The organism is Kocuria coralli (assembly GCF_008831305.1).
Classification (GTDB): domain Bacteria; phylum Actinomycetota; class Actinomycetes; order Actinomycetales; family Micrococcaceae; genus Kocuria; species Kocuria coralli.
Map to the genome: position 1 here is coordinate 55,970 of NZ_ML708619.1, position 56,568 is coordinate 112,537.

Annotated in this window: 52 protein-coding genes, 2 pseudogenes and 2 riboswitches (2 of these 56 only partly in view); of the genes and pseudogenes, 31 read left to right on the top strand and 23 right to left on the bottom strand. The window is 69.6% G+C overall.

All coding sequences use genetic code 11. The features are described 5' to 3' along the window. On the top strand, positions 1-602 hold the 3' portion of the coding sequence (locus FCK90_RS09600) for an SDR family NAD(P)-dependent oxidoreductase (protein WP_158034087.1). The gene continues 166 nt to the left of window position 1, outside the view; the window shows 602 of its 768 coding nt (coding positions 167-768); the start codon falls outside the window, past its left edge; its stop codon occupies positions 600-602. Positions 603-659: 57 nt separating this feature from the next. On the opposite strand, the gene FCK90_RS09605 is transcribed toward FCK90_RS09600, so the two are convergent. Both FCK90_RS09605 and FCK90_RS09610 read right to left on the bottom strand, forming a co-directional pair. Then, on the bottom strand, positions 660-1,322 hold the full coding sequence (locus FCK90_RS09605) for a hypothetical protein (RefSeq protein WP_158034088.1): 663 nt from the start codon (positions 1,320-1,322) through the stop codon (positions 660-662). Positions 1,323-1,364: 42 nt separating this feature from the next. Further along, positions 1,365-2,528 carry a polysaccharide deacetylase family protein gene (locus tag FCK90_RS09610; protein WP_158034089.1) on the bottom strand — a complete coding sequence of 388 codons (1,164 nt, stop codon included), beginning with the start codon at positions 2,526-2,528 and terminating at the stop codon, positions 1,365-1,367. A 233-nt stretch (positions 2,529-2,761) separates the two neighbouring features. Between FCK90_RS09610 and pyrE the strand changes: the two genes are divergently transcribed. From pyrE to fbaA, 3 genes are all read left to right on the top strand, one after another. Further along, positions 2,762-3,343 (top strand): orotate phosphoribosyltransferase, encoded by a 582-nt coding sequence (gene pyrE, locus FCK90_RS09615; protein WP_158034090.1) that lies wholly within the window; start codon positions 2,762-2,764, stop codon positions 3,341-3,343. Beyond that, positions 3,336-4,010, top strand: coding sequence for a TrmH family RNA methyltransferase (locus FCK90_RS09620; RefSeq protein ID WP_158034091.1), 675 nt, complete (start codon positions 3,336-3,338; stop codon positions 4,008-4,010). The genes pyrE and FCK90_RS09620 overlap by 8 nt, the downstream gene beginning before the upstream one ends. 130 nt (positions 4,011-4,140) lie before the next feature. Next, positions 4,141-5,166, top strand: coding sequence for a class II fructose-bisphosphate aldolase (gene fbaA, locus FCK90_RS09625; RefSeq protein ID WP_158034092.1), 1,026 nt, complete (start codon positions 4,141-4,143; stop codon positions 5,164-5,166). Positions 5,167-5,333: 167 nt separating this feature from the next. Here fbaA and FCK90_RS09630 read toward each other — a convergent pair whose 3' ends face one another. The 3 genes from FCK90_RS09630 to FCK90_RS09640 form a co-directional block, all read right to left on the bottom strand. After that, entirely contained in the window at positions 5,334-6,389 is a 1,056-nt protein-coding gene (locus tag FCK90_RS09630) for an NAD(P)H-dependent flavin oxidoreductase (RefSeq protein WP_158034093.1), read from the bottom strand. A gap of 122 nt (positions 6,390-6,511) precedes the next feature. Further along, positions 6,512-7,084 carry a mycothiol transferase gene (locus FCK90_RS09635; protein ID WP_158034094.1) on the bottom strand — a complete coding sequence of 191 codons (573 nt, stop codon included), beginning with the start codon at positions 7,082-7,084 and terminating at the stop codon, positions 6,512-6,514. Between the two features lie 9 nt (positions 7,085-7,093). After that, a complete protein-coding gene (locus tag FCK90_RS09640; RefSeq protein WP_158034095.1) occupies positions 7,094-7,669 on the bottom strand; it encodes a DinB family protein in 576 nt (191 codons plus the stop codon). Between the two features lie 141 nt (positions 7,670-7,810). Here FCK90_RS09640 and FCK90_RS09645 point away from each other — a divergent pair, with 141 nt between their 5' ends. Further along, entirely contained in the window at positions 7,811-8,851 is a 1,041-nt protein-coding gene (locus FCK90_RS09645; RefSeq protein ID WP_158034096.1) for a helix-turn-helix transcriptional regulator, read from the top strand. Here the strand turns inward: FCK90_RS09645 and FCK90_RS09650 are convergent. Then, the gene (locus FCK90_RS09650; protein ID WP_158034097.1) at positions 8,838-9,536 is read right to left on the bottom strand and encodes a PepSY domain-containing protein; all 699 of its coding nucleotides are present in this window, start codon (positions 9,534-9,536) and stop codon (positions 8,838-8,840) included. The genes FCK90_RS09645 and FCK90_RS09650 overlap by 14 nt on opposite strands. Before the next feature lie 178 nt (positions 9,537-9,714). Then, a riboswitch (glycine riboswitch) is annotated at positions 9,715-9,812 on the top strand. After that, positions 9,813-9,927, top strand: a riboswitch (glycine riboswitch). A gap of 44 nt (positions 9,928-9,971) precedes the next feature. Between FCK90_RS09650 and gcvP the strand changes: the two genes are divergently transcribed. The 3 genes from gcvP to gcvH all read left to right on the top strand — a co-directional run bounded on the left by gcvP (position 9,972) and on the right by gcvH (position 14,591). Further along, positions 9,972-12,980 carry an aminomethyl-transferring glycine dehydrogenase gene (gcvP, locus tag FCK90_RS09655; RefSeq protein ID WP_158034098.1) on the top strand — a complete coding sequence of 1,003 codons (3,009 nt, stop codon included), beginning with the start codon at positions 9,972-9,974 and terminating at the stop codon, positions 12,978-12,980. After that, positions 12,977-14,134: a glycine cleavage system aminomethyltransferase GcvT gene (gcvT, locus tag FCK90_RS09660; protein ID WP_158034099.1), complete on the top strand. Its 1,158-nt coding sequence runs from the start codon at positions 12,977-12,979 to the stop codon at positions 14,132-14,134. The genes gcvP and gcvT overlap by 4 nt, the downstream gene beginning before the upstream one ends. A gap of 70 nt (positions 14,135-14,204) precedes the next feature. Next, on the top strand, positions 14,205-14,591 hold the full coding sequence (gcvH, locus tag FCK90_RS09665) for a glycine cleavage system protein GcvH (RefSeq protein WP_425481697.1): 387 nt from the start codon (positions 14,205-14,207) through the stop codon (positions 14,589-14,591). A gap of 4 nt (positions 14,592-14,595) precedes the next feature. On the opposite strand, the gene FCK90_RS09670 is transcribed toward gcvH, so the two are convergent. Continuing rightward, entirely contained in the window at positions 14,596-15,069 is a 474-nt protein-coding gene (locus tag FCK90_RS09670; protein ID WP_158034100.1) for a GNAT family N-acetyltransferase, read from the bottom strand. A gap of 36 nt (positions 15,070-15,105) precedes the next feature. Next, entirely contained in the window at positions 15,106-16,635 is a 1,530-nt protein-coding gene (pdxR, locus tag FCK90_RS09675; RefSeq protein WP_158034101.1) for a MocR-like pyridoxine biosynthesis transcription factor PdxR, read from the bottom strand. A 94-nt stretch (positions 16,636-16,729) separates the two neighbouring features. Here pdxR and pdxS point away from each other — a divergent pair, with 94 nt between their 5' ends. The 4 genes from pdxS (at position 16,730) to pdxT (ending at position 20,342) form a co-directional block, all read left to right on the top strand. Continuing rightward, complete coding sequence (pdxS, locus tag FCK90_RS09680; RefSeq protein WP_158034102.1) at positions 16,730-17,647, top strand: pyridoxal 5'-phosphate synthase lyase subunit PdxS; 918 nt, start codon at positions 16,730-16,732, stop codon at positions 17,645-17,647. 91 nt (positions 17,648-17,738) lie between these two features. Continuing rightward, a complete protein-coding gene (locus tag FCK90_RS09685; protein WP_158034103.1) occupies positions 17,739-18,671 on the top strand; it encodes a helix-turn-helix domain-containing protein in 933 nt (310 codons plus the stop codon). Then, entirely contained in the window at positions 18,668-19,645 is a 978-nt protein-coding gene (locus FCK90_RS09690) for an NAD-dependent epimerase/dehydratase family protein (protein ID WP_158034104.1), read from the top strand. Before FCK90_RS09685 ends, FCK90_RS09690 begins: the two co-directional genes overlap by 4 nt. Before the next feature lie 52 nt (positions 19,646-19,697). Next, positions 19,698-20,342 carry a pyridoxal 5'-phosphate synthase glutaminase subunit PdxT gene (gene pdxT, locus FCK90_RS09695; protein WP_158034105.1) on the top strand — a complete coding sequence of 215 codons (645 nt, stop codon included), beginning with the start codon at positions 19,698-19,700 and terminating at the stop codon, positions 20,340-20,342. A gap of 15 nt (positions 20,343-20,357) precedes the next feature. Here pdxT and FCK90_RS09700 read toward each other — a convergent pair whose 3' ends face one another. From FCK90_RS09700 to FCK90_RS09710, 3 genes are all read right to left on the bottom strand, one after another. Beyond that, positions 20,358-21,539 (bottom strand): aminotransferase-like domain-containing protein, encoded by a 1,182-nt coding sequence (locus tag FCK90_RS09700; RefSeq protein WP_158034106.1) that lies wholly within the window; start codon positions 21,537-21,539, stop codon positions 20,358-20,360. After that, positions 21,536-22,573 carry an agmatinase gene (speB, locus tag FCK90_RS09705; RefSeq protein WP_158034107.1) on the bottom strand — a complete coding sequence of 346 codons (1,038 nt, stop codon included), beginning with the start codon at positions 22,571-22,573 and terminating at the stop codon, positions 21,536-21,538. Before speB ends, FCK90_RS09700 begins: the two co-directional genes overlap by 4 nt. 95 nt (positions 22,574-22,668) lie before the next feature. Further along, positions 22,669-23,235: a helix-turn-helix domain-containing protein gene (locus FCK90_RS09710; protein WP_158034108.1), complete on the bottom strand. Its 567-nt coding sequence runs from the start codon at positions 23,233-23,235 to the stop codon at positions 22,669-22,671. Positions 23,236-23,478: 243 nt separating this feature from the next. Here FCK90_RS09710 and FCK90_RS09715 point away from each other — a divergent pair, with 243 nt between their 5' ends. From FCK90_RS09715 to FCK90_RS09785, 15 genes are all read left to right on the top strand, one after another. Then, on the top strand, positions 23,479-24,978 hold the full coding sequence (locus FCK90_RS09715; protein ID WP_158034109.1) for a sodium:solute symporter family protein: 1,500 nt from the start codon (positions 23,479-23,481) through the stop codon (positions 24,976-24,978). A 193-nt stretch (positions 24,979-25,171) separates the two neighbouring features. Next, complete coding sequence (locus FCK90_RS09720; RefSeq protein WP_158034110.1) at positions 25,172-26,608, top strand: NAD-dependent succinate-semialdehyde dehydrogenase; 1,437 nt, start codon at positions 25,172-25,174, stop codon at positions 26,606-26,608. Between the two features lie 84 nt (positions 26,609-26,692). Continuing rightward, positions 26,693-28,303 (top strand): thiamine pyrophosphate-binding protein, encoded by a 1,611-nt coding sequence (locus FCK90_RS09725; RefSeq protein WP_158034111.1) that lies wholly within the window; start codon positions 26,693-26,695, stop codon positions 28,301-28,303. 147 nt (positions 28,304-28,450) lie between these two features. Further along, positions 28,451-29,716, top strand: a complete 1,266-nt coding sequence (gene urtA, locus FCK90_RS09730) for an urea ABC transporter substrate-binding protein (protein WP_158034112.1) — start codon at positions 28,451-28,453, stop codon at positions 29,714-29,716. Between the two features lie 98 nt (positions 29,717-29,814). Beyond that, the gene (gene urtB, locus FCK90_RS09735; protein WP_158034113.1) at positions 29,815-30,699 is read left to right on the top strand and encodes an urea ABC transporter permease subunit UrtB; all 885 of its coding nucleotides are present in this window, start codon (positions 29,815-29,817) and stop codon (positions 30,697-30,699) included. Continuing rightward, positions 30,696-31,931 (top strand): urea ABC transporter permease subunit UrtC, encoded by a 1,236-nt coding sequence (gene urtC / locus FCK90_RS09740; RefSeq protein WP_158034114.1) that lies wholly within the window; start codon positions 30,696-30,698, stop codon positions 31,929-31,931. The genes urtB and urtC overlap by 4 nt, the downstream gene beginning before the upstream one ends. Beyond that, positions 31,928-32,776: an urea ABC transporter ATP-binding protein UrtD gene (gene urtD, locus FCK90_RS09745; RefSeq protein ID WP_158034115.1), complete on the top strand. Its 849-nt coding sequence runs from the start codon at positions 31,928-31,930 to the stop codon at positions 32,774-32,776. The genes urtC and urtD overlap by 4 nt, the downstream gene beginning before the upstream one ends. Continuing rightward, positions 32,776-33,468 (top strand): urea ABC transporter ATP-binding subunit UrtE, encoded by a 693-nt coding sequence (gene urtE / locus FCK90_RS09750; RefSeq protein WP_158034116.1) that lies wholly within the window; start codon positions 32,776-32,778, stop codon positions 33,466-33,468. Before urtD ends, urtE begins: the two co-directional genes overlap by 1 nt. Before the next feature lie 8 nt (positions 33,469-33,476). Beyond that, entirely contained in the window at positions 33,477-33,779 is a 303-nt protein-coding gene (locus FCK90_RS09755; RefSeq protein ID WP_158034117.1) for an urease subunit gamma, read from the top strand. 70 nt (positions 33,780-33,849) lie between these two features. After that, on the top strand, positions 33,850-34,149 hold the full coding sequence (locus FCK90_RS09760; protein ID WP_158034118.1) for an urease subunit beta: 300 nt from the start codon (positions 33,850-33,852) through the stop codon (positions 34,147-34,149). Then, positions 34,139-35,863, top strand: a complete 1,725-nt coding sequence (locus FCK90_RS09765; RefSeq protein ID WP_158034119.1) for an urease subunit alpha — start codon at positions 34,139-34,141, stop codon at positions 35,861-35,863. Before FCK90_RS09760 ends, FCK90_RS09765 begins: the two co-directional genes overlap by 11 nt. Before the next feature lie 48 nt (positions 35,864-35,911). Next, positions 35,912-36,400 (top strand): urease accessory protein UreE, encoded by a 489-nt coding sequence (locus tag FCK90_RS09770; RefSeq protein WP_158034120.1) that lies wholly within the window; start codon positions 35,912-35,914, stop codon positions 36,398-36,400. A gap of 2 nt (positions 36,401-36,402) precedes the next feature. Beyond that, positions 36,403-37,083 carry an urease accessory protein UreF gene (locus FCK90_RS09775; protein ID WP_246180123.1) on the top strand — a complete coding sequence of 227 codons (681 nt, stop codon included), beginning with the start codon at positions 36,403-36,405 and terminating at the stop codon, positions 37,081-37,083. Between the two features lie 51 nt (positions 37,084-37,134). After that, positions 37,135-37,755, top strand: a complete 621-nt coding sequence (ureG, locus tag FCK90_RS09780; protein WP_158034121.1) for an urease accessory protein UreG — start codon at positions 37,135-37,137, stop codon at positions 37,753-37,755. A gap of 4 nt (positions 37,756-37,759) precedes the next feature. Further along, the gene (locus tag FCK90_RS09785; RefSeq protein WP_158034122.1) at positions 37,760-38,611 is read left to right on the top strand and encodes an urease accessory protein UreD; all 852 of its coding nucleotides are present in this window, start codon (positions 37,760-37,762) and stop codon (positions 38,609-38,611) included. Positions 38,612-38,693: 82 nt separating this feature from the next. Here FCK90_RS09785 and ald read toward each other — a convergent pair whose 3' ends face one another. Beyond that, positions 38,694-39,809 carry an alanine dehydrogenase gene (gene ald / locus FCK90_RS09790; RefSeq protein ID WP_158034123.1) on the bottom strand — a complete coding sequence of 372 codons (1,116 nt, stop codon included), beginning with the start codon at positions 39,807-39,809 and terminating at the stop codon, positions 38,694-38,696. Positions 39,810-39,891: 82 nt separating this feature from the next. After that, on the bottom strand, positions 39,892-40,377 hold the full coding sequence (locus FCK90_RS09795) for an SRPBCC family protein (protein ID WP_158034124.1): 486 nt from the start codon (positions 40,375-40,377) through the stop codon (positions 39,892-39,894). Positions 40,378-40,571: 194 nt separating this feature from the next. On the opposite strand from FCK90_RS09795, the gene FCK90_RS15400 reads away from it, so the two are divergent. Beyond that, a complete protein-coding gene (locus FCK90_RS15400) occupies positions 40,572-41,036 on the top strand; it encodes a GNAT family N-acetyltransferase (protein ID WP_246180125.1) in 465 nt (154 codons plus the stop codon). Beyond that, the gene (locus FCK90_RS09800; protein ID WP_181954274.1) at positions 41,033-41,740 is read left to right on the top strand and encodes a M50 family metallopeptidase; all 708 of its coding nucleotides are present in this window, start codon (positions 41,033-41,035) and stop codon (positions 41,738-41,740) included. Before FCK90_RS15400 ends, FCK90_RS09800 begins: the two co-directional genes overlap by 4 nt. A gap of 131 nt (positions 41,741-41,871) precedes the next feature. On the opposite strand, the gene FCK90_RS09805 is transcribed toward FCK90_RS09800, so the two are convergent. The 4 genes and pseudogenes from FCK90_RS09805 to FCK90_RS09820 all read right to left on the bottom strand — a co-directional run bounded on the left by FCK90_RS09805 (position 41,872) and on the right by FCK90_RS09820 (position 46,442). Beyond that, complete coding sequence (locus FCK90_RS09805; RefSeq protein ID WP_158034126.1) at positions 41,872-43,029, bottom strand: ABC transporter ATP-binding protein; 1,158 nt, start codon at positions 43,027-43,029, stop codon at positions 41,872-41,874. 191 nt (positions 43,030-43,220) lie between these two features. Continuing rightward, a complete protein-coding gene (locus FCK90_RS09810) occupies positions 43,221-44,495 on the bottom strand; it encodes a glycoside hydrolase family 32 protein (protein ID WP_181954275.1) in 1,275 nt (424 codons plus the stop codon). A gap of 42 nt (positions 44,496-44,537) precedes the next feature. After that, positions 44,538-44,689: pseudogene (locus FCK90_RS15735) on the bottom strand (carbohydrate ABC transporter permease); the annotation flags it as partial. Between the two features lie 31 nt (positions 44,690-44,720). Beyond that, the gene (locus FCK90_RS09820) at positions 44,721-46,442 is read right to left on the bottom strand and encodes a glycoside hydrolase family 13 protein (protein ID WP_158034128.1); all 1,722 of its coding nucleotides are present in this window, start codon (positions 46,440-46,442) and stop codon (positions 44,721-44,723) included. A gap of 163 nt (positions 46,443-46,605) precedes the next feature. On the opposite strand from FCK90_RS09820, the gene FCK90_RS09825 reads away from it, so the two are divergent. After that, positions 46,606-47,811: an ROK family transcriptional regulator gene (locus tag FCK90_RS09825; protein ID WP_158034129.1), complete on the top strand. Its 1,206-nt coding sequence runs from the start codon at positions 46,606-46,608 to the stop codon at positions 47,809-47,811. Positions 47,812-47,908: 97 nt separating this feature from the next. Further along, positions 47,909-49,621, top strand: a complete 1,713-nt coding sequence (locus tag FCK90_RS09830) for a glycoside hydrolase family 13 protein (RefSeq protein ID WP_158034130.1) — start codon at positions 47,909-47,911, stop codon at positions 49,619-49,621. Positions 49,622-49,771: 150 nt separating this feature from the next. On the opposite strand, the gene FCK90_RS09835 is transcribed toward FCK90_RS09830, so the two are convergent. From FCK90_RS09835 to FCK90_RS09855, 6 genes and pseudogenes are all read right to left on the bottom strand, one after another. Continuing rightward, a complete protein-coding gene (locus tag FCK90_RS09835) occupies positions 49,772-51,073 on the bottom strand; it encodes a Gfo/Idh/MocA family protein (protein WP_158034131.1) in 1,302 nt (433 codons plus the stop codon). 104 nt (positions 51,074-51,177) lie between these two features. Further along, positions 51,178-52,590: an ABC transporter substrate-binding protein gene (locus FCK90_RS09840; protein WP_158034132.1), complete on the bottom strand. Its 1,413-nt coding sequence runs from the start codon at positions 52,588-52,590 to the stop codon at positions 51,178-51,180. 11 nt (positions 52,591-52,601) lie between these two features. After that, a complete protein-coding gene (locus FCK90_RS09845; protein WP_158034133.1) occupies positions 52,602-53,573 on the bottom strand; it encodes a carbohydrate ABC transporter permease in 972 nt (323 codons plus the stop codon). 10 nt (positions 53,574-53,583) lie between these two features. Beyond that, the gene (locus tag FCK90_RS09850) at positions 53,584-54,525 is read right to left on the bottom strand and encodes a carbohydrate ABC transporter permease (protein WP_158034134.1); all 942 of its coding nucleotides are present in this window, start codon (positions 54,523-54,525) and stop codon (positions 53,584-53,586) included. 54 nt (positions 54,526-54,579) lie between these two features. Continuing rightward, complete coding sequence (locus FCK90_RS15740) at positions 54,580-54,906, bottom strand: GH36 C-terminal domain-containing protein (RefSeq protein ID WP_246180139.1); 327 nt, start codon at positions 54,904-54,906, stop codon at positions 54,580-54,582. 15 nt (positions 54,907-54,921) lie between these two features. Next, a pseudogene (locus tag FCK90_RS09855) lies at positions 54,922-56,568 on the bottom strand (alpha-galactosidase); its annotated part runs 228 nt beyond the window's last position; the annotation flags it as partial.

Below are 56,568 nucleotides of genomic sequence, written 5' to 3' on the forward strand. Positions count from 1 at the left end.
TGCTCGCCGCCAACGTCACCGACGCCGAAGCGGTCGACGCCGCCCTCCAGGCGGCTCGCGACCTGGCTCCGCTGCGCACCGTGGTCAACTGCGCCGGCATCGGCCCGTCAGCCCGGATCCTGGGCAAGACGGGCCCCCACGACCTGGGGCTCTTCCGCAAGGTCATCGAGATCAACCTGATCGGCACCTTCACCGTCATGACCCGAGCGGCAGCGGTCATGGCCGGCAACGACCCGCTCGACGACGGGGTGCGCGGCGTCGTCGTCAACACGGCCTCCGTGGCCGCTTTCGAGGGTCAGGTGGGCCAGGCGGCGTACGCGGCGTCCAAGGGCGGGGTGCACTCGATGACCATCGCCGCGGCACGAGATCTGGCCCGGGCGGGGATCCGGGTCTGCACGATCGCGCCGGGGATCGTGCAGACCCCCATGATGGACGGCATCACCCAGGAGTTCCGCGAGGCGCTCGAGGCCAACGTGCCGTTCCCCAGGCGCCTGGGCCTGCCCGGTGAGTACGCCGGACTGGTGCAGGCGATCCTGGCCAACGACTACCTCAACGGGGAGACCATCCGCCTGGACGGCGCTCTTCGTATGCCCCCTCGCTGACCTCCGCGGCGAGGTGCGGCCGTGCCGTCGGCCAGGCTGGGAACGCCGTGTCCGCGGTCAGTCCGACCCGTCGAACAGTCCGCCGTCGAGCAGCCAGTGATAGCGCAGGCGCAGGGCGCGCTCCGTGCTCGCGACGAGGGTGGCCACCAGCAGCGCGATGTTGAACCAGGCGGGGAGCCGGATCGGGGACGTGAAGGTGCCGACGTGCTCGGCGACGGGCGGGATGCGGGTGACCTGCTCCGCGATCTGCGGCACGCCGAGGACCAGGGCCACGAGGAGCACGATGATGGAGACGGCCCCCATCCCGCGGCTCAGGGCCGGGTGGCGGCGTTCCAGGCGGGCGCGCCGGCCTTCGGCGGAGGCGGGGTCGGGAACGAGCTGCCGTTCGGTGCCGTCGTCCGCCACGTAGTGGCAGCGCTTGAGCCCGTAGCCGCTGGCGACCACCTCGATGGTCCCGCCGGGGATCCGGAATCCGGCGGGGAGCTTGGACTCGGCGTGATGCCTGCCGTCGCGGTAGAGCTGCGCCTTGACCTCCCCGTTCGAATCCCCCCAGAGCTGGACGTCCACCGACCAGACCTGCCGGTGCCCGGCGTCGTCGTCGAGGCGGAGATGGAACAGGGCGCGCGAGAAGGGCTGCCACCAGCGGAACCGCTTGAGCGAATGGCCGTCCCCGGGCTTGACCCTCCGTGCGGCGCGTCGCCGTTTCCAGTCCGAGAACATCTCAGCCACTGTACCGACGCCCGGGGCAGAATATGAGGCCCGTCAGGATCCGGCGATCGTGGCCGGGCGGGCGGGATCCACGACCGAATGCGGGTCGAAGAACTCGAAGAGGGTCTGGTTCTGTCCCTGGACGGCGGCCTTGAGGCTGATCCCGTCCACGTTGATCCGGGCCTGCCGGAGGTAGGCGGGACCGTACTGGTTCCATGCCGTGGTGCTGGCATCCACGTTGTAGTACGAGTGGAATCCCTGAGCCTTCAGGAAGTCGAACTTGGCATTGCCGTAGGGCTCCAGGCCGGCGATGTCCGCCCCGAAGGGATAGATCAGCAGATCGGTGGGGCCGACGATCGGCTCGACCTCCGCCTTCCACTTGCGCATGTCCTCCTGGATCACCTCGAGGGGCATCTGGGTGCAGTTGATGTGACCCCAGGTGTGGCAGGCGAACTCCCAGCCCTTGTCCTTCATCGCGCTGGCGACGTCGGTCGCGGTCTTCTGGTCCTGCTCCAGGTCCTCGTTGTCGTCCTTGTAGCCCAGCTCCGACGTCCGGTAGCCCAGCACGCCGTTGTACCCGGTCATCGCGATCAGGCCCTTGGCCCCGGTGGGGGAGAACTCCGGATGCTCCGACACGAACTCCTCCAGGATCGGGACGTAGTCGTAGTTGCCCTGTTTGGTCTTGCCGGAGGCGTCCTCGTAGTTGGTGGTCAGGGCGCCGTCGTCGGTGACGGCGACGTCCGTGGCGAAGCCGTCGCCCTCCATGTACTCGTAGTAGGACAGATCGTCGAAGGAGAGCACCACAGGCCTCTTGCCCACGGGGACCTCCAGGGGTTTGGAGGAGACCGCGCCGTCGGGGGCGACGTCGTACATCTCGTGCGGGCTCACGAGCACGAAATCGCGGTCGAAGAGCTGCTGAATGATCTTCTCGAATTCACTGACGGTCGCCATGTAATCGAGATAGCCGGCGGATTCCGGGTCCCCGTCGAAAGCGCGCGCGGTATCGACGACGAGTGAATGGAAGAACAGATGGGGGACCGTGGTGTTGTCCGGCCAGACTTCCATTTCGGGAGGCTGGACGGGGGTGGGAGTCGGAGAGGGGCTGGCGGAGGTTTCCGACGGCTGTCCGGCGTCGTCCGGGTTCCGGCATGCGCTCAAGAGCACGGTGCCCAGCGATGCGGTGGTGACGGCCAGAGCGGTGCGGCGAGAGATGCGCATAGGTGGGGGAGTCCTCTGTGTTCTCGGTTCGCCCCGGGATTCTCGGTGGGGCGGCAATTCCTGCTCGTGTGCGAAAGGCCTCGTTGCCCGGCGCAGCCGGAATTGCATGCGCTATTTTGACAAATCCCCGGATATGAAGCCATCAAATGACGTGCTCCGAGAGAACCGTTGAGGGGGCTGTCCCGTCGTCCCGGGGGCCTCGCCCGCCCCGTGGCCGACTTAGGATGGTGACCATGAGCATCGAGCTGAACACCCCGGACCTGTCCGCCGCCCGCGAGCGACTGCGCGAGCTGATCGTGGACCTGGCCGTCGTGCGGGGCAAGGTGACGCTGGCCTCCGGGATCGAAGCCGATTATTACGTCGATCTGCGGCGGGTGAGCCTTCATCATGAGGCATCGCGGCTGATCGGCCAGGTGATGCTCGGGATGCTCGACGACGCCGGCATCGAGTTCGAGGCAGCCGGCGGGCTGACCATGGGCGCCGATCCCGTCGGGCACGCGATCATGCGCACAGCCGGGGACCAGGGCCGGGCCATCGACACCTTCGTGGTGCGCAAGGCGCAGAAGTCCTACGGGATGGGCCGCCAGGTGGAGGGGCCGAGCGTCGAGGGGCGCAACGTCGTGGTGGTCGAGGACACCTCCACGACGGGCGGCTCCGCCCTGACCGCCGTGGAGGCGCTCCAGAGGGCGGGGGCCAACGTGGTGGCCGTGGCGATCATCGTGGACCGGGCCACCGGGGCCAAGGAGCGCATCGAGGAGAACGCGGGCGTGCCTTGCCTCTACGCCTACGGCAAGGGCGAACTCGGCCTTGACTGACCCCGTGGGGGAGGACCTCCCGCGCCCGGTCGTCGGAAAAGGGCCCTGGGAAGGCCCCTGGCCCGACGGCGACCACTGGGACCCCGAGCTGCTGCGCGACGGCGACCGGCGCAATGTCGAGGACGAGTTCCGATACTGGCGCCTGGAGGCGATCGTGGCGGAGCTCGCCACGCGCCGCCATGGGTTCCACGTGGCCATCGAGAACTGGGAGCACGACTTCAACATCGGCTCGGTAGTCCGCACGGCCAACGCGTTCAACGCGGGTGGCGTGCACGTGATCGGCCGTCGTCGCTGGAACAGGCGCGGCGCCATGGTGACCGACCGTTATCTCGAGGTCCATCACCATCCTTCCGTGGCCGAGTTCGTCGCCTGGGCGCGCGGGGAGGGGCTGACCGTGCTGGCCGTCGACAACGTCGACGGCTCCGTGCCCATCGAGACCTTCGACCTGCCCGAACGCTGCGCCCTCGTGTTCGGGCAGGAGGGCCCGGGGCTCTCCTCCGAGGTCATCGAGAGGGCGGACTCCGTGCTGGAGATCAGCCAGTTCGGCTCCACTCGCTCCATCAACGCCGGTGCTGCTGCGGCGATCACCATGCACGCGTGGGTGCGCCGCCATGTGTTCGGCCAGATCGCGCGGAGCGCGGCCCCGGGGGCCGAGACCAGGGCTTGAGAAGAGGAGCGTGGCACCTCTTGGCATCTTCTCTGCCTTTGACTGTGCCTCCCGACTAGACTGGCCGAAGTGCTGCGCCGCACATGGGGCGGGCAGCAGCCCTGAGGCACTCGACGAAGAAGGAGCCAGCATGCCCATCGCAACCCCTGAGGTCTACAACGAGATGCTCGACCGGGCCAAGGAGAAGGGCTTCGCCTACCCGGCGATCAACGTCACTTCCTCCCAGACCCTCAACGCCGCCATCCGTGGTTTCGCAGAGGCCGGCTCTGACGGCATCATCCAGGCCTCGACCGGTGGCGCCGCCTACTGGTCCGGCTCCTCCGTGAAGGACATGGTCCGCGGCTCGCTGGCCATGGCCGCCTTCGCTCGCGAGGTCGCCAAGAACTACGACGTCAACATCGCCCTGCACACCGACCACTGCCCCCAGGACAAGCTCGAGGGCTTCGTGCTGCCCCTGCTGGCCGAGTCGGAGGCCGCCGTGGCCCGTGGCGAGGATCCCATCTTCCAGTCCCACATGTGGGACGGCTCCGCCATCGATCTGGACGAGAACCTCAAGATCGGCGCCGAGCTGATCGAGCGGACCGGCAAGGCGCACATCGTCCTCGAGGTCGAGATCGGCGCCGTGGGCGGCGAGGAGGACGGTGTGGTCGGCGAGATCAACGACACCCTCTACACCACCACCGATGACGCCATCAAGACCGTCGAGGCGCTCGGCCTGGGCGAGAAGGGCCGCTACATCACGGCTCTGACCTTCGGCAACGTCCACGGCGTCTACAAGCCGGGCAACGTCCGCCTGCGCCCTGAGCTGCTCAAGCAGATCCAGGACGAGGTCGGCGCCAAGTACGGCAAGGACCGCCCCTTCGACCTGGTCTTCCACGGCGGCTCCGGCTCGACCGAGCAGGAGATCGCCGACGCCGTCTCCTTCGGCGTGATCAAGATGAACGTGGACACCGACACCCAGTACGCCTTCACCCGCCCGGTGGTCGACCACATGTTCACCAACTACGACGGTGTGCTCAAGGTCGACGGCGACGTCGGCAACAAGAAGACCTACGATCCCCGCGTCTGGGGCGCCGCCGCGGAGGCGGGCATGTCCGCTCGCGTGGTCGAGGCATGCCGCAATCTCGGCTCCGCGGGCACCTCGGTGTCCGCCTGATCCGATCTCCGCTTCGTTCCGCGACGACGGCGGGCCGTCTCCTCCGGGAGGCGGCCCGCCGTCGTCGTACTGTCGCCTCTTCTGGCCGAGTAGTGAGTTGAGCCGCCCATCAGCGCTGATGGGCGGCTCAACTCACCACTGACGGCCGGTTGCAGGTGGAACCGTCATTACAGATCCTCTGTGAGGCGGCGCAGGACGACGGCGGCCGGTTCGTCGGTGGCATCGCGGAAGCCCTCACCGGCCCAGAGATTGACGGCCTCCGGGTCGCCGGCAGCCGTGGCCGCTTTCCGGATCGGGCCGGTCAGGTGATGCAGGGCGGGGAAGCCCAGCGGGGCGAGGTCCGTGAAGCGGTCGGTGAAGGCGTTCCGGAGGGCGCGCGCGGGGCGACCGGAGAAGGCGCGGGTCACGGTGGTTCCCGTACGCCCCGGATCGGCCAGGGCGTCCTTGTGCACTGGTGAGGCACCGCTCTCGGGGCAGCGCAGCAGCACGGTCCCGACGACGACGGCCGCGGCGCCGGCGTCGAGCACCTCGCGGACCTGGTCGGGCCGGCTGATGCCCCCGGCCGCCAGGATCGGCAGATCCACCGCCTCCGCGACCTGGCGTACCAGCTCCGGCAGGGAGAGGTCCGGGGCGGGCCGCTCGGGGGTGAGGGTGGCGTAATGCCCGCCGGCACAGCCCGCCTGAACCGCCAGCGCGTCGATGCCGAGCGTCCGGGCCTCGTGGGCCTCGTTCGTGTTCGTGACCGTCTGCACCGTGACCGTGCCGGCCGCCTGAAGGCGGGCGATATCCTCCGCGGAGGGAAGCCCGAAGGTGAAGCTCACGACCGGGACGGGGTCCTGGACCAGCAGATCGACCTTCTCCGCCCAGGCGTCGTCATCCTCCTGCGGCTCCGCGGCCAGCTCGACGTCGAACCGGCGGGCCAGGTCCTCCAGCGACCGGGCGTAGGCGCGGAAGTCCCCGGTCTGGATCGGTACGGGATGGGGGACGAACAGGTTCACCCCGAATCGCTCCGTTTCCGCCCTCACCTCGGCGATCTGGCCGGCCAGCTGCTGCGGCGTCTTGTACCCGGCGGCCAGGAAGCCCAGTCCTCCGGCGCGGGCCGCGGCGATCACCAGCTCGGGCGTGCTGGGGCCGCCGGCCATAGGGGCCGCCATCACCGGGGCCCTGATACCCAGGGCCTCCAGGAGATCCGGCTGATGCGTTGCTGAGGGGTACTGGGTCATGGGTGCTCCTCGGGACGAAGGGTCACCCACAAAAATACGGGAGCTGGGGGCGAAGACGGTCCTCACGGGGCCTGCATGACGACGGGGCCGGTCCGTTCCGACGGACCGGCCCCGCCGTGTGCTCAGTCCCAGCCCTCGGGCGGCCAGGGCTCGCCGTCGGCCAGGGCGTTGAGCTCGTAGGCGCCCTTGCCGTCGATGGCCTCCCGCAGGATGTCCGCGTGGCCGGCGTGCCGGGCGTATTCCTCCACGGCGTGGATCGCGACCCAGCGGCCGGGCCAGGTCCCCAGATCCTGGGGGAACCACGGGGCATCCGGTATGGGCACGCGCTGATCCATATCGGCCTGGGCCAGCGTGGTCTCCACCCAGGCGGCCATGTCCTCGAGCTCGGCGATCAGCGAGTCCGCGGTGTCCCCGTCCAGGACCGCCTCGTCGGACGGCTGGCCGGCCGCATGGTTCCCGGAGTCCCTGGTGGCCGTGGCCCGGGAGGCGTCGAACGCCGTGAAGATCCCTTCGTTGCCCACGTAGAGGCAGTGCCGGGCCAGGCCGGCGAGGCTCATGACGCTGGCCGTGGGTTTCATGCGGATCTGCTCGTCGCTGAGGCCCTGGAGGGCGCAGGCGATCTGCCGGATCTGGTTCGCGGCGAACCCGGCGAGCGCATCGTTCTCGGTGGTGACCTGACGGGTGAGGAACGACATGACGACTCCTTAGCGGGTGTGGGCGTAGAGGTCGCGCAGCAGGGCGATCTCGGCGAGATGGTGGATCAGCTCGCGGTTGATGTGCAGGAGGAGGTCGAGCATCGGAAGCTCTCCCCAAGGGCCCTCGTCGGGTCCGCAGGGCTGGGCGAGGCGGGCATCGTCGAACTTCCGGATGCCGTCGAACCAGCGGGCGACCTCGGCGTCCAGCTGCTCCAGGGCGCCCTCGGCCGTGGGGGAGTAGTCCCAGCTCTGGTAGGAGGCCTCGGGGCCGCCCAGGTGCGCGTGGCTGCGGACGGCCAGCACCCCGACGATCACGTGGGCGAGGCGCCAGCCGATGGTGGTGAACGGTGCCGGGTCGGGTTCGGGGAACGCGAAGTCGACCACGGTGTCCCTCGCGCCCGCCTGCATCTCCGTGCGGCGTTCATCCGCGGGGTGGACGGTCCAGGCCGACCGGTCCGCGGAGGGGTCGTAGAGATACTCGGCGTCGGTCAGGCCCTCCAGACGGGGCCTGATCTGCTCTTTCCAGTGGTACTCGAACTGATAGATCACCGAGGTGAGGACGTCGAGCTGGGATGCCTGTGTCATGATCTGCCGCTTTCGTCGTGGATCGCCATGGACCGCCATACCGCCATGGACCGTCGTGAATCCGGATCCGGATGGCTCTTGAGAGCAGGTTCCTCCCCTGAGCGGTCACTTTCTGTCCTGAAAAAACTCCATGATGGACACATGAGCGATACCACCCGCCGCGCCCTCCGGCTGCTGGCCCTCCTGCAGGCCCGGACGGTCTGGACCGGCCCCGAGCTCGCCGAGCAGCTGGGCGTCACGGTCAGGTCCGTGCGCCGCGACATCGACCGCCTGCGCGAACTCGGCTATCCGGTCATGTCCGGTCGCGGGCACGGCGGCGGCTACCGGCTGGGAGCGGGCAGGAAACTGCCGCCGCTGCTGCTGGAGCCCGACGAGGCGGTGGCGGTCGGCGTGGGGCTGCGGCTGGCGTCGTCCTCGGGGATCACCGGGCTGGACGAGGTGGCCGCCCGCTCTCTCGAGCGGCTCGAGCATCTGGCGCACGAAACCCTGCGGCGGCGCATCGGTACCATCGCCAAGGCCATCGAGGTGGTCGGAGGTGGCGGCCCGGGCGTCGACGCGGACGTCCTGGTGACCCTGTCCCACGGCGTCCACGAGGGGGTGCAGGTGCGCATGGACTACGTGGCCCGCGATGGACGGGCCACCCAGCGCCGCATCGAGCCGTACAGGGTGCTCGCCCTGGGCAAAAGGTGGTACCTCTTCGCCTGGGACCTCGACCGCGAGGACTGGCGCACGTTCCGGCTGGACCGGATCCACGCCGCGAGGACCTCCACCTTCGGCTTCACGCCCCGGCCCACCCCGGACATCCAGGAGCATCTGCGCCGGTCGGTGACCACGGACCCCTATCAGCACGCGATCAGGGTGCGGTTCGAGGCGCCCCGGGCCGAGGTCGAGCGGCTCTTCCCGCCGACCGTCGGCGTGCTGGCGGAGGACGGCCCGGGGGCGTGCGTGCTGACCACCGGCGCGGACGACATCCAGTGGATGGCCGCGCACCTCGCGGTGATCCCGATCGGGACGGAGGTCCTGGAGCCGCCCGAACTTGTGGCCGCCATGCGTGACATGAGCGAACGCCTGGCGGCCACGGTGCGCAGGAGCGGGGGTGCCGGGGACGACGGCGACCCGGTCGCGACCCCGGCCCCGGAAGGTCCTCCGGACTCCCCGAAGGACGAGGTCAGGAGGTCCTGACGATCTCCCCGTTCGCGGCGTCGACGTAGACGGTGAACCCGGAGTTGTCGGTGCCCACGTAGAGCTCTACGTCGTAGACCACCGTGCCCCGGTCGGTGTTCAGCTCGGCGTCGTCGATGTTGCCGGGATGGGCGTCCGTGGCCCTGGTGAGAGCGTCGCCCAAGGTGATCTCGGCGGCATCGAGCTCCTGCTGGTCGTCGGAGTCTACGGACTCGGAATTGTCCTGCTCCCGGACGGTGCCGCCATCGGCGCCCAGCTTGACCTCGGTCTCCTGCCCGTCCTGGACCACGGTGACGTCCCATCCGCCGTCGTCGAAGTCGATGCTCACGGCCTGGCCGCCGACTTCGCCCTCAGCGGTGTCGATGGCGTTCAGGGCGGCGTCCAAGGCGCCGCCCTGGGTGGCCTCACCGGCGGGCGAGGTCGCCGACCCCGAGGTGCTCGAATCGGTCGGGGAGGCGCTGGTCGTGCTCGTCGGTGATTCGGATGCGGTGCTGGTCGCCGAGCCCGTGGCCCCCGTGGCGGTCGGCGAGGCCTCCTCCGTGACGGTGACCGTCGGGGCCGGCGTGGCGGTGTCGGCACCTTCGGCGTCGTCGTCGGCCCCGGGTTGGGAGCCGCAACCCGTCAGAGCCAGGGCAAGGGCGGCGGATGCCAGGGCTGATGAGAAAGCAGCACGCTTGAGTCGCACGGTAGACCTCCAGTCAGTGGATAGGTCCTCATAAGGGTACTTCACTCCGGTGTGATCCAGGTCTCTCCACCTGGGCGTTTACCCGATGTCTCTCATGCTCATCTCATCCGGCACCGGCCCTTCCTTGGTCCGGTCAGACGGGTCACGGTAGGCTCTGGGGGCATACACGAACATGCCGACGAGCGCCCCGGGAGAGACCCCCGGATGCTGCGTGGGGCGCCGTAGGAGCAAACCCCTCCCCGGGAAACTCTCAGGCACCTGCACCGGGACGCTCGGCACCTCTGGAAAGAACGGACCGCCCGGCCGGCGCGGCAGCCGTCACCGACGGGGCAAACGAGCCGCTGATCAGCGGCTCGTGGAATCTCTCAGGTCCCATGACAGAGCGGGGAGGGACCGGTAGGGCGCCACCGCGCCCCAGGAACTGAGGAGTCCCGCATGAGTTCGTCCGCACCCCAGGCGACCCCGTCATCCCAGGCACCCCGCGTCTCCGGCGCCGGGCCCCAGGCCTTCGCGGACCGGCACATCGGTCCCCGCGGCGCCGAGTTCGACCGCCTTCTGAACGAGGTGGGCGTCGCCTCCCTCGAAGAGCTCGCGGACCGCGCGATCCCTGCCGCCATCCGCCAGGAGGGAGAGCTGGACCTGCCTCCGGCGCTCGACGAGGCCGAGGTCCTGGCCGAGCTGCGCAGGATCGCCGGCCGGAACGATCCCGGCACGCCGATGATCGGCCAGGGCTTCTACGGCACCGTCACGCCCGCTGCCATCTCGCGCAACCTGCTGGAGAGCCCGGCCTGGTACACGGCCTACACGCCCTATCAGCCGGAGATCTCGCAGGGCCGCTTGGAGCTGCTGCTGACCTTCCAGACCATGGTCCAGGACCTCACGGGCCTGCCGATCGCCAACGCGTCCCTGCTGGACGAGGCCTCCGCCGTCGCCGAGGCCGCCCTGCTCATGTCCCGGGCGAACCGCAAGGCCAAGAACGGCGTGATCCTGGTGGACCAGGACCTCTTCCCGCAATCGCTCGCGGTGCTGCCCGGGCGCGCCCGGGCGGTCGGCATGGACCTGCGCATCCTGGACCTGACCGGCGGCCTGCCGGAGATCCAGGAGCCCATCGCCGGCGTGATCGTGCAGCAGTCCGGCTCCTCGGGGCGCCTCCACGACTGGGCGCCGCTCGTCTCCGAAGCCCACGAGCGCAACGCCATGGTCACCGTGGTGGCAGACCTCCTGGCGCTCACGCTGGTGGCCGCCCCGGGGGACCTGGGTGCGGACATCGCCGTGGGCACCTCCCAGCGATTCGGCGTGCCCCTCTTCGCGGGGGGCCCGCACGCTGCTTTCATCGCGGTGTCGGAGGGGTTGCAGCGCTCCATGCCCGGTCGTCTGGTGGGCGTCAGCCACGACGACGCCGGCCGGCCCGCCTACCGCCTCGCCCTTCAGACCCGTGAGCAGCACATCCGCCGCGAGAAGGCCACCTCCAATATCTGCACCGCCCAGGCGCTCCTGGCGGAGGCCGCTGCATGTTATGCCGCGTACCACGGCCCGGAGGGCCTGACGGCGATCGCCGAGCGCGTCCACGGTTACGCCCGCGCTCTCGCGGAGGCGCTGAGCGCGGGGAACGTCGAGCTGGTCTCCGAGCAGATCTTCGACACCGTCGTGGCCAGGGTCCCGGGACGTGCCGACGAGATCCTCGCGGCGGCGGCGGAGAGGGGCATCGACCTGCGGCGGGTGGACGACGACCACGTGGGGATCTCCACCGACGAGCGCACGACGGCGGCGGAGGTGGCCGCCGTCGTCGAATCCTTCGGGCTGGAGGCCCACGACATCGTGCCGGTCGCCGTCCGGTTGCCGGAGCCCCTCCGGCGGGCCTCCGGATTCCTGACGCACGAGAACTTCCACGCCTACCGGTCCGAGACCCGGATGATGCGGTGGCTGCGCAGGCTGGCGGACCGGGACCTGGCGCTGGACCGCACCATGATCCCGTTGGGCTCGTGCACCATGAAGCTCAACTCCGCCGTCGAGATGGCCGCGATCACCTGGCCCGAGTTCGCCGACGTGCACCCGTACTCTCCGCTCGAGCGCATGCGGGGCTGGCAGCACCTTGTGACCGACTTGGAGGACAGGCTCGCCGAGATCACCGGCTACGCCAAGGTCTCCGTGCAGCCCAACGCGGGCTCCCAGGGGGAGCTGGCCGGGCTGCTGGCCATCCGCCGCTGGCACATATCCCGCGGGGACGACCAGCGGGACATGTGCCTGATCCCGGCCTCCGCGCACGGCACCAACGCGGCGTCGGCGGTCCTGGCCGGCCTCCGGGTGCGGGTGGTCAAGACGGCCGAGGACGGCACCATCGACAGCGAGGACCTCGATCGGGCGATCGCCGAGAACGAGGGCCGGGTCGCGGCGATCATGATCACCTACCCCTCGACCCACGGCGTGTTCGAGGCCGAGGTCCGGGACGTGTGCGAGACCGTGCATGCCGCCGGCGGCCAGGTGTACGTCGACGGCGCGAACCTCAACGCGATGGTCGGGCTGGCCCGGCCGGGCCGATTCGGCGGCGACGTCTCCCACCTGAACCTGCACAAGACCTTCTGCATCCCCCACGGTGGCGGCGGCCCGGGTGTGGGGCCGGTGGCCGTGGCCGAGCACCTGGTCCCCTTCCTGCCCGGCGACCCCCTGGAGGGGGACCCGGGACGTCCCTCGGCGAGCACGGGGGACGGCGGCGGCGCCGTCCTGTCCGACGCCGCCGCGGCGGGACAGGGCCTGCCCGTCTCCAGCACCCGCTGGGGCTCCGCCGGCGTGCTGCCGATCTCCTGGGCCTACCTGGCCCTCATGGGCGGAGAGGGGCTCACCGCGGCCTCCTCCGTCGCCCTGCTCAACGCCAACTACCTGGCCAAGCGCCTCGGGGAGCACTTCCCGGTGCTCTACAGCGGGGAGAACGGCCTGGTGGCCCACGAGTGCATCCTGGATCTGCGCAAGCTGACGGCGCGCTCCGGGATCACGGTGACCGACGTCTCCAAGCGCCTGATCGATTACGGCTTCCACGCCCCCACGGAGTCTTTCCCAGTCAGCGGCACGCTCATGGTCGAGCCCACCGAGTCCGAGGACCTGGACGAGCTGGACCGTTTCGTCCATGCCATGATCTCGATCCGCGCCGAGATCGAGGACGTCGCGGCCGGGCGGGTCGAGGCCGAGCGCTCGGTGCTCCGGCGCGCTCCGCACACGGCGGCCGTGCTGGCCGCGGACACGTGGGACCGCCCCTACACGCGCGAACTGGCGGCCTTCCCGCTGCCGAGCCTGCGCGTCGACAAGTACTTCCCGCCGGTCGGGCGCATCGACGGCGCCCACGGCGACCGCAACTTCGTGTGCTCCTGCCCGCCGCCCGAGGCTTTCGCCGAAGCGGGCGGCGACGCGGAGGCCACCACCGCCACCACCGAGGAGGACCCCACGCGATGAGCCCGCAGAACTCCAGACCCACCCCCCTGACGGACGTGCACGAACGCCTGGGAGCCTCCTTCACGGATTTCGGAGGATGGTGGATGCCGCTGAGATACGGGTCCGACGTCGCCGAGCACCGGGCCGTCCGCGAGGCCGCCGGGATCTTCGACCTCTCCCACATGGGCGAGGTCTCCGTGACCGGCCCCGAGGCCGGCGCCTTCCTGGACTACGCCCTGGTCGGCCGGCTCTCGGCCATCGAGGTCGGCAAGGCCAAGTACTCCCTGCTGTGCAATGAGTCCGGCGGGGTGATCGACGACCTCATCACCTACCGGCGTGCCGAGGACGACTTCCTGGTGGTGCCCAACGCCGCCAACACCCCGGCCGCACTCGCCGCGCTCAGGGAGCGCACGACGACGGCCACGGGCCGGGTCTTCGATGTCACCATCGCCGACCGTACGGCGGCTACCGCGCTGATCGCGGTTCAGGGCCCCGGAGCGGAGGCGATCCTGCTCGACGTCGTGGACCCGGAGAGCGCCGAGGCGGTGAGCCGGCTGCGGTACTACGCGATCACCGACGTCGTCGTCCGGGCCGGCGGCGGGGAGCTCCCGGTCCAGCTGGCCCGGACCGGCTACACCGGGGAGGACGGCTTCGAGCTCTTCGTGGACGTGGACTCCGATCCGCATGCCGCCGAACGGCTCTGGGAGGTCCTCGAGGAGGCCGGGAGCGCCCACGGCCTGGTGCCGTGCGGACTGGCCGCGCGCGATTCCCTGCGGCTGGAGGCCGGCATGCCCCTGCACGGCCACGAGCTGTCCGAGCAGATCGACCCCTTCAGCGCCGGTCTGGGCGGCGTGGTCGCCCTGAAGACCAAGGAGTCCTTCGTCGGGCGCGAGGCGCTCGCGGCCATCAAGGAGAACGGACCTGCGCGCCGTCTGGTCGGCCTGGCCAGTGACACCAAACGGGCCGCCCGCCCCGGCTACACGGTGCTGCACGATGGCACGCCCGTCGGAGAGGTGACCTCCGGCGCCCCCAGCCCCACGCTGGGCCATGCCGTCGCCCTGGCCTTCGTGGCCCCGGAGCACGCGGAGGCCGGAACGGAGCTCGACGTCGACCTCCGCGGCAGGCCCAGCCCGTTCCGCGTGGTGCAGCTGCCCTTCTACCAGCGGGAACGCTGACCGTCGGCCCTTCCCGGCATCCGTCCGTGAGCCCGTCCCCCGTATGTCAGGAATCGAGAGGAACCCCGCCATGAGCGCCATCGACAAGGTCAACCAGGACTACCGCTACTCCGCCGAGCACGAATGGGTGGACTCGGCCTCCCCGGCCCGCATCGGGCTGTCGCAGATCGCCGTGGACGCCCTGGGCGACGTCGTGTACGTGGACCTGCCGGAGGCCGGCACCACCGTCACCGCGGGGGAGGTCTGCGGCGAGGTCGAGTCCACCAAGTCCGTCTCCGAGATCTACTCGCCCGTGACCGGCACCGTCGTCGAGGTCAACGACGCGGTGGCCGACGACCCCGCCCTGCTCAACTCCGACCCGTACGGCCAGGCCTGGCTGCTGGCCGTGGACGTGGAGTCCGAAGGCGACCTGCTCTCGCCCGAGGAGTACGCCGCGGCGCAGGAGGAGGCCGAGTAGCGGCTCACCAGGTCATGGCGTAGAAGCGCTCGTGGTCGTCGGAGTCCAGGAACCCCATGCCCGCGGCCAGCATGACCTTCTGGGAGGCCACGTTGTCCACGTGCGCGCTGCCCCGGATCTGCGAGGCGCCCCGGGACCTCGCCATGGCCAGCAGGGCCTTCACCGCTTCCGTCGCATACCCGTGGCCCCGCGCCGTCTCGACGAGCCCGTAGCCGACGGTGCTCACGCCGTCGGCGTCCAGGGGCCGGTTGAAACCGGCGTATCCGATCGGTTCACCGGTACTGCGCAGCCTGACCTCGTAGGAGCCGAAAGGGTACGGATTGCCGGTTCGCGCGCAGAGGGCCAGGAAATCCCCGGCGGCCTCGATGTCGGCGGCGGAGGGGTATCGCGGGCTGCGGTTGCCCACCCTCATGATGGCTCGTGCATGCACCTCGGTGAGAGGACGCAGGATGAGCCGTTCGGTCACCAGGTCTTTCACGTTCTGGGTTCTCTCCTGATCTCGGACTTCTCCCGTCTATTCCGCAGAATATGCGGGAGAACTGTCAAATAGCGGTTCATCGGTGCATGCCCCGACCAATCGAGGCAGGAGGTCGACCAGGTCGTCGTCTCCGGCTTGCGCGAACCCCACCACGATGCCCTGGCCGCGCGGGGCGGGGCCTTGATCCGCGCCCCACGACCAGTACTTGGACTGCCGGCCCACGAGCAGCCCGGCTGCAGCGCAGCGCTCGATGACGGTCTCCTCCGGCAGCTCGGTGAGGATCACGGCGTCGACCCCTCCGTGCATGGGCGCGAGCCGGGCCAGCCGCACGCCGTCGAAGGCATCCTGCACGGCCTCCCGGCGCCGTCGGTAGGCCGTGCGCATCCGCTGCGTGTGCCGCCTGAGGTACCCGGAGGAGAGCAGGTGCGCGAGCGCGTACTGGGTGACGGCTGCCACCGGGACCCCCAGGGTGTCGCGCAACCCGGTCACGGGGGTGCGCAGGTGCCCGGGCAGCACCACGTAGCCCGTGGCCAGCGACGGCGTGAGCACGGTGGAGAACGTGCCCAGGAGCGCGACCTGCTCACCGGTGGCGTCCAGGGCGGAGAGCGTGGGCAGGGGCGCCCCGACGTAGCGCAGCTCGGAGTCGAAATCGTCCTCGACGAGCAGCACGTCCCAGCGCTGGGCCCATTCGAGGAGCTCCAGCCGGCGCTGCAGGGTCAGCGAGCCGCCCAGGGGGTATTGATGGCTGGGGGACACGATCAGCACGTCCGGGGCGTCCCGGCCCTCCGGCAACAGGTCCACTCGGAGGCCGTCCTGGTCCACCGTGCAGGGGACCACTGCATGTCCATGGGCGGGGGGCACGTCCCGGAGGCCGGGATGCCCGGGTGCCTCCAGCCCCACCCGCAGCTGCGTGCGCCCGTTGCGCCTGGCCGTGGCGGCCAGCAGGAGGGTGAGACCCTCCCGCGCCCCCGCGGTGACGAGCAGGGACGACGGCGCCACCGGCAGCGCTCGCATCAGCCGGAGATGCTCGCCGATCGCCTCCCTGAGGGGTGGAAGACCCAGTGGATCGGGAGGGGGCGACGGCGGCTGGGAGGCGGCGTGACGCCACGCGGAACGCCACGCAGCCCCGGCCAGCCTGCTCGAGTCCGGCTGGCCGGGACGCAGGTCGACGAGCTGTCCGTGCGCGCTCGGGGGGGCCGCTTGCGATCGCTGGTCCGGTGGGAGTCCGCCCAATTGGTCTCCCGGCGGGCCGGTATCCGGCCGCTCCCGCTCGGTCCGGGCGGGATCCGGGTGGATCCGTTCCAGCCCGGGATGGACTGTGGTGGGCCGTCCCTGCGCGGCGTGCAGGTAGCCCTCGCCCAGGAGCTGGTCGTAGGCGGAGACGACCGTCCCCCGGGACACCCCCAGGCGCGTGGCCAGGAACCGGGTGGACGGCACGGTGTCGCCCGGCGCGAGCGTTCCGCCCGCTATCTGCTCGCGGATACCCGCCGCCACCTGGACCGGAAGGGGCCTGGGGTCCTCCCGGTCCAGGACCACGGTGAGGTCGGTGGCTGCTCGCTGGGTCATGGGGCCATTGTGCTCCGTCGTCGTCAACTGGTCTACTCGATGAGCAGTGGAATGGATCTAGGAATGGACCAGTATTTCTCAGAACATGGCACTCATGACTCAAACTGCACTGGATTCCACCCCTGCCACCGGCTCACCGCTGCTCAAGCGCGGTCTGGCTGAAATGCTCAAGGGCGGGGTGATCATGGACGTCGTCACCGCGGAGCAGGCGCGCATCGCAGAGGACGCCGGGGCCGTGGCCGTGATGGCGCTCGAGCGGGTGCCCGCCGATATCCGCGCCCAGGGCGGGGTGGCCCGCATGTCCGACCCGGACCTCATCGACCAGATCGTCGAGTCGGTCTCCATCCCGGTCATGGCCAAGGCCCGTATCGGGCACTTCGTGGAGGCCCAGGTCCTGCAGGAGCTCGGCGTGGACTACATCGACGAGTCCGAGGTGCTCAGCCCCGCGGACTACGTCAACCACATCGACAAGCACTCCTTCACCGTCCCGTTCGTGTGCGGGGCCACCAACCTGGGGGAGGCCCTGCGCAGGCTGGCCGAGGGCGCGGCGATGATCCGGTCCAAGGGCGAGGCCGGCACCGGGGACGTCTCCGAGGCCACCAAGCACATCCGCACGATCCGCAAGCAGATCGCCGACCTGCAGGCCACCTTCCGGGCGAACCCCGACGAGCTGTTCGTGGCGGCCAAGGAGCTGCAGGCCCCGTACGACATCGTGCGAGAGGTGGCGGAGACCGGGAAACTGCCCGTCGTGCTCTTCACCGCCGGCGGGGTGGCCACTCCGGCCGATGCCGCGATGATGATGCAGCTGGGCGCCGACGGCGTGTTCGTGGGTTCCGGGATCTTCAAGTCCGGTGACCCGGCACGGCGTGCCGAGGCCATCGTGGCGGCTACCGCCCAGTACGACGACCCCGCCGCGATCGCCCAGGCCTCCCGCGGGCTCGGCGAGGCCATGGTGGGCATCAACGTGGGCGATCTGCCCGCCCCGCACCGCCTGGCGGAACGCGGCTGGTAAGCCCCCGGCCCGGTACCCCCGGCAGTGACCGCGCCGGGGGTACCGGACAGGGACTCCCAGGGGCGGAGCCTTCGCCTCTACGGTGGAGGGCATGAGCGAGAAGGACGAGGTGCGGGAGTTCCTGATCTCCCGCCGGGCGCAGGTGACGCCCGCCCAGGCGGGCCTTCCCGACCTGGGCGAGCAGAGACGCGTACCCGGCCTGCGCCGTGAGGAGGTCGCCGCTCTGGCCGGTGTGAGCACCGGTTACTACACGCGGCTGGAACGCGGCGGTATCCGGGGCGCGTCGGAGAGCGTGCTGAGCGCAGTCGCCAGGGCCCTCCAGCTGACGGACGTCGAGCGCGAGTACCTGCTCCGTCTCGCGCGGGCCGGCTCCCCGGGCCCCGATACCGCGGCGCAAGCGAGCCCTGCGGTGCGCCCTTCGCTGCGCCGCCTGGTGGACAGCATCGGCGTGCCCGCCATCGTGCAGACACCGCGGCTGGACCTCGTGGCGGGCAACGCCCTGGCCCGAGCGCTGTTCGCCCCGGTCTTCGAGGACCCGCGCGGAGCGAACTTCGCCCGTTTCAACTACCTCGATCCGCGGGCCAGGGACTTCTACGCCGACTGGCCCCTCGCGCGCCGCACCGGTGCGGCCATCCTGCGACTGGAGGCGGGGCGCAACCCCCTCGACGACGAGCTGACGGCGCTGATCGGCGAGCTGTCGACCCTGAGCCCGTACTTCCGCGAGGACTGGGCCCGCCGGGACGTCCACGAGCACCGCACCGGCGTCAAGCACTTCGTCCACCCGCAGGTCGGCCGCCTCGAGATGATCTTCGAGGTCATGGAGACCCCGGGCGAGCCCGGCCACCGGCTCGTCACCTACGGCGCCGAACCCGGCTCGGAGACAGCCGAGAAGCTCGCGATCCTCGGAAGCCTCTCGGCGGCACCGCGCCCGGACACAGGCCCGCACCCCGAGACCGACGCAGACGACGTCGGACCCGCGGCCCAGGCGCACCCCCGTGAGCAGCAACGCAAGGAGAACCCATGAAGATCGTCGTCATCGGCGGAAGCGGCCACATCGGCTCCTTCCTCGTCCCGCGTCTCGTGCGCGCAGGCCATCGGGTGGTCAGCATGACCCGCTCCGGCGGCACCGGCTACAGCGATGCTCCCGAGTGGGAGAGGGTGCAGCACGTCGCCGTCGACCGGCAGCGCCAGGATGCCGACGGCGCCTTCGGGCGGTCCGTCGCAGAGCTCGAGCCCGACGTCGTCGTCGACCTCGTCTGCTTCACCCTGGACTCCGCGACCGCGCTCGTCGAGTCGCTGCGGGACAAGACCGCGCACCTGCTGCACTGCGGGTCGATCTGGCGCTACGGACCCAGCCGCAAGCTCCCGATCGTGGAAGGATCCGACTCGGCCGGCGCGCCGTTCGACGAGTACGGGATCCAGAAGGCCGCGATCGCGCGGATGCTCCAGGAGGAGACGGCGTCGGGCGGGCTGGTGACGACGTCGGTTCATCCCGGCCACATCGTCGGACCCGGGTGGCAGCCGATCGGCCCCCTCGGCAACTTCGACCCCGGCGTGTGGGCCGTCCTGTCCGCGGGTGGCTCGGTCCCCGTCCCCGGTAGCGGCGCCGAGATGATGCACCACGTCCACGCCGACGACGTGGCCCAGATGTTCGAGCTGGCGATCCGCCACCGAGAGGCCGCCGCGGGAGAGGACTTCAACGCCGTCGCGCCGACCGCGCTGAGCGTGCGCGGCTATATCGAGATCGCCTCGGGCTGGTTCGGGCAGTCCGCGACGCTGGAGAGCATCACCTGGGACGAATACCGGCAGCTCACCACCCCGGAGTACGCCGACGCGAGCTGGGGCCATCTGCATCGCAGCCAGGTCTTCTCGATCGAGAAGGCCAAGGGACTGCTCGGTTACGCGCCGGCATACGAGCCCGAGCAGGCCGTCCTCGAATCCATCCGCTGGCTGATCGACCACGACCGCCTCGAGGTCGCTCAGCCCCTCCGCGCCTGAGGGCGCGGTTGCTGCGCGTCCGGCGGCTGGATACGGCTATATCCTGAACGGCATGTCCATCCTCACGACGGCACCCGCCCCTCGGATCGCCGTCCTGGCGCTGCAGGGCGGGGTGGCCGAGCACGTCGCCATGCTCGAGTCCCTGGGCGCGGAAGCCCTGGTGGTCCGCTCGCCGCGATCCCTGGCCGCAGCGGCGGCCGACGGGCTGGTCCTGCCCGGAGGGGAGTCCTCGACCGTGGACCGGCTGCTGCGCCGCTTCGGCATGCGCGAGCCCCTCATCGAACTGCTGGACGGCGGATTACCGGTGCTCGGGACCTGCGCTGGGCTGATCACGCTGGCCGAGGTGATCCGCGACCCCGCCCCCGGGCAGCAATCACTGGGCCTCATCCCCATGACCGTGCGGCGCAATGCGTTCGGCCGGCAGGTCGACTCCGCCACGGAGACGCTGGACTCGGCACTCGGCCCCGTGAAGGCGGCGTTCATCCGCGCCCCCGAGGTGGTCTCCGTGCGGGCAGGCGTCGAGATCCTCGCCCGGCGCGGGACGGGCGTGGACGGCGACGGCCCGATCGTGGCGGTCGGAACCGGTCAGGCCATCGCGCTGTCCTTCCACCCCGAGCTGACGGGGGACACCACATTCCACGGGGAGTTCCTGCGGCGGGTGAGGGCGGCGAAGCTGGACGGTGTCCAGGGCCGCTGAACGCCGGTCAGGCCATCACCGGACGGCTGCGGTCAGTCGCCGGATCCCTTCGTCGATCCGTTCCGGGGAGACGCCGGAGTAGGCCACCCGCACGGCATCCGACGATCGTCCGTCGGCATAACACGCGGCCCCGGGCACGATCACCACGCCCTCCGCGATCCCGCGCCGGAGGATGTCCCCCAGCTCCGTTCCCGGGAACCGGACCCAGGTGAAGAACCCTCCGCTCGGTTCGGTCCACTCGGCGCGGTCGCCCAGGTGGGCGGCCAGGGCCGCCGTCGCGGCCTCCGCCCGCTCGCGGTAGAGCGCGATCGTCTCGTCCAGGACCACGGGCCACTGCGGTGAGCCCAGCCAGGCCACGGTCAGCTCCTGCGACAGGACGGAGGGATGGATCAGCACGGCCTCCGCGGCGATCTGCATCCGGGCCCTCACCTGCGCGGGGGCGACGGCCCACCCCACTCGCAGGCCGGGCGAGAAGATCTTGGACGCGCTGCCCAGATGGATCACGTTCTCCGGATCCAGCGAGTGCAGGGTGGGGGCCGCGGCAGCCGAGCGGTCGAAACCCAGCATTCCGTACGGGTCGTCCTCGACCACCAGGACTCCGCGGGAGGCGCAGACCTCGACCAGCGCCCGCCGCCGCTCGGCCGGCAGGGTGACCCCGGTGGGGTTCTGGTGCGTGGGAACCGTGTAGAGGAACGGCACGCGCCGCCCCTCGGCGGCGAGCTGATCCAGGGCCCTCGCGACCTCGTCGGGGTCCAGGCCCTCCCGGTCGATATCGACGTGGCGGACCTCGACCTCATAGCTGCCGAAGACGCCCAGGGCGCCCACATAGGTCGGCCCCTCGGCGAGCACTACGTCCCGGGGGTTGCAGTACAGCTTGGTCACCAGGTCCAGCCCCGCCTGGGACCCGGCCAGCGGCTGGACCTCGGCCTGGGTGATGGCCGAACCGCGCCGGGCCATGAGCTCGACCACCAGTGCCCGCAGCGATTCCGTGCCCGCCCCGGAGCCGTACTGCAGGATCTCCGGGCCGCGGTCGGCCAGCAGTGACGACGCCAGATCCGCGATCGAGCCCCCGGGCAGCAGGCTCAGGTCCGGGTTGCCGCCCGCCAGCGAGACCACCGCGGGATCCAGGGCGGTCTCGAACACGGTCCGGACCGGTGACGGGCGGAATTCGGAGGCCCGATCGGCGAAACCCGTCATCGAGCCTCTCCGTAGGCGTTCCCGCTGATCCCGTACGCCGGACCGCCGGGTGCCGCCCCGGGGCCGAGCGCCACCAGGGTGATCATCTCGTACACCACGTGGGCCGCGGCGGTCCCCGTCAGCTCGGCGTGGTCGTACGCGGGGGAGACCTCCACGACATCGCAGCCGACGATGTTCAGCCCGCGCAGTCCGCGCAGGATCTCCAGCACCTCGCGGCTGGTCATGCCGCCCGCCTCGGGAGTGCCCGTTCCGGGGGCGTGGGCCGGGTCCATCACGTCGATGTCCAGGGAGACGTACAGCGGACGGTCGCCCACCTTCTCGCGCAGTACGGCGACCACGGCGTCCACGCCGCGGCGCATCACATCGGCCGAGGAGACGATGCCGAAGCCGAAGCGCTCATCGTCCTCCAGGTCCTCCGGGCCGTACAGCGGCCCGCGGGTGCCCACGTGCATCACGGCCTCGGGATCGATCAGGCCTTCCTCGTGGGCGCGGCGGAAAGGGGTCCCGTGGGTGTACTCGGCGCCGAAGTAGGTGTCCCAGGTGTCCAGGTGGGCATCGAAGTGCAGCAGCGCCACGGGCCCGTGGACCGCGTGGTTGGCGCGCAGCAGCGGCAGGGCGATGGTGTGGTCGCCGCCGATGGTCACCAGCCTGGAACCGGCGGACATCAGTTCCGAGGCTCCGGCGGCGATGGACTCGATGGCCTCCCCGATATCGAACGGATTGCCGATCAGGTCCCCGGCGTCGGCCACCTGGCACAAGGCGAAGGGGGATGCCGACTGGGCCGGGTTGAACGGCCGCAGCAGCCGCGAGGACTCGCGCACGTGGTTCGGGCCGAACCGCGCCCCGGAGCGGTAGGAGACCCCGGCGTCGAATGGCACGCCCAGGACGGCGATGTCAGTCTTCTCCACCTGGTCGGTGCGCGGAAGGCGGGCGAAGGTACCCGTTCCCGCCCAGCGAGGGGTCTTGGCGGCGTTGACGGGGCCGATCAGCTGACGCCCGTCGGGGCCTGTCCGGATGACGCGTTCAGGGTCCATTGCTCTCTTCCTCTGACTTCCTGACTCGTGATCGCCGGCGTCTGTGCCGGCGATCGGGGTCCTCTTCGTACGGTCATGGCTCATACGGCCCTGACTCAGGTGGTCATGACCCACAGCACCACGGCCTCATCGTCGCCCGGATTCTCCCAGCCGTGGGGCTCGGAGCCGGGAAAGCTCACGGTGTCACCCGGCTCCAGCTCGAGACGCAGGTCCGGGGTGGTGATCACGAACCGCCCGGAGATCACGTGCAGGGCCTCGTGGCGGCAGTCCATGCTGTACAGCTCGTTCTCGCTGTGCCCGCCGGGCTCTACGACGGCCCGCAGGATCTGCAGTTCGCGCTGACCGGCCGGGGTGACCAGGTGCTCCCTGATCCCGTGGCCGCCCAGGTCCACCTCGGGGGCCCGGGCCAGCCGCACCACCTCGATCGGGGACTCGGGGGCGAACAGCTCGCCGACCTCGACCCGCAGCACCCGGCACAGCCGGACCAGGGCATCCACGGACGGCGAGGTCAGATCCCTCTCTACCCGGGAGACGAACCCCTTGGAGAGTCCCGCGGCAGCCCCGAGCTGGTCGATCGTCATGTGATTGCGACGGCGGAGGTTGCGCAGCCGTGGCCCGATATGCGGGTCTCCGGTGCCGCTGTGCACCGGTAAGGCCTTCATGGACTACCTCCGGCGGGACTCGGGGCACGGGTTCAGCCGTAGGCCCATGCGGGAGCGGTCAGGGGCGGCTTCGCCGAAGGTTTTACACGTTCGACATCGGCCGCCCCTGTTCTATCGCTCACACTGTACCTAAACTCAGAGACAACTTTTGTTTCGCTTTGATCAACTTTTCGTCCATGGACGGGTTGCAGCGGACAGCGTCCGGGGATCCAGGTCCTCACCCGATTCGGAGGAGACGTCACCATGAACGTCGCGATCATCGTCCTGTACCTCATCGCCATGGTGGCGGTGGGACTCTGGGCCGCCCGCCGCGCGGCCAGTACCGAGGATTTCCGCGTGGCCGGACGAAGGCTCGGCCCGTTCTTCTACACGGGCACCATGGCCGCCGTCGTCCTGGGCGGTGCCTCCACCGTGGGCGGGATCGGCCTGGGCTACACCTACGGCATCTCCGGCATGTGGCTGGTCATGGCGATCGCCTCGGGGCTGCTGGTGCTGAGCCTGGTGTTCGCGGGCCGGATCACCAGGCTCAAGATCTACACGGTCTCCCAGATGCTCGGCCTGCGCTACGGGGAGGGCATCGCATCACGGGTGTCCTCCGTGGTCATGCTCGCCTACACCCTGATGCTGGCGGTCACCTCCACCTCGGCCTACGCCTCGATCTTCTCCGTGCTGCTGCCCATCGACCGCACCGGGGCGATCCTGCTCGGGGGAGCGGTGGTCGTGGCCTACTCCGCCCTGGGCGGCATGTGGTCGATCACGCTGACGGACATGATGCAGTTCATCTTCATGACCGTGGGGATCTTCCTGATCCTGCTCCCGTTCTCGCTCTACGCGGCAGGGGGCTGGGCTGGAATGAACGAGCGCCTGGACGCGACGTTCTTCTCCGCCGGATCCATGGGCTTCCAGTCGATCATCACCATGTTCGTGGTCTACGGCTTCGGCATGCTGATCGGCCAGGACATCTGGCAGCGCGTCTTCACGGCGCGCTCTCCGGAGGTCTCGCGGTGGGGCGGCACGGTTTCCGCTGTCTACGTGGGCCTGTTCGGCCTCGCCGGGGCGATCATCGGCACCGCCGCGGCGGCGGTCCTGCCCGTCCTGGAGAACTCCGACGACGCTTTCGCCCTGATGGCGCAGGACCATGTCCCCGCCGGCCTGGGCGGCGTGGTGCTGGCTGCGGGAGTGGCCGCGATGATGTCCACCGCCTCGGGTGCCCTGATCGCCTCCGCCACCGTGGCCCGCGTGGACGTGGTGCCGCTGTTCAAGAGCCTGGTCACCAAGCAGGACGACTCGCGCCCGTCCTTGACGGGTGACCGGGTCTACCTCCTGACCTTCGGTGTGGTGGTCACCATCTTCTCGGTCCTGGTGCCGGACGTGGTGACCGCGCTGACCATCGCCTACGACCTGCTCGTGGGCGGGCTGCTCGTCGCGATCCTGGGCGGCCTGATCTGGCGCCGGGGCAACTCCTACGGCGCTGCGTGGTCCATCGTGTCCGGCTCCGTGGGCGTGGTGACCGGCATGGCGGTGTTCGGGGTCATGGCCAATGCGCCGATCTACATCGGTCTGGGCGTATCCGCGGTGGTGTACGTGGTGGTCTCCCTGGCCACTCGTCCCACGCAGGGCGCGGTCCTGCATGCCTGGGACACGCGGCTGGCGGGACGTGGCACCGCCGGGGCGGGTGCGGGCGAGCCGGACCCGGCGGAGCGGGAGGCAGCGCAGAATCCGACGGCGGGCCCGACCCTGTGATCCGGGCCGGATCGGACCGATCCGGCCCGGGGGAGGCGGCGCGGGCGACCCCTCGGCACTCTTCCTCGCAGCGAACGCCCCTGGCGGGAACGGCCCGTCGTATAGAACCATGGCATTCAAAGGCGAGGCGTGCCGTACGCGCAGAGCGCGACGCCGCTGCCCTGAGCACTCCGACGACGACGAGGAGAGACAGATGAGCGATGCACTGACCTTCAAGACCGTGAACCCGGCATCGGGCCAGACGGTGGCGGAGTACGACAACCTCACCGACGACCAGCTCGAAGAGGTCCTGGTCAAGTCCCAGGCCGGCTTCGCCGCATGGCAGGCCATGCCGATCGAGGACCGAGCCGAGGTGGTGACCCACATCGCCGAGCTCTTCAAGAACCGCGCGGACGAGCTGGGCGCGATCGCCACCCGGGAGATGGGCAAGCCGCTGGGCGAATCGCGGGGGGAGGCCGAGTTCTGCGCGGAGATCTTCGACTACTACGCCAAGCAGGGCCCGGCCCTGGCCGCCGACCAGCCCATCAAGTCGACCGTCGAGGGCAGGGCCGTGATCCAGTCGCGGCCGATCGGCGCCCTGCTGGGGATCATGCCGTGGAACTACCCCTTCTACCAGGTGGCGCGTTTCGCCGCCCCGAACCTGATGCTGGGCAACGTCATCCTGCTCAAGCACGCCGAGTCCTGCCCTCAGGCCGCCCTGGCCATCGAGGAGATCATGCGGGAGGCCGGCCTGCCCGAGGGCGTATACCAGAACATCTTCGTCAGCCATGACCAGATCGAGCGGGTCATCGGGGATACCCGGGTGCAGGGCGTCTCCCTGACGGGCTCGGAGCGGGCAGGGGCCAAGGTGGCGGAGATCGCCGGGCGCAATCTCAAGAAGGTGGTCCTGGAGCTGGGCGGCTCGGACCCGTTCATCGTGCTGGACACGAAGGACGTCGCCGAGACCGCCAAGCTGGCCTTCGACACCCGGATCGAGAACACGGGCCAGGCCTGCAACTCCAACAAGCGGATCATCGTCTCCAGCGAGATCTACGACGACTTCGTGGCCGAGGTGGTGCGCCTGACCGAGCAGCTGGAGCCCGCCGATCCCGCGGCGGAGAAGCCCAACACCTACGGACCGCTGTCCTCGCGCGCCGCAGCGGAGAAGCTGAACGAGCAGGTGCAGACCGCTGTCTCGGAGGGCGCGACGCTGCACGTGGGCGGTGAGCTGTCCGACGGGCCGGAGGCCTTCTTCAGCCCCGCCGTGCTGACCGACGTCGCCCCGGGCACCCAGGCCTACGAGGACGAGCTGTTCGGCCCGGTCATCGTGGTCTACGAGGTCGAGTCCGACGAAGAGGCGCTCGCCCTGGCCAACGACACCCCGTTCGGCCTGGGCGGCTCCGTGCACAGCACCGACGTCAAGCGGGCCGAGTCGATCGCCCAGCTGCTCGATGTCGGGATGAGCGCGGTCAACGCGCCGTCGGCCGAGACCGCCGAGATGCCCTTCGGCGGCGTCAAGCGGTCCGGCTACGGCCGCGAGCTCGGGCCGCTGGGAATGGACGAGTTCGTCAACAAGCGCCTGCTGTTCATCGCGGGCCCGGAGGCGGATGCCGAGGACGACGCCGAGCATCCCGCCACCGCCGCGCAGTGACCTCCCAGCGGTAACCCTCCGAGGCTGGGCCCTCATGGCCGAGGGCCCAGCCTCTTCAGCACTGCCCCACCGAAAGGACCAACCGTGGCCGAAAGCCGTACCACCGCCCGCGCCGTGCTCGAGACCCTCAAGGGATACGGGATCGACACCGTCTTCGGCATCCCGGGAACCCATTCGCTGGAGTTCTACCGCCCCCTGCGCGAACTGGGCATCCGGGCGGTCACGCCGCGGCACGAGCAGGGAGCGGCCTACGGGGCCGATGGATGGTCCCTGGTCTCGGGGCTCCCGGGCGTCGTGATCACGACGTCGGGGCCGGGCCTGCTGAACTCGCTGTCCGGGGCGGCCACGGCCTACGCGGAGTCACGGCCCATGATCCTCCTGTCCCCCGGGCGGCCGCTGGGGCAGGACTTCCGCGACATCGGCGATCTGCACGAGACCAAGAACCCCTCCGGGGCGGTGGACTCGATCGTCGGGCACTCACGGCGGGTCACCAACGGGGCGGAAGCGGTCACGATGATCCATGACGCCATGCGCGACTTCACCCATTCCCGCCCCCGTCCCGTCCACATCGAGATCCCGCTGGACATCCTGGAGGCGGAGCTGGACTACACGGACCGCCAGGTGGCGCCGCGTCCCCTCGGCGCCCCGCAGCCGGCCCCCGTCGAGGACGTGCGGCGTGCGGCCGAGGCCCTCGGGACGGCGAAGCGCCCGGTGATCCTGGCCGGAGGCGGGTCCCTGGCAGCCGGTGCGCGGCTGCTCGAGCTGGCCGAGCTGCTGGAGGCGCCGGTCATCACGACCACGAACGGCAAGGGGGCGATTCCCGAGCGGCACAGGCTCTCCCTCGGCGCCGACCTGCGCCTGGAGACCGCGCAGGAGTTCCTGAGGTCGGCCGACGCGCTGCTGGTGATCGGTTCCAAAGTGGGGGCCGCGGAGATGTGGGGCGGTGAGATCACGCCCGAGGGCCCGATCATCCGCGTGGACATCATGCGGGACCAGATGCTGTGCAACCTGGACCCGGACATCGAGCTGCCGGGCAACTCCGCCGCCGTCGTCGGCCAGCTCATCGAGGCCCTGGGGGACCCGGGCGATCGCGCGCCGCAGGACCTGACCGACGTCTTCGCCAGGATGGACGAGGAGGCACGGCGCCTGGCGCCGGAGCTGGCCGAGCTCAACGAGGCGATCATGAACGCGGTGCCGCCCGAAACCATCATCGGCGGGGACTCATCTCAAGTCACATACATGGGATCAACGACTTTTTTCCGCGCTCAGTCACCCAATTCACTGCTTTACATGGGTACATACGCCACACTGGGCTACGGACTGCCCGCCTCGATCGGGGCAAAGCTCGCAGCGCCGGAACGTCCCGTCGTATCTCTGGTTGGCGACGGGGCGTTGATGTTCTCCATTCAGGAGCTCATGACCGCGGTGGAACTCGGTATCACCCTGCCCATCGTGTGCGTGGACAACGGCGGCTATGGAGAGATTAGGGCCAATATGGAAGACCGCCAGATTGATCCTCTGGCGGTCGATCTGCGGCAACCCGACTGGGTGGCGCTCGGCGAGGCCTTCGGCGCCAGGGGCGTCGCGGCGACGGCCGACGACGTCGCCGACCGCGTCCTCGAAGCCTTGGACGCCCCCGGACCCACGCTGATCCACCTGCCGCTCTCCAAGCGCGCGGAGGTCCCCACGGCCTGAGCAATCCCCCGGCAACCGGGGACACACAACGGCAACATTGAGTACACGCTGAAGAAACGCTGAGCAAAACGCCGGAAACATGGCCTCTCTAGCGTCGTAGCTGCCTTGAACGTAGCGGGTCCTCCCGCCAGTCCCGAGGGAGCCGCAGTGTCCTCACGCGCCCTACTTACCGCCGTCCTTCCCCTGGTGGGCGCGCTCGTCCTCACGGGTTGCGGCCAGCGCTACGACCCGCAGGCCCAGGCCGCCGCCGAGCAGGCACCGCGGCAGTCCTGCGTGGACACCGACGGCGACACCATCAAGGTCGGCCTGCTCAACTCCCTGTCGGGCACCATGGCGGTCAGCGAGACCACCGTGAACCGCTCCCTGAACATGGCGATCGACGAGATCAACGCCGACGGCGGGGTGCTGGGCAAGCAGATCGAGCCGGTGACCGAAGACGGTGCCAGCGAGCCCACGATCTTCGCCGAGCGGGCGGGCAAGCTGATCCGCCAGGACTGCGTGGCGGCCGTGTTCGGCGGCTGGACCTCGGCATCGCGCAAGGCCATGCTGCCGGTCTTCGAATCGCAGGACTCCCTGCTGTTCTACCCCGTCCAGTACGAGGGTCTGGAGGCCTCCCCGAACATCTTCTACTCGGGTGCGACCACCAACCAGCAGATCATCCCCGCGCTGGACTGGATGCGCGAGCAGGGCCACCGCAAGATCTTCCTGGTCGGCTCCGACTACGTCTTCCCCCGCACGGCCAATCGCATCATCAACGCCTACGCCGAGGCGCACGACATGGAGATCGTGGGCGAGGAATACGTCCCGATGGGCTCCACGGAGTTCTCCACCATCGTCAACAAGGCCATGGCCTCCGAGGCGGACGCCGTGTTCAACACCCTGAACGGCGACTCCAACGTGGCGTTCTTCCGCCAGTACAACGCGGTGGGGATGGACGCGCAGTCCCTGCCGGTGATGTCCGTGTCCATCGCGGAGGAGGAGGTCCCCGGGATCGGCGTGGACAACCTGAGGGGCCAGTACGTGGCCTGGGACTACTACCAGACCGTCGAGACCCCCGAGAACGACGCGTTCGTGGCCGACTTCAAGCGGAGCTACGGCGAGAACCAGGTGACCTCGGACCCCATGGAGGCCGCCTACACATCGGTCTACCTGTGGAAGGAGATGGTCGAGGAGGCGGGCTCCTTCGACGTCGCCGCCGTCCAGGAGGCAGCCGACAGCGGGGAGATCGCCTTCGACGCACCCGAGGGGACGGTGACGGTCGACGGCGAGAACCAGCACATCTCCAAGACCCCGCGCATCGGCCAGATCCGCGAGGACGGGCTGATCGACACCATCTGGGAGGCTCCCGAGCCGGTTGCCCCCGATCCGTTCCTGGACGGCTACTCCTGGGCCGCCAGTATCAACGGCGCCTGATTCCTGACCACCGCCTGCACCACGACATTCTCACGACTCTCTTCAGAGTCATTCTCCGGATCCATTCCTCAGAGGCATCTTTCAGAAAGGGGGCGCACGTGGAGATTCTCATCAGCCAGCTTTTCGCCGGCCTGAGCCTGGGCTCGGTGCTGCTGCTCGCAGCGGTCGGCCTGTCCCTGACCTTCGGTCAGATGGGCGTGATCAACATGGCCCACGGCGAATTCATCATGGCCGGCGCCTACACGGCGTTCACGGTCCAGCAGATCCTGGGCAGCGCGGGGGTCTCCCTCCTGGTCAGCCTGCCCCTGGCCTTCCTGGTCGGCGGCCTCCTGGGGCTGATCCTGGAGGCGACCCTGCTCCGGCGCATGTACCACCGGCCCCTGGACACCCTGCTGGTGACCTTCGGCGTCTCCCTGATCCTCCAGCAGCTGGCCCGGGACATCTTCGGCGCCCCCTCGGTGGACGTCCGGTTGCCGGAGCTGCTGTCCGGGCCGGTCATGATCTTCGGGACCCCGGTCCCCGCCTCGCGGGTGTTCATCCTGGCGCTCACGGTCGTCGTGGTGGCCGGGCTGTCCCTGCTGATGTCCAGGACCTCTCTGGGGCGCCGCATCCGCGCGGTGGTCCAGTCCCGCGAACTGGCCGAGGCCTCCGGGATCTCCTCGCGCCGCACCGACGCCCTGACGTTCTTCGTCGGCTCCGGCCTGGCCGGGGTGGCAGGCGTGGCGATCACCCTGATCGGCTCCACCAGCCCCACGCTGGGCACCACCTACATCGTGGACGCGTTCCTGGTGGTCGTCGCCGGCGGCATCGGACAGATCCGCGGCGCGGTGATCGCGGCAGCGGGCCTGGGCCTGCTGCAGGTCTTCTTCGAATTCGGTACCACGGCGTCGATCGCCAAGGTGATCGTGCTGGTCATCGTGGTCGCATTCCTCCAGATCCGCCCGCAGGGCATCGTCGCTACTCGCACTCGGGGGCTGGCATGACAACCACAGCAACACCACCGGCAACCACGACGCCGAGCACCACCGGCGCCAGGAAACTGCCCTCCGTGGCCGAAGGGCCCGGCGTATGGACCACCGGCCCGCGCGGGGCACTGATCGGCCTGGGCATCGGAGCCGTGCTGCTCCTGGTAGTCGCGCCGTTGACGCTCGGCGGATTCGGTCTTGACCTGCTGGGCCGCTACCTGTGCATGGCCATGGTCGCGGTGGGAATCGGCCTGGTCTGGGGCCGTGGCGGCATGCTGGCCATGGGCCAGGGCGTGTACTTCGGCCTGGGCGCCTACATCATGGCGATGCACATGACCCTGGCGGACACCACCCTCGAAGGGGAGAGCATCCCGACCTTCATGCGCCAGAACGGCGTGGAACGGCTCCCCGAGCTGTGGGGGATCGTGCAGCACCCGGTGATCGCCGTGGCCGCCATCATCCTGGTCCCCACCGCCGTGGCGGGCCTGCTGGGCTGGGCGATCTTCTCCCGCCGGGTCAAGGGCGCCTACTTCGCGATCCTCTCCCAGGCGCTGGCCGCGGCCTTCGCGGTGCTGATCATCGGCCAGCCCGTGCTGACCAACGGCTCCAACGGCCTGTCCAACTTCCAGTCCCTGTTCGGCTGGGATCTGGACGACTCCGGGAACCGGCTCGTGCTCTTCCTGGTGGTCGCCGTGATCCTGCTCGCCATGCTGGCCGTGACCTGGCAGCTCTACCGCTCCCGGTTCGGCGAGCTCCTGGTGGCGGTGCGCGACCAGGAGGAGCGGGTCCGGTTCCTCGGCTACGACCCGGCCCTGATCAAGACCGTCGCCTACATGATCGCCGCGCTCTTCGCGGCCATCGGCGGGGCGCTGTTCGTCCCGGTGGTCGGCATCATCTCCCCGGCGGACATCGGCGTGGTCCCGTCCATCGCCTTCCTGATCGGCGTGGCCATCGGCGGGCGGGCCACCTGGCTCGGCCCGGTCCTGGGGTCGATCGCCGTGTCCTTCGCGGGCACCCAGCTCGCCTCGGCCTTCCCCTCGGCCTGGGTCTACCTGCAGGGTCTGCTGTTCGTCCTGGTCATCGGCTTCCTGCCCGGCGGGCTGGCCTCCGTGATCGGGCTGCTGCGCCGTCGCCGTCCTGAAGGTCGCGGCGGTGGGCGCGGCGACGGCTCCGCAGGAGCCCCGGACGAGCCCGGCGACGACCCCCAGGACACCACCCGCGAGGCGACCGAACCGGAGGCAGCACGATGACCCGCGATCACCGCCCCAGCTACCTGGAGATCCGCGATCTGCGCGTGGTCTTCGACAAGTTCGTGGCCGTGGACGGCGTGGACCTGCGCGTCGAGCAGGGGGACCTGCGGTTCCTGATCGGCCCGAACGGCGCGGGGAAGACCACCACGATCGACGCCGTGACTGCCCTGGCTCCCGCGCAGGGCTCCATCAACCACAACGGGCACGAGCTCGTGGGCCGCAAGACGCACAAGATCGTGCGCTACGGAGTGGGCCGCACGTTCCAGACGGCCAGTGTCTTCGAGGATCTCACCGTGCTGCAGAACCTGGACATCGCCGCGGGCTTGCGGCGGCGCCCCCGGGAGATGCTGCGCCACCGCACGGGGGTCTCCGCGCGCATCACCGAGGTGATGAAGACCACCGGGCTCAGCGACTTCCAGGAGACGAAGGCCGGCGTGCTCTCCCACGGGCAGAAGCAGTGGCTGGAGATCGGGATGCTCATGGTCCAGGACGCCAACGTGCTCCTGCTCGACGAGCCCGTGGCGGGGATGAGCCAGGACGAACGCGATGCCACCGGCGAGCTGCTCAGGAAGCTGGCGGCCGACCACGTGGTGGTCGTGGTCGAGCACGACATGGAGTTCCTGCGCAAGTACGCCCAGTCCGTCACGGTCATGGCGGCGGGCAAGATCATCGCCGAGGGGACCGTGGCCGAGGTCCAGGCCAACCCCACGGTGCAGGAGATCTACCTGGGCACCGCCGGAACCAAGAGCCTGGAAGAAGCCAAGGCCGAGGCCGAGATGCTGGGACTGGACCCGGAGGCGGTCACCGTCGGCGTCCCGTCCGCGACAGAACGCGAGGAGCACTGATGTTCAGTTTCGAAGGGGTGCGCTCCGGCTACGGCCGTACGGAGGTCCTGCACGGCATCGATCTCGAGGTTCCCGACGACGGCGTCACGACCGTCCTGGGACACAACGGGGCTGGCAAGACCACGTTGCTCAAGACGGTGATGGGCCTGCTGCCCGTCCGCTCCGGCCGGATCACCTGGGACGGCGAGGACATCACGAGGCTCTCGGCCCACCAGCGGGTGCGGATGGGCCTGGCCTGGGTGCCGCAGGGGCAGAAGTCCTTCGGCAGCCTCACCACCCGGGAGAACCTGCTGGTGGTGGCCGAGGCCCATCCCGGCGGCAAGGAGCGGCTGGACGGGGTTCTGGACCTTTTCCCGGCGCTCGGGGAGCTCATGGACCGCCGCGCCGGGCTGCTCTCCGGAGGGCAGCGGCAGCAGTTGTCCATCGCCCGGGCCCTGCTCACCGGCCCCCGCCTGCTGGTGCTGGACGAGCCCTCGGAAGGCATCCAGCCGTCGGTCGTGCAGGAGATCGAGGAGAAGATCGTGGGCCTGGCCTCCCGCTCCGGGACGCAGGTCCTGCTGGCCGAGCAGAAGGTGGGCTTCGCCCTGGAGGCCGCGGACCGGTACGCCGTGCTGGCCACCGGGCGGATCGTGCGCTCCGGGCTGGCCGACGAGGCCGCCGTGGACGCCGCCCGGGAAGCCCTGGCGGTCTAGGGGCGGCCATGTATCTGACACCCAGAGAGCAGGAGAAACTGCTGGTCGTGGTCGCCGGGGATCTCGCCCGGCGCCGCCTGGACCGGGGCCTGAGGCTCAACCACCCGGAAGCGGTCGCCCTGATCACCTCCGAGCTGCTGGAAGCGGCCCGCGATGGAAGGACCGTGGCCGACCTGATGTCCTGGGGGGCTACGATCCTGTCCCGCGACCAGGTCATGGAGGGCGTGCCGGAGATGATCCATTCGGTTCAGGTCGAGGCCACCTTCCCGGACGGCACCAAGCTGGTGACCGTGCACGACCCCATCCGCTGAGCATTGTGATGACTACCCCGACGAATACCGCGATCCCGGCAGCCCATGCCGGGATCGCCCAGGAGGCACCGTGATCCCCGGAGAGTACGTCCTGAGCCCCGGCCCCGTGGAGATCAACTCCCAGCGGCCGACGGCCGAGGTCGAGGTGGTCAACCGCGGTGACCGGCCCGTTCAGGTCGGCTCGCACTTCCCTTTCGCCCAGGCCAATCCCGGCCTGGAGTTCGACCGAACCGCGACAGCCGGCTACCGGCTGGACGTGCCCGCCGGCACCGCCGTCCGGTTCGAGCCCGGAGACCGCAAGACCGTCCGCCTGGTGTCCTTCGCCGGGACGGGCGAGATCGCCGAGATAGGAGACGCCCGTGGCTCGTGAACTCTCCCGCACGGAGTACACCTCCCTCTACGGACCCACCGTCGGTGACCGGGTCCGGCTGGCCGACACCGAGCTCTTCGCCGAGGTCGAGCGCGACCTGACCAACCGGGACCTGTCGGCGGCCGGGGACGAGGTGGTCTTCGGTGGCGGCAAGGTGATCCGCGACGGGATGGGCCACAACGGCCGGCTGACTCGCGGCGACGGCGTCGTGGACACCGTGATCACCAATGCCCTGATCATCGACCACACCGGTGTCTTCAAAGCCGATGTCGGCATCGTGGACGGCCGGATCAGCGCGCTCGGCAAGGCCGGGAACCCCGACGTGATGGACGGCGTGGACATCCTGATCGGCGCCGCGACCGAGGTGATCGCCGGGGAGCACAAGATCCTGACGGCGGGCGGGGTGGATACCCACATCCACTTCATCGGCTCGGATCAGGTCGGCACGGCGCTGGCCTCCGGAGTGACCACCATGATCGGCGGCGGCACGGGCCCGGCGGAGGGCTCCAAGGCCACCACCGTCACCCCGGGGCCGTGGCACATCGAGAGGATGCTGCAGGCCCTGGACGGCTACCCCATGAACTTCGGGCTGCTGGGCAAGGGGCATGCCGCCGCCCAGGCGCCCCTGGAGGAGCAGGCCCGTGCCGGGGTGGCGGGGTTCAAGATCCACGAGGACTGGGGCGCCACGCACGGCTCCATCGACGCCGCCCTGACCGCCGCCGACCGCTTCGACCTCCAGGTGGCCATCCACACGGACACGCTCAACGAGTGCGGGTTCGTGGAGGACACCGTGCGGGCGATCGCCGGGCGGGTGATCCACACCTTCCACACCGAAGGCGCCGGCGGCGGCCATGCCCCGGACATCATCTCCATGGCGGGCATGCCCAACGTCCTGCCGTCCTCGACCAACCCCACGCTGCCGTTCACCCGGAACACCGCCGAAGAGCATCTCGACATGCTCATGGTCTGCCATCACCTCAATCCCGCCATCCCGGAGGACGTGGCCTTCGCGGACTCCCGGATCCGCCCGGAGACGATCGCCGCCGAGGACGTCCTGCACGACCTGGGCGTGTTCTCCATGACCTCCTCGGACTCCCAGGCCATGGGCCGGGTGGGCGAGGTGGTCCTGCGCACCTGGCAGCTGGCCGACCAGATGAAGAAACGCACGGGCCCGCTGGGCGGGGACGGACGAGGGGACAACTTCCGGATCCGCCGGTACGTCTCCAAGTACACGATCAACCCCGCCATCAGCCACGGCATCGCCCAGCACGTCGGCTCGGTCGAAGCCGGCAAGCTGGCCGACCTGGTGCTGTGGGAGCCCGTCTTCTTCGGCGTCAAGCCGCACGCCGTGCTCAAGAGCGGGCAGATCGTGCACTCCGTGATGGGCGACCCCAACGCGTCGATCCCCACCCCGCAGCCGCAGCTCATGCGCGACGCCTTCGGCGCGCAGGGCCAGGCCCCGGCACGCAATTCCGTGCACTTCGTCTCCCGGGCGGCCTACGACGACGACGTCCGCACGCGCTACGGCCTGGCCCGGCAGATCCTGCCGGTCGGCGGGATCAGGGACCTGACCAAGGCGGACCTCAAGCACAATGGGGAGACGCCGCGGATCGAGGTGGATCCCCAGACCTACCAGGTGCGGGTCGAGGGTGAGCTGATCACCGCCGAACCCGCGCAGGAGCTGGCCATGGCGCAGCGCTACCTCCTGTTCTGACGAACGGGACGCCATTCGATCCCCACGCCGTCAGACAGGAGCACCCCATTGATCGTCGAATCCGTCCTGGGAAATCTGGACGAGCTCACCGAAGACGAACGCGCCGGCCTGCACCTGGAGCGCGTTCCGCTGGAAGGTCCTGCGTTGCGTCAGCGCGTTCAGAGGGTGACCACCGATCACGGGACGGAGTTCGGGCTGCGTCTGGCGGAGCGCAGGGAGCTGCGCGACGGGGACATCCTGCACCGGGACGGCCGCAACGTCGTCGTCGTCTCGACCCTTCCCACCGAGGTGCTCGCGATCGCACCCGTCAGCGTGGAGCAGGCCGCGTTCGTGGCGCACTCGCTGGGCAACCGGCACCTGCCCGCCCAGTTCTTCGGGCCGGAGGTCGCGTTCGCGGGACTGGAAGGTCACACGGGCGTCATGGTGGTCCAGTACGACCACACGGCCGAGCACTTCCTGACCGACCACGGGGTGCGATTCGCCCGTCTGGACCGTGTGATGGAGCTGCCCTTCAGGCACGCCGAGCACACGCACTGACCGTGGTCTCCTTGGGTTCCGGGCTGCTCGCGGTCCTGCAGTTCGCCGACTCGGCATTGCCGACGGGCGCCTTCAGCCAGTCGCTGGGCCTGGAGACGGCCATCGACGACGAGGCGGTGCACGACGAGACCACCTTCCGGGCCTGGCTCCGGCGGTTCCTGCACCATCAGCTGGCTCCCGCCGACGGATGGGCGATCCGGGCCATCGTGAGGGACGGCGCCGACCCTCTCGAGGTGGACGCCGCGCTGCACGCGATGACCCTGCCCGTGCAGGTCCGGGACGGCAACGCGGCGATGGGCCGCAGAGCCGCCCAGATCGCGGAGCAGAACTTCAGCGGCCCGGCGGCGCAGGCCTACACGACGGCGCTGGGGCGCGGGGAGGTCATCGGTAGCGTGCCGGTGGTCCTGGCGCTGCTGGCAAGGGACCACGGCACCGGATGGGAGGACGCGTGCGCGGCGCACCTGTTCACCTCCCTCACCTCCCTGACCCAGAACGCCGTGCGCGGCATCCCGATCGGCCAGAACGCCGGGCAGCGGGTGCTGCGCGCCATGCATCCCGAGGTCGAGGCGGCGCTGGAGCGGATCGCGGCCATGACCGACGATGAGGTCGGGGCGGTCAGCCCGGCCCTGGAGATCGACCAGATGCGGCATTCCTGGCAGAGGGCCCGGATGTTCATGTCCTGAGGCTCTTTTCCCAACACACGAATCTCAACCCAGTCAATCTAGGAGGCACGGATGACAACGGAACCGGTGCGGATCGGGGTCGGCGGACCCGTGGGCGCGGGCAAGACCCAGCTCGTGGAGAGGATCACGCGAGCCCTGGACGGGGAGGTGTCCACGGCGGCGATTACCAACGACATCTATACGATCGAGGACGCCAAGATCCTGTCCCGGACCTCGGTGCTGCCCGAGGACCGGATCGTGGGGCTGGAGACCGGTGGCTGCCCGCACACCGCGATCCGGGAGGACACCTCGATGAACGAGGCCGCGATCCAGGACCTCGTCAAGCGGCACCTCGATCTGCAGGTGATCTTCGTGGAGTCCGGCGGTGACAACCTCTCGGCCACCTTCTCCCCGGAGCTGGTGGACTTCTCGATCTACATCATCGACGTGGCCCAGGGCGAGAAGATCCCTCGCAAGGCGGGGCAGGGGATGATCAAGTCCGACCTGTTCGTGATCAACAAGACCGACCTGGCACCGTACGTGGGCGCGGACCTGACGGTCATGGAGGCCGACTCGCGGGTGTTCCGCAAGGACAAGCCGTTCGCCTTCACCAACCTCAAGACGGACGAGGGCCTGGAGACCGTGCTCGACTGGATCCGCAGGGACGTCCTGATGCTCGACCTGGCGGGCTGAGGGGATGAGCCCTGTGCCGGAGCCGGAGCCGACCGGCAGCCTCGAGCTGCGTGTCGCCCGCCAGGGCGGGCGGCACGTGATCGCGGCCCAGCGGCATCAGGGCGCCCTGCGCCTGCTGCGACCCGTGTACCTCGACTCCTCGGGGCAGCAGTGCGTGATCGTGGTCAATCCCGGCGGGGGTTACGTGGGAGGGGACCGGTACCGGCTGACGGCCGAGGTCGGCGAGGACGCCTCTGCCCTGGTCACCACGCAGTCGGCCACCAAGGTCTACCGCACCGCCGGCCGGGGCGTGCTCCAGGAGCAGCGTTTCATCGTGGCCGACGGAGCGGTGCTCGAGGTCGTCCTGGATCCCCTGATCGCCTATCAGGACGCCGACTACCTGCAGCGCACCTCCGCCGTCGTCGCCCCCACAGGACGACTGGTGCTCACGGATATCGTGACGCCGGGGTGGGCCCCGGACGGCTCGCCGTACCGGTGGCGATCGGTGCTGCTGCGCACGTCGTTGACCCGCCCGGCGGGTGAGCCGATCGCCACGGACACGCTGCGACTGGTCCCCGACGAGGACGGCGTGGCCGAGCACGGCTTCCTGGGGCGCCGGACCCACCTGGGCACCCTTCTCGCGGTGGCCCCCGAGCTGGACCGGGACGCCGTGGAGGAGGTGCACCGGCTCCTGGCCGACCGTGAGGCCCGCGTCGACGGGCTGCGGGCGGGGGTCTCGCCCCTCTCTTCGCCCGGACTGGCGGTGCGGGTGCTCGGCCCGGCCACCGAACCCGTGCACGAGCTCCTGCTGGACGTCCACGCCGTCCTGCGGAGTCGCTGGGGGAGTCAGCCCCGGCTGAACCTCCGCAAGTACTGACGCCCCCTGCCTCCCGGGCGGCCCCGGTGCTCGCCGAGTTCCCGGTGCCGGGCCCGCGCAGCCAGCGCGGTGGAGCGTCCCCTCACCGGGTATCCGAGCCCCCGGCGGGGCTGGCGAGAAGGTCCGGGAACTCCGAGGCGATGGCCGGATGGCGGATCGCCCCGCCGGAGACCAGCACGCCCCTGCCCAGCGCCTTGTTGTCCTGGCAGGCCTTCTGCCAGCCCGCGTCGGCCAGCTGCGCGGCATAGGGCAGTGTCGCGTTCGTGAGCCCGGCCGTCGAGGTCACGGGCACCGCGCCGGGCATGTTGGCCACGCAGTAGAACGTCGCGGGACCGACCGTGAACGTCGGGTCGTCATGCGAGGTGGCCCGGCTCCCCTCGAAGCAGCCACCCTGGTCGACGGCGATGTCCACGAGGACCGAGCCCTCCATCATCTTCTCCACGGTGGCGCGCTCGACCACCTTGGGGGCCCGGTGGCCCGGTACCAGGACAGCCCCGATCACCAGGTCCGACCGCAGGACGCAGCGCTCGATCTCCAGCGGGCTGGAGACCACCGTGCGCACCCGGCTGCCGTACTGCTCGTCCACCCGGCGCAGGGCGTCGACCGAGAGGTCCAGGACGGTGACGTCCGCGCCCAGCCCGACCAGCTGGCTCAGCGCGTTGCTGCCGGCCGTCCCGGCGCCGATCACGGTGGCCACGGCCGGCCTGACCCCGGGGATGCCCGGCATCAGGATCCCGCGCCCGCCGCTGGTGGACAGCAGCAGGTGCGTCCCCACCAGGGCGGCCATCCGTCCCGCCACCTCGGACATGGGGGCCAGGAGGGGCAGGGCGCCGTCGTCGGTGGCGACGTTCTCATAGGCGATGGCCGTGGTCCCGGCCTCGACGAGGGCCTTCGTGAGCTCCTCGGAGGCGGCCAGGTGGAGATAGGTGAAGAGCACCTGGCCCGGGCGCAGGTACCCGTATTCGGCGGGGGTGGGTTCCTTGACCTTGAGCACCAGTTCCGCACCCCACGCGTCGCCGGCCGTGCCGATGCGCGCACCGGCCGCCACGTATTCGTCGTCGGGGATCCGGGAGCCTTTCCCCGCGCCCTCCTGCACGACGACGTCGTGCCCGTGCCGCGCCAGCTGATGCGCTCCCGCGGGGGTGATGGCGACGCGGTCTTCGTGGTTCTTGGTCTCAGCGGGGACGCCGATGATCATGGCGGGGCCCTTCCTCCGTGGCGGTACGGATCAGCGGTACGGATCGGCAGTGCGTAGTGGCGCTACGACAGGCCACCGGCCGTCAGCTCAGCGCGTTCGCGAGATTGCGCAGGGTGGCCTGCACCTTCGAGGCGTCGACCAGCGGGAACCCCTTCTGGTCGAGCACCTCCTGATCGGTGACCTCGGTCCAGTCGCAGTAGTTGGTCACGCGGGTGCTGTTGTCCGGGGCGGTCTGCAGCAGCCAGCCCCACTTCCATCCCGCCGGGTCCTGGCCCTCGTCGGCCACGAGCCACTCGATGCAGCGCTCGGGGTCGTAACGCGTGACGTAGTTGTCCGTGCGGTACCGGGTGGTCCCATCCGTCCAGAGCATCTCCATGACGAACATCTGATCCACGTATTCGATCGGCTCCTGGCCGACGGCGGCCCGGATCATGCCCGAGCCGTCGATCTCGGCGTGGCTGGACGGTCGCCGGAGCAGGTCCCACACGTCCTCGACCGGTGCGGGGACGGTGGTGGTGACCTTCAGCCGGGTGTCGGTGGACTCTTCACGGATCTCGAGGTTGTTCATGCCTTCCAGTGTGGTCCAGCTCATGGGCTGACTCAACGCTTGCGTCCGCACATGCCGCGAGCTTGCCAGACCGGGCCGCACCCTCTCCCGTCTTGCCCAGCCCTGGCCGGTCCTGGCCCGACGGCCCCCGGTGCGCAGCCGTGCCTCAGGGGGCGGAGGGGCGCCGCCCAGGCCGCGCCTCTAGGATCGGGTCCATGACTGATCCCCAGGTTTTCGTCCTCACCCCCCAGAACATGACCGCCGTGCAGATGCAGCGCGCCCTGCAGTTGCGGGTATCCGTCTTCGTGGCCGAGCAGGGCATCGTGTGCGAGGAGATCGACGACCTGGACCGGGCCGAGACGACCGAGCACATCTGGCTCGAGGCGGACGGCGCCGTGGTCTCCGTGCTCCGGCTCCTCCTGGACGGCCCCGTGATCCGGATCGGGCGGGTGGCCACGCACGCCGCGCATCGTCGTCGTGGGTACTCGGACAGGCTCATGCGCGTCGCGCTGGACCGGGCCGCGGACGCGGGGCGGCCGGTGGAGATCCATGCCCAGGCCTACCTGGAGCGCTGGTACGAGAAGTTCGGTTTCGAGCGCACCGGCCCGGACTTCCTGGAGGAGGGCGTCGACCACGTGCCCATGACGTGGCGCGGCCACCCGCAGGCGGCTACCGCGTGAGTTTCGCGCAGGCCGTCGGCGACCTCTTCACGGCCCGGCCCGTTCCTCCGGCCGATACCTGGGTGCTCGTCCTCTGCGCGCTCGGCGCGATCGCGATCAGCATTCCCCGGGCCACCTGGCGCTGGTTCGGCCTGGTGGTCACGGTGGTCCACGAGCTGGGCCACGCGCTCGCGGGGCTCGTGACGGGCCGCCGCATCATGACCATCCGGATCGAGGCGGATCATTCCGGGGTGACCCATTCGATGGGCCGCGGCGCCTCGGCCATGTGGTCGACCTTCTGGGGCTATCCGTTCCCGGCCGTGGTCGGTGCGGCGTGGACCGCTGCCGTCGGCGCCGGGTTCTGGCCCCTGGCCGCCGTGGTCAGCGCACTGGTCCTGCTCGTCTCGCTCGTCGTGATGCGCGGCTGGCTGTCGTGGTTCATGACGACGACGGCCGCAGCCCTCCTGCTCGCCCTGTACTGGTTCGACGTGGCCCCCGGCCGGTGGCTCATGCTCGCGGTCGGGGCGGCGCTGTGGATCGGAGCCTTCCGGGCCTGGGTGAATCTGACCAGGCAGCATCTGGCGGGCTCACGACGTCGTCGTGCCTCGATTTCGGACGCGACGCTGCTCGCCCAGGGCACCGGCGTGCCCGCAGGTCTATGGCTGGTGGCCTTCCTGGTCGTCATCTCCCTGTGCGGCTTCTGGATCCTGGGTTCCTGGGTCTGAGCCGGTCCTGGTACCGGTCCTGGAACGACGAGAAGTCAGTTCGCAGCCTCGACAACGACGAACGGTCGGTTTGCTCGCCCATCACCGCTGATGGGCGAGCAAACCGACCGTTCGTGAGTCTCAGGCGGCTATCACGCCCGATCGGGCAGGCGGGCCCCCGACTTCGTGTCGAACAGGTGGATGCGGTCCGGGTTCGGCGCCGCCCACACGGTCTGACCGGACTCGACCCGGCTGCGGCCGCCGGTGCGCACCACGATGGTGTCCATCGGGGCGTCGGCCTCGGAGGGCTCTGCGGCGGCCGCGGAGGAGTGGGTGGTGACGATCTTGTTGGCCACCGTCACGGGGGCCAGCGATCCGTACAGGTAGGCGTCGGCGCCGAGTTCCTCGACGACGTCGACGACGATCGGGAGGCCCTCGCCGTCGGCGCTCACCTTGAGGTCCTCGGGACGGATCCCGATGGTGACCTCATCGCCGGTGATCTTGGCGCGCTGCTCGTCCGTGAGCTGGATCCGGCTCGAGCCCAGCTGCAGGACGCCGCTGGAGTCGGGTGCGGCGCGGAACAGGTTCATGGCGGGCGAGCCGATGAACCCCGCGACGAACTCGTTGGCCGGCCGGTCGTACAGCTCGGCGGGGGTGTCCACCTGCATGAGCAGACCGTCCTTGAGCACGGCCACCCGGTCGCCCATGGTCATGGCCTCGGTCTGGTCGTGGGTCACGTAGACGGTCGTGACACCCAGCTCGCGGGTCAGGGAGGCGATCTGCGTGCGGGTCTGCACGCGCAGCTTGGCGTCCAGGTTGGACAGGGGCTCGTCCATGAGGAACACCTGCGGGGAGCGCACGATGGCACGGCCCATGGCCACGCGCTGGCGCTGACCGCCGGAGAGAGCCTTCGGCTTGCGGTCCAGGTACTCGGTCAGATCCAGGATCTTGGCGGCCTCTTCGACCTGACGACGACGCTCGGCTGCGGGGACCTTGGCGATCTTCAGGGCGAAGCCCATGTTGTCGGCAACGGTCATGTGCGGGTACAGGGCGTAGTTCTGGAACACCATGGCGATGTCGCGATCGCGGGGGTCGACGTCGGTGACATCCCGGTCGCCGATGCGGATGGCCCCGTCGGTGACCTGTTCGAGGCCTGCCAGCATGCGCAGGGTCGTGGACTTGCCGCAGCCGGAGGGGCCCACGAGAACCAGGAACTCGCCGTCGGCGATCTCGAGGTCCAGGCTGGAGACGGACGGGCTCGAGGCCCCGGGGTACTGACACGTCACGCGGTCATAGGTAACAGTAGCCATGGCGATTTCTCACTTTCTTTCCCGGCAGGTACGTGCCGGACGATCCGTTGGAAAGATGGTGTTCTGCGATTGAACACAAATGAACACAACGGAGACGATTCTACGCACGAATGTGAGCTGGAACTCATGTTACCCGGAAAATGATGTGATGGATGTCGCAGGATGTCGTGGCGGGCCGCGCCCCTTGATCGTCAGGGCATCGACGGGCCCAGCTCCCACGCCCTGACGTCTCCATCCGAGAAGACGGTCCAGCGCTCGCCGTCCGCCGGGTAGGCCCGCAGTGTCACGGGCATCCCCGTGGCCGGGAAGACCTCCAGCAGCGAGGCGTCTATCACCACCCTGTCGGCGGTTCCCTCCCACACGACCCGTCGCCGGTCGCCTTCGGCCAGGGCGACGACCATGTGCGAGGCCGCGGCCTCGATGTCCGTGGCGTCGGGGAGCTCGGTCCACCGGGACGACGGAACGGCGACTTCGCCGGTTCGCAGCTGCGAGCATTCCCGGGCGGGCTCGGTGTGCACCCGGCCGTCGCGAACGGACACCTCGCGGGGCCAGGTCAGCACGCCGCTCCACCCCGCCTGGTCGGCTTCCTCCTGGGGGCGCGATTCCCTCGCCCAGCCCCAGAGCAGGTTCCGTCCCGGCAGAGCCAGGGCCTGCGGCGCGTAGAAGCTGTCCCCGGCGTCGAGCCGTCCGCTCGTGTTCGGGACGAACGCCAGGGGCGGCCGTCCTTCGGCGGACCGTTCTTCCAGGGTGCCCACAGCCCAGACGGTGTCCAAGAGGTCCGCTCCTCCGTCCGGACGGAGGATCCACCGGGAGATCAGGAGGATCCAGCTCTCGCCGTCATCCGCCGGCACGAGTTGCGGGCATTCCCAGATCGAGGCGTGCAGGGCTCCGTCCAGGGCGGGGTCCTTGGCGTCCAGCAGCCGTCCCTCGTAGCTCCAGGAGTCCAGGTCGGTGGCGTCGAAGAGCAGGAGCGCTCCGCTGCCGTTGGCCAGCCCCGCGCCCTGGATCACCCACCGTCTGCCGGCGAAAGTGAATACGAAGGGATCGCGCATCGCGATGACCTCCGGGTCCTCCGGCATGCGGGCCGCGGGGATCCGTGCCCCCGTGTAGCCGAGGGTCTCCGGATCGCGGTGCACCACGAGCGCGGTCGACCGCCCTTCCGGATCCAGGACGCCCGAGTACACGAACGCGGGGTGGCCGTCGTCGTCGAGGGTGCTCACCCCGGACCAGCAGCCGAACTCGTCATCCCCGCCGTCCTGGGGCTCCAGGGCCACGGGCTCCTCGCGCCAGTGCGCGAGGTCCGCCGAGCTCAGGTGCCCCCACACGATCCGGTGGTGCTCCGCGCTTTCGAGATTGTGCTGGAAGTAGAGGTGCCAGCGTCCCTCATGCAGCAGGAGGCCGTTGGGGTCGTTGACCCAGCCGCGGGCGGGCCGGGGGTGGGCGATGGGGAAACTGCGATCGTTCACAGGCATCTCCAGAAGGTCGTGGGTGACGGAGGGCGGCCTGGTTCACGTGCCACGTCCTGCGGTCAGGCCTTCCCTCAGCCGCGCTGTCCGAAGATGAAGACCGGGAACGCGGGAATCATGGAGATGATCACCCCGGCCAGTACGACCGAAATGCTACCGGTGCTCAGGTCGCCCTGAAGCGGGATCGGGCCCAGTGCCGTCTTCCGGCCCTGGGCCCGGTCCTCGTCAGATCTTCAGCCAGACCGTGGTCTCGCCCGGCAGCTCCTCGCCGTTCCGCTCGGCGCTGCTGATGAGCACCTCGCCGCGCAGCGACTCGGGCAGCTCGACCGGCTGCTCGCCGAAGTTGGTGACGTTCGTCCAGCCGTTGGGACGGCGGAAGGCCAGCACCTGTGGGTCGCCGGTCTCCAGCCATTCCAGGTGCTCCTCCGTCTGCAGCCGACCGCGCAGGGCCAGGGCCCGGCGGTAGAGCGACAGGGTCGAGGCCGGGTCGGTCTCCTGCTGCTCCACGGAGTATTCCGCGAACCATTCCGGCTGGGGGATGTGGGCGGCTCCGCCGAAGCCCAGGGACTCGCCCTCACTGCTCCAGGGCAGCGGGACGCGGCATCCATCGCGCCCCATCCGCTCACCGGGGCTGCGGAAGAACAGCGGATCCTGGCGGTGCTCGTCCTCGATGTCCGCTACCTCGTGCAGTCCCAGCTCCTCTCCCTGGTAGAGGTATGCGCTGCCGGGGAGGGCCAGTTCGAACAGGGTCGCCGCCCGTGCCCGCCGCAGGCCCTGCTCGGCCTGGAGCTGAGGCTCCTGCCCCCGGTTGAGCAGCCAGAACGTACCGGTCTTCTCATCCGAATCCGTGTCGACGGCACGCAGGGCCTTCCCTCCGTCCTGCTGGGAGGGCTCAGGCGGCAGGCCGTAACGAGAGGCGTGACGCACGACATCGTGGTTGGACAGCACCCAGGTGCTCGACGAGCCGGACTTGGCGGCCAGGTCCAGGTTGAACTTCACGATCTCCTCGAACTGCCCGGCGTCGAAGCGCGCGTTCAGCAGGTCGAAGTTGAAGGCCTGGCCCAGGCCCTCGGGGCTCGCATAGGCGGGACGGCGATCAGAGGCGACCCAGGCCTCGGCGACGGCGATCCGCGGCGGCTCGTACTCGTTGAAGACCTGCCGCCACTCGGCGTAGATCTCGTGGACGTCGTCGCGGTCCCACATCGGGTGGTTGCCGTCGATGGGGATCGCATTCAGCTCAGCCTGGCTGGGCAGGTCCTCGGGAAGGTCCTTGCTCAGGCCATGGGCCACGTCCACGCGGAAGCCGTCCACGCCGCGATCGGACCAGAACCGGAGGATGTTCAGGAAGCCCTCGCGGACCTCCGGATTGCGCCAGTTGAGGTCCGGCTGCTCGGTGGCGAAGAAGTGGTGGTACCACTGACCGTCGCCCACGGGCTCCCAGGCGGGGCCGCCGAAGGTCGAGGTCCAGTCCGAGGGCGGCTGCGCGCCGTCGGGCCCGAGCCCGTCCCGGAAGATGTAGCGATCCCGTGCGGGAGAGCCCTTCGGGGAGGCCAGCGCCTCCTTGAACCACTCGTGCTGGTCCGAGGTGTGATTGGGCACGATGTCCACGATCAGCTTGATCCCCGCGGACTTGAGGGCCGCGGCCATCGCGTCGAAGTCCTCCAGGGTCCCGATCTTGGGGTCGACGTCGCAGTAGTCGTCGACATCGTAGCCGCCGTCGGCCAGGGCCGATGGGTAGAAGGGGCTCAGCCAGACGGCGTCGATCCCGAGGGCCTTCAGGTAGGGGACCCGGGTGACGACCCCTTGGAGATCGCCGATGCCGTTGCCGTCGGAGTCGGCGAAGGACCGGGGGTAGATCTGGTACACGGCCGCCTGGCGCCACCACTGCGCATCCGCCTGGTGGCGGGGAACGTGCTGGGAGGTGTCGAGCGTTGCTTCGGCAGTCATGCTGTCCTTTCGGTCGGGTGGTTGCTGGTCGGAGACGGACGGGAAGTCTGGCGGACCACGTGACCACACCATCGGCTCTGCGCACGGTTAAATATAGGCCTTAAATCTAAGGTGGGCAATAATTGGGCAGCGATCTGACGTCACGAGGAGCCCGAGGAGTTGTATGGACACGCAGCGGATGCAGAGCGTCTCCAGCTCTCCGCAGTACTTGCGCAGGATGAACGCCCGGAGGGTCCTGGATCACATGTGGCAGGGCAGTCCCGCCACCGCCTCGGAGCTGATGGAGGCGACCGGGCTGACGCGCTCCACGGTGCTGGCCCTGTGCAAGGAGCTCGCCGGCCAGGGGTGGCTGGAGCCCGTGCAGGGCGCGGGGGAGGGTGGGGTGGCGGCGAAGGGTCGGCCCGCCTTGAGGTACGCCTTCCGGGAGGGGGCCTGCTACGTCGTCGGCGTCGACTCGGGGGCGCATCGGGTCACCGCGGGCGTGGCCGACCTGAGGGGCCGGGAGCTGTCGCAGGCCGTCCGCGGATTCGGTCATGACGAGGTCGGCGGTCAGGAGCGCCGTGCCGAGATCCTCCGGGCCATCGACGATGCACTGGAGCAGGCGGGGGTCGCCTCCCCCCGGGTGGGGGCGCTGGTGATCGGCGTGCCGGCCCCCGTCGACTCCGAGGGGCGCTCGCCTGCGGGCCAGGACGACTTCTGGCCGCTCATGAACCCGGACCTGAGGTCGCTCGCCGACGACCGCGGCTGGGAGTGCCTCGTCGAGAACGACGCCAACCTGGCCGCCCTGGCCGAGCTGCACGGGGACCCCGCCGCCCGGGAGGTCTCCCTCGCGGCCCTGATCGCGGGGGAGCGATTCGGTGCGGGGCTGGTGCTCAACGGCGAACTCCTCCGCCAGCCGCGCCGCGGCGCCGGGGAGATGCGCGTACTGCGGCTGGTCGACGGCGTGGGTTCCGAGGACGGCCTGGCCGTACGCGCCCGGCGGCTCGCCGAGGAGGCGATCCGGCGCGGGGACAGCACGTCGATCCGGGTGACGGCATCCGGTGAGGTTCGCGCCCAGGACGTCTTCGAGGCCGCCGAGCGGGGTGATGCCGTCGCCGAGGCGATCGTCGGTCGCCTCGCCGATGTCCTGGCCCGGGTGTGCGTGACGCTGGCCGGGCCGCTGGATCTCGACCGGATCATCGTGTCGGGAGGCATCGCCCCGGCACTGCACGGCGTGAGTCGGGCGGCCCGCGAGCGCATCGCCGAGCACATGTACGCCCCGTGGCTCGAGGTCAGGGCCTCCGAGCTGGGGGCCGACGCCGTCAGGCTGGGCGCCATCCAGTGCGCGGTCGATCTGGTGCGGGCCTATGCGATGGGCGAAGCTCCGTAGAAGGCGTGCCGGCTAGTTTTATTTTGTGCTTCAATAAATACTGGAACTGGTGAGGTGCCCCGCCGCGACGAGGGCGCGTGAAGGAGGAAGAGAGTCCATGAACCCCACGGTGCACCGGGAGCACGACTGGTGGAAGTCCGCCGTCGTCTACCAGATCTATCCCAGGACCTTCGCCGATTCCGACGGCGACGGCGTGGGGGACATCCGCGGCATCATCGACCGCCTGGACCACCTCGTGGAGCTGGGCGTCGACGTCGTCTGGCTCTCGCCCGTGTACCGCTCGCCCCAGCGCGACAACGGGTACGACATCAGCGACTACCAGGACATCGACCCGATGTTCGGCAGCCTCGAGGACCTCGACGATCTGATCGAGGCCGCCCACGCTCGCGGCATCAAGCTGGTCATGGACCTCGTCGTCAATCACACCTCGGACGAGCACCCGTGGTTCCTCGAGTCCCGCGACCCGGCATCGCCCCGGCGCGACTGGTACTTCTGGCGTGATCCGCGTCCGGGGACCGTGGGCGGAGAAGAGGGCGCCGAGCCCGACGACAGCCCGGCGGCCTTCGCCCCGAAGGCCTGGACCTTCGATCCCCGCAGCGGGCAGTACTACCTCGGGGTCTTCGGGCCGCAGCAGCCGGACCTCAACTGGGAGAACCCGGAGGTCCGCCGGGCCGTGTACGAGATGATGCGCTGGTGGGTGGACCGCGGCGTCGACGGCTTCCGGATGGACGTGATCAACCTGATCTCGAAGCCCGAGGCGCTCACCGGCCAGGCGCCCCTGGACGGACCCCAGGTGTCCTTCGAGGCCATCGGCGACGGCCCGCGGCTCGACGAGTTCCTGGCCGAGATGAACCGCGAGGTGGGCCTGAGCGAGCAGAACCTGATCACGGTCGGCGAGATGCCGGGTGCCGGCATCGACCTCGCCGTGAGGGTCACCGACCCGGCACGACGAGAGCTGAACATGGTTTTCACCTTCGAGCACGTCGACCTGGACATCGCACCCGGCGGCAGCAAATGGGATCTGGCCCCGCTTCCCCTGCCGGTCCTCAAGGCCAACCTGGCGGCCTGGCAGGAGGGACTGGCCGAGAAGGGCTGGAACTCCCTCTACTGGAACAACCACGACCAGCCCAGGGCGGTCTCCCGGTTCGGCGATGACAGGCCGGAATACCGGGTCGCCTCGGCGAAGACCCTGGCCACCACGCTGCACCTGCACCGGGGCACGCCCTACATCTACCAGGGGGAGGAGTTCGGCATGACGAACTCTCCCCGTGCGGGCGTCGAGGACTACCTGGACATCGAATCGCTCAACTACTACCGCGACGCCATCGGCCGTGGTCTGGACGAGGCGACCGTGCTGAACTCCCTCCTGGTCAAGAGCCGGGATCACGCGCGGACCCCCGTCCAGTGGGACGCGAGCGAGAACGCCGGCTTCACCACGGGCACCCCCTGGGCGCCGGTCAACCCGGGCTATGAGACCGTCAACGCGGTCGCGGCCCGGGAGGATCCGGACTCGATCTTCCACCACTACCGCCGGCTCATTCAGCTGCGGCACGAGTCCGCGGTGGTCCGCGACGGGGAGTTCCGTCTCCTCCACCCGGAGCACCCGCACCTGTGGGCCTTCACCCGCGGGCACGGCGACGGACAGCTGCTGGTGCTCGCCAACTGGTCCGCGGAAGAGCTGGAGATCCCCGAGGAGGGACTGCCGGAGCACGGCGACGCCGAACTGCTCCTGGGCACCCACGGGACGACGGCCGGCACGCTGGCGCCCTGGGAGTCGAGGGTGCTGCGCCTGGCGGGTTCCCCGGCCTAGGCGTCACGTCCGGACCGTAGCGGCCCGGTGCACGCCGGGCCGCAAACGCGCCGTAAACGCGTCGGAGGCCACGACCCGGAGGCGGCGTTACCGCAGCTTCCGGGTCGTGGCCTCCGACGGTCAGGCGGACGACGGCTCAGACAGGACGATTCAGGAGAGTCTCGGTTCGAGAGCTCCCGCGATCATCGCCTCCAGTCCCGCCTTGTCCAGCACCCGCTGATCGGCATCGAGGTCCTGGACGGGCAGCGGGCAGTCCCCGAGATCGTAGATCGGCAGGCGCTCGCCGCCGCGCTTCATCGACTCGTGCGCGATCAGGCCGGGCAGCGTGTAGCGGGCGGCCTGCCAGGCGTTGACCGCGGGCTGCACCCCGGCCACGACGGCGCGGGCGAAGTCGTCGACCAGGAAGTGGTGAGCGCCTTCGTGCCCGTTGGGCATGCCCTGGAACTCGGAAGGCAGCCGGTCCTGGTGATGCGAGGGCGCGGCACCTGCCACGAACGCGTCACGCAGCGTCGGCGAGACCTCCGCCAGGCGCGGATCGTCCAGGCTCATGGTCGCGCCCGTGCGGATCAGGCCGGACACATCCAGGACCTCCTCCTTGTCGTGCCAGTAGGTGACGTCCACCGTCTCCTCGAAGCTGCTCGTCTCGCCGAAATAGCGGAACCGCGACTCGCGGCGGTGGGACGGGTAGCCCACCCGGCGCAGCTCGTTGGTGCGGAAGGCGCCGCCGTTGTCCATTTCGAACAGCGCGAAGGCGTTGGAGACGTCGTTGCCGAACTTCGAGACCTCCTTGTCGAAGACGCCGTCGTTGCGCGTGTCGGGCCGGCCGAGGGCCGAGACCGACACGGCGTGCCGGTTCTCGAGCACCCCCAGGACTCCGCCGATCGAATGCGTGGGGTAGAGCAGCGGCGGGTAGGAGGCGGTCGACTTCCACTCCTCGCCGCCGGAGAACCGGTAGGCGTCGTAGAAGCCGAGGTCCATGTCGTGGACGTAGTCGCCCTCGGCGTAGAAGACCTCACCGAAGGCCCCGGACCGGTGGATCCGGCGGGCCAGGACCACGGCGGCGTTGTACTGGCTGGTCTCGCCCATCATGTAGACCAGCCCGGTGCGCTTGACCTCTTCGGTGATGGCACGGATCTCGTCCTCCTCGATCGCCATCGGCACCGCGGAGTAGACGTGCTTGCCGGCGCGCAGCGCCTGCAAGGCGATCTGGCCATGGGTCCAGCGCTGGGTGAAGATCGCGACGGCGTCGACGTCGGATTCGAGCAGCTCCTCGACGGTCTCGAAGCGGCCCGCGAACCGTACGGGGTGGTCCGCGCGCTGCTCGATGGCATCGATGCGCTCCGGCACCGGGTCGACGGCGTAGAGCGCGTCGATCTCGGGATGGGCCGCGAAGAGCTCGGCGAAATGCGTGCCGAACTGGCCGATGCCGACGATTCCGAGGCTGAAGGTCATAGGGGTGTTTTCCTCTCTCAGTGAGTTGAGTTCTCAGTACGGGTTCTCCGTGCGAGTGCTAGGAGGGGAGGCCGCGGTGAGCGGCCTCCCCTGGGGGTCAGGGGTTAGTTCCCCGAGTCTGCATCCTCGGCCTCTTTATCAGCGATGAAGAGGTCGTTGATGGCAGGATTGATGCGGTCCAGGACCTCGGCCGACGGCGGCCGGTCCGCCCAGATCTCCTGGAACGCGGGAATGGTCAGGGCCGCGACGTCCGCTCCGTGGCTAGTGATCGGGAGGAAGAACGCGTCTCCCTCCTCCACCGGGTCGGTGAAGGCCGAGGTGTCGAAGCCCTGTTCCGTCCAGATCTCCTCGGTGCGTTCCACCGAATCGGTGCGGGCGGGGAAGACGACGCCGGCTTCGGCCACGACGGACTGGCATTCCTGCGAGCCCATGAACGCCACGAACTCGGCAGCGGCCTCCGGGTTGTCGGCATCGGCCGAGATCGAATCGGCCACCCCGCTCATCGTCGACGGCGCGGTGCCATCGGGACCGGTCGGCATCCGAGCGGTCCCGACCTCGAAGTTCTCCGAGGAGGAGTACGCCGGCACCATCCACGAACCGTCGGAGACAACGGCCACGGATCCCGACATCAGCTGGCTCAGCGTGCCGTCGTCCTGGTTGAACTGCCCGTACTTGGGCATGTATCCCTTGTCCGAGAGCCCGAAGTACCAGTCCAGCGTCTCGTGCAGAGCAGGGTCGTCGTAGTTGTACTCGGTGCCCCAGAACGGCTCATCGGTCACCTCCCAGCCGGCTCCGTTGGCGAAGGAGCCCCACTGACCCTGGCCCGTGTTGCCACCACCGGGATCGGAGAGCCCGAGGCCGTACACGGCGACGTTGTCCTTGTCGAAACCGGGTTCATCGCCGCGGACCCCGTTGTCATCCACGGTCAGATGCGCAATGGCCGCCTCGAAGCTCCCGCCGTCCTCCGGATTCCACTCCAGGGACCCCAGTTCCTCCGGGCTCACCCCGCCGTCGGCCAGATAGTCGGAGTTGTAGAAGAGCGCGATAGAGTCCCAGTCCTTGGGGCTGCCGTAACGGTGGCCATCCGAGCCGGTCCAGAGCTCCATCAGGCCGTCCTGGTAGTCAGAGGCCTGCTGGTTCGCCGTCGCATCCTGCTCGTCCAGTGGAAGCAGGACCTCCAGGTCGGCATATTGCGGATAACGCGAGGGATGGTTGATGAACACATCGGGGCCGGTGCCCGCGAGGAAGCCGGCGGTCAGCCGCTGCCAGTAGTCGTCCCACCCGGTCTGGGTGATGTTGACGTTGTACTCGGGGTGCTGCTGCTCGAAGAGATCGGCGCACTGCTGGTAGGCAGGCAGCTGCTGGGTGTCCCACAGCCAGTAGTCGATCGTACTGCTGGCCTCGGAGTCGCCCTCGCGCTGGCCGCAGCCGCTCAGTGCCAGAGCGCCTACGGCCAGCACGGCGGTGGCCGACAGGAGACGGCTGCGCCGGGCCCGGGTGAAGGTTTTTCGTGTCATGGGTCGGGTCCTCACTTGATACCGCTGAAGCCGATCGAGTTCACGATGCGGCGTGCGAAGGCCAGGAACAGCAGGAACATGGGCAGGGCCGCGATCAGCGAGGCCGCCATAAGGCCCGCCCAGTCGGTGCCCGACTGGGGGGACTGGGCGCGGAAGACGCCCAGGGCGACCGTGAGGACGCGGGAGGAATCCGTGTAGGAGACCATCAGGGGCCAGAAGTAGTCGTTCCAGGCCGTCATGTAGGTCAGGATGGACAACGTGGCGATGGGGGCGCCCGCCATGGGCAGGATCACCCGGAAGAACGTCCCGATGCGCGACGACCCGTCCAGGCGTGCGGCCTCCTCGATCTCCATGGGGATGCCCAGGAAGAATTGCCGGAGGAAGAACACCGCGAACGGCGTCATGAACATGGTCGGCAGGGCGATGCCCAGGACCGTGTCGATCAGCCCGAGCTGCTGGATCAGGACGAAGTTGGGCAGCAGGGTGAAGACGGTGGGCACCATGAGTCCGGCCAGGAACAGGGCGAAGACCTTGTCTCGTCCCCGCCAGCGCAGGCGCGAGAAGGCGTAGGCGGCCATGGCGGAGAAGAGCACCTGGCACACCGTGACCAGGGTGGCCACCATGACCGAGTTCAGCAGGTAGCGCCAGAAGTTCAGGGCACTGCCCGAGCCGCCTTCGGCGAGGGCGTCCTCGGTGGACTGCATGCCGAGCACTCGCTGGAAGGCGCCGGTCGTGAACTCCGGCGGAGTCAGCGAGGCCGGGTTCGACAGCAGGGACGGGTTGGTGGACAGCGCGGTGCGCAGGATCCAGTAGAAGGGCAGCAAGGTGATCAGCAGGATCACCACCATCACCACCCAGGCCAGAATGCGCCCCGGCTTGAGCCGGCGGGTCCTCTTGCGCGGCGTGGCGGGAGAGCTGTCGCCCGGTGCGGACGAGGCCGGGCCCGAGGGGACGGAGGCGGATGAAGTGTTCGTCGTCGTCATCGTGTACCCCTCAGGCCAGATCGGAGCTGTCGGCGCGGGTCATGCGGTACTGGATCACCGTGATGATGCCCAGGACGATCAGCAGCCCGACCGACATCGCGGAGGCGTAGCCGAACTGGAACCGGTCGAAGGCCAGGTCGTAGATGTAGAGCTGCAGGACGTTGGTCGCGTTGGCCGGCCCGCCGTTGGTGGTCACGGCGACGGTGTCGAAGACCTGGAAGGAGCCGATCACGGTCATGATCAGCACGAGGGCCATGATGGGCCGCAGCAGCGGCATGGTCACGGAGAAGAACGTGCGGATCTCCCCGGAGCCGTCCAGGCGGGCGGCCTCGTAGACGGAGGCCGGCAGGGTCTGCAGCCCGGCGAAGATGAGCAGGGCCGTGTAGCCCATGTGCCGCCAGACGTTGACCAGGGCGATGGTGGGAATGGCCCAGGCGCTGTCGGTGAAGAACCCGATCGGGTCGATCCCCAGCCAGCCCAGGATCTGGTTGCCCACACCGAACTGGGTGTCCAGGATCCAGACCCACACCAGACCGGCCACGACGTTGGAGACCAGGTAGGGGGTCAGCACCAGGCCGCGCAGCAGCGTGGACTGGGTCAGCCGGTACATCAGCAGGGCGATGGTCAAGGCCGCAGCGGTCTGGATGCCGATATTGAGCACCACGTACCACACGGTCGTGAGCATGGAGTCCCAGAAGATGGGGTCCGCGATCAGGCGCCGGTAGTTGGCCAGGCCGATGAACTCGGGATCGGTGAGCAGGTTGTAGTTGGTGAAGCTCAGCCAGATGCCGCGGATCAGGGGCCAGGCCAGGAAGACGGCCAGGCCCAGGGCGGCGGGTGCGATGAAGAACAGCGCGGTCCGGGTGTCATCGGGACGTCGTCGTCGTTTGCCATCCGGACTGCTCGGCCGGCCGCTCGGTGGTCTGTCTGGTTGTTGAGTGAGCACAGTCATCGTGGCTCCTGATCGGGTGAGTGCGGAATGGAAGGGAGATGAGAACGGGGCGGCCTAGGCGCGCGAGGTCAGGTGCAGCAGCCGGATGCGGTCGGGACGCAGGTCGGGGGCGTGGATGCCCGACTCCTGGAGGACGGAGCCGCGCAGTCGCTCCCCGCCGGGCCACCATGCCGGCGGCCTGAACCCCGCATCGGCGGCTTCGGGGGTGATGTCCTCGACCGAGTAGCTCAGCTCGGGATCCAGTCCGGCCAGCGTCAGGCGGCCGACGGGGTCGATGATCGAGACCCCCAGGCAGACGACGGCGAACAGCGCCTCGTCCCCGGACGGGGAGACCACGCCGTGGACGTCCCATTCGGGATCGACCTGGTCCAGGCGGATCACCCGCCCGTGGTGGAGCAGGTCCCGGTGCCGCTTGTAGAGCGCGATCCATTCGGTCAGCTCGGACAGCTCGGTATCGGACGCCCGGGTCAGGTCCCATTCGACGCCCAGATGACCCCACAGGGCGGTGCCGGCGCGGAAGTTGAGAGTGTGCAGACGGTCCGTGATGTGGGAATGCCCCGAGGCCACGTGACTTCCCATCAGCTCCGGAGGAACCAGCTGCTGGGTCCACCGGTGCATCTCCTGCCGTTCGGCCGGATCGATGTTGTCCGAGGTCCAGAAGCGGTCGGTGTGCTCCAGCACCCCGAGATCCACGCGAGCCCCGCCCGACGCGCAGGCTTCGATCTCGAGACCGGGGAAACGGTCTTTCAGCTCGTCCATGAGGCGGTAGGCGGCCAGAGTCTGCCGGTGGACGCCCGGGGCGCGGTCGAGCGTGGAGCCCGCGTCGATCAGATCGCGATTGTGATCCCACTTGATGTAGGCGATCTCGAAGCGCTCCAGCAGCGCCGCCATCTGATCCCGCACATGGGCGTAGGCCTGCGGATTGCCCAGGTCGATGACCTGCTGAGTGCGGCTCTCCACCGGCAGGTAGCCGGACGGGGCCATGACCCATTCGGGGTGCGCCCGGGCCACCTCCGAATCCATGCTGATCATCTCGGGCTCGAATCACAGCCCGAACTCCATGCCCAGTCCGGTCACCGTTTCGATCAACGGCCTCAGGCCGTCGGGCCAGGGGTCGGGGGAGACCGTCCAGTCGCCCAGTCCCGACGTGTCGTCGCGCCGCGACCCGAACCAGCCGTCGTCGAGCACGTACCGTTCGATGCCTACCCGGGCTGCGCGTTCGGCCAGGTCGACGAGGGTGGGCAGGTCATGGTCGAAGTACACGGCCTCCCAGACGTTCAGGGTCGCGGGACGGGGACGCCGCGGGTGCTGGTCGCGGGCCCGGATCCACGCGTGCAGGCGGGCCGCCTGGTCGTCCAGCCCGCGGCCCCACACCGCGTAGAGCCATGGCGAGGTGTACTGCTCTCCGGTGTCCAGCACGATCTCGCCGGGCATGAGCAGCTCCCCGCCCCCGAGCATCTTCTGACCGCTGTACTCGCGTTCGGCCCAGGTGCGGTGGTTGCCCGAGAAGGCGGCGTGCACGCCCCATACCTCGCCTTCGCGGAAGCCGAAACCGGGCGTCCCGGCGATGACCATGTGCGCGGCGTCCGGGCCGGTCCGGCCCTTGCGGCCTTCGCGCAGGTGCACGCCCACGGTCAGGGGCCGGCGCTGCGCCACGCGCTCCTGACCCCAGTGCCCCGCGAAATCCAGGATCTCGCCCGCGCGGGACGGGACGGGCAGAGCCGGTGCCAGTTCATCGACCCGGTATCCCGGTGCGCCGGTGTTGCGCACCGACGCGCGGGTACGCACCACGCCCTGAGGGGTCAGCTCGAGCTCCAGGGTCAGCCAGAGGCCCTCGGGAGCCGAGAGCTCGACGACGAGGAGTCCAGCGCCGGTCTGGGTATACGCCTCGTTGATCTCCCCGGTCACGGAGGCGCGGGCCGCCGGCCGGAAGAAGATCCCCTGCATGTGCCACTGAGGCGCCCAGGCGTCGCGGTCGCGATGCCCGACGAGCCCGGGACGACCGGCCCATCCCCACCGCGGTTCGGGAACGAGACCCACGTG

Excerpts from the sequence above, each read along its gene's own strand:
- FCK90_RS09825 (WP_158034129.1), top strand. The coding sequence starts at position 46,606 with ATGGACACGCAGCGGATGCAGAGCGTCTCCAGCTCTCCGCAGTACTTG.
- FCK90_RS09785 (WP_158034122.1), top strand. The coding sequence starts at position 37,760 with ATGAGCCCTGTGCCGGAGCCGGAGCCGACCGGCAGCCTCGAGCTGCGT.
- urtC (WP_158034114.1), top strand. The coding sequence starts at position 30,696 with ATGACAACCACAGCAACACCACCGGCAACCACGACGCCGAGCACCACC.
- FCK90_RS09755 (WP_158034117.1), top strand. The coding sequence starts at position 33,477 with ATGTATCTGACACCCAGAGAGCAGGAGAAACTGCTGGTCGTGGTCGCC.
- FCK90_RS09715 (WP_158034109.1), top strand. The coding sequence starts at position 23,479 with ATGAACGTCGCGATCATCGTCCTGTACCTCATCGCCATGGTGGCGGTG.
- FCK90_RS09830 (WP_158034130.1), top strand. The coding sequence starts at position 47,909 with ATGAACCCCACGGTGCACCGGGAGCACGACTGGTGGAAGTCCGCCGTC.
- FCK90_RS09710 (WP_158034108.1), bottom strand. The coding sequence starts at position 23,235 with ATGAAGGCCTTACCGGTGCACAGCGGCACCGGAGACCCGCATATCGGG.
- FCK90_RS09635 (WP_158034094.1), bottom strand. The coding sequence starts at position 7,084 with ATGTCGTTCCTCACCCGTCAGGTCACCACCGAGAACGATGCGCTCGCC.
- FCK90_RS09630 (WP_158034093.1), bottom strand. The coding sequence starts at position 6,389 with ATGACCCAGTACCCCTCAGCAACGCATCAGCCGGATCTCCTGGAGGCC.
- speB (WP_158034107.1), bottom strand. The coding sequence starts at position 22,573 with ATGGACCCTGAACGCGTCATCCGGACAGGCCCCGACGGGCGTCAGCTG.
- ureG (WP_158034121.1), top strand. The coding sequence starts at position 37,135 with ATGACAACGGAACCGGTGCGGATCGGGGTCGGCGGACCCGTGGGCGCG.
- FCK90_RS09795 (WP_158034124.1), bottom strand. The coding sequence starts at position 40,377 with ATGAACAACCTCGAGATCCGTGAAGAGTCCACCGACACCCGGCTGAAG.
- gcvP (WP_158034098.1), top strand. The coding sequence starts at position 9,972 with ATGAGTTCGTCCGCACCCCAGGCGACCCCGTCATCCCAGGCACCCCGC.
- FCK90_RS09640 (WP_158034095.1), bottom strand. The coding sequence starts at position 7,669 with ATGACACAGGCATCCCAGCTCGACGTCCTCACCTCGGTGATCTATCAG.
- FCK90_RS09805 (WP_158034126.1), bottom strand. The coding sequence starts at position 43,029 with ATGGCTACTGTTACCTATGACCGCGTGACGTGTCAGTACCCCGGGGCC.
- FCK90_RS09820 (WP_158034128.1), bottom strand. The coding sequence starts at position 46,442 with ATGACTGCCGAAGCAACGCTCGACACCTCCCAGCACGTTCCCCGCCAC.
- FCK90_RS09610 (WP_158034089.1), bottom strand. The coding sequence starts at position 2,528 with ATGCGCATCTCTCGCCGCACCGCTCTGGCCGTCACCACCGCATCGCTG.
- gcvH (WP_425481697.1), top strand. The coding sequence starts at position 14,205 with ATGAGCGCCATCGACAAGGTCAACCAGGACTACCGCTACTCCGCCGAG.
- pyrE (WP_158034090.1), top strand. The coding sequence starts at position 2,762 with ATGAGCATCGAGCTGAACACCCCGGACCTGTCCGCCGCCCGCGAGCGA.
- FCK90_RS09850 (WP_158034134.1), bottom strand. The coding sequence starts at position 54,525 with ATGACTGTGCTCACTCAACAACCAGACAGACCACCGAGCGGCCGGCCG.
- FCK90_RS09840 (WP_158034132.1), bottom strand. The coding sequence starts at position 52,590 with ATGACACGAAAAACCTTCACCCGGGCCCGGCGCAGCCGTCTCCTGTCG.
- FCK90_RS09835 (WP_158034131.1), bottom strand. The coding sequence starts at position 51,073 with ATGACCTTCAGCCTCGGAATCGTCGGCATCGGCCAGTTCGGCACGCAT.
- pdxT (WP_158034105.1), top strand. The coding sequence starts at position 19,698 with ATGTCCATCCTCACGACGGCACCCGCCCCTCGGATCGCCGTCCTGGCG.
- pdxR (WP_158034101.1), bottom strand. The coding sequence starts at position 16,635 with ATGACCCAGCGAGCAGCCACCGACCTCACCGTGGTCCTGGACCGGGAG.
- FCK90_RS09700 (WP_158034106.1), bottom strand. The coding sequence starts at position 21,539 with ATGACGGGTTTCGCCGATCGGGCCTCCGAATTCCGCCCGTCACCGGTC.
- FCK90_RS09645 (WP_158034096.1), top strand. The coding sequence starts at position 7,811 with ATGAGCGATACCACCCGCCGCGCCCTCCGGCTGCTGGCCCTCCTGCAG.
- urtD (WP_158034115.1), top strand. The coding sequence starts at position 31,928 with ATGACCCGCGATCACCGCCCCAGCTACCTGGAGATCCGCGATCTGCGC.
- FCK90_RS09845 (WP_158034133.1), bottom strand. The coding sequence starts at position 53,573 with ATGACGACGACGAACACTTCATCCGCCTCCGTCCCCTCGGGCCCGGCC.
- FCK90_RS15400 (WP_246180125.1), top strand. The coding sequence starts at position 40,572 with ATGACTGATCCCCAGGTTTTCGTCCTCACCCCCCAGAACATGACCGCC.
- FCK90_RS09690 (WP_158034104.1), top strand. The coding sequence starts at position 18,668 with ATGAAGATCGTCGTCATCGGCGGAAGCGGCCACATCGGCTCCTTCCTC.
- urtE (WP_158034116.1), top strand. The coding sequence starts at position 32,776 with ATGTTCAGTTTCGAAGGGGTGCGCTCCGGCTACGGCCGTACGGAGGTC.
- ald (WP_158034123.1), bottom strand. The coding sequence starts at position 39,809 with ATGATCATCGGCGTCCCCGCTGAGACCAAGAACCACGAAGACCGCGTC.
- gcvT (WP_158034099.1), top strand. The coding sequence starts at position 12,977 with ATGAGCCCGCAGAACTCCAGACCCACCCCCCTGACGGACGTGCACGAA.
- FCK90_RS09605 (WP_158034088.1), bottom strand. The coding sequence starts at position 1,322 with ATGTTCTCGGACTGGAAACGGCGACGCGCCGCACGGAGGGTCAAGCCC.
- fbaA (WP_158034092.1), top strand. The coding sequence starts at position 4,141 with ATGCCCATCGCAACCCCTGAGGTCTACAACGAGATGCTCGACCGGGCC.
- pdxS (WP_158034102.1), top strand. The coding sequence starts at position 16,730 with ATGACTCAAACTGCACTGGATTCCACCCCTGCCACCGGCTCACCGCTG.
- FCK90_RS09685 (WP_158034103.1), top strand. The coding sequence starts at position 17,739 with ATGAGCGAGAAGGACGAGGTGCGGGAGTTCCTGATCTCCCGCCGGGCG.
- FCK90_RS09720 (WP_158034110.1), top strand. The coding sequence starts at position 25,172 with ATGAGCGATGCACTGACCTTCAAGACCGTGAACCCGGCATCGGGCCAG.